Origin of the sequence: Halorubrum sp. Ea1, assembly GCF_002252965.1 — an archaeon.
GTDB lineage: Archaea > Halobacteriota > Halobacteria > Halobacteriales > Haloferacaceae > Halorubrum.
In genome coordinates this window covers 1-57,671 of record NZ_NHPG01000047.1, presented here as the reverse complement: position 1 = coordinate 57,671, position 57,671 = coordinate 1, and the positions used below count along the sequence as shown (strand labels likewise).

The 57,671-nt window shown below is 54.3% G+C and carries 53 protein-coding genes and 4 pseudogenes (1 of these 57 running past the window's edge); 33 read left to right on the top strand and 24 right to left on the bottom strand.

All coding sequences use genetic code 11. The annotated features are described in order from the left end of the window. From DJ73_RS06400 to DJ73_RS06375, 6 genes are all read left to right on the top strand, one after another. Nucleotides 1-670, top strand: partial view of a DUF6166 domain-containing protein gene (locus tag DJ73_RS06400; RefSeq protein ID WP_094557573.1) — the 3' portion only. 17 nt of this gene lie to the left of the window's left edge; the window shows 670 of its 687 coding nt (coding positions 18-687); the start codon falls outside the window, past its left edge; the stop codon is at nt 668-670. Beyond that, nucleotides 670-825 carry a hypothetical protein gene (locus DJ73_RS20215; RefSeq protein ID WP_176451089.1) on the top strand — a complete coding sequence of 52 codons (156 nt, stop codon included), beginning with the start codon at nt 670-672 and terminating at the stop codon, nt 823-825. The genes DJ73_RS06400 and DJ73_RS20215 overlap by 1 nt, the downstream gene beginning before the upstream one ends. After that, on the top strand, nt 822-1,358 hold the full coding sequence (locus DJ73_RS06395) for a hypothetical protein (protein WP_094557572.1): 537 nt from the start codon (nt 822-824) through the stop codon (nt 1,356-1,358). The genes DJ73_RS20215 and DJ73_RS06395 overlap by 4 nt, the downstream gene beginning before the upstream one ends. 158 nt (nt 1,359-1,516) lie before the next feature. Further along, nucleotides 1,517-2,518: a DUF6610 family protein gene (locus DJ73_RS06390; RefSeq protein WP_094557571.1), complete on the top strand. Its 1,002-nt coding sequence runs from the start codon at nt 1,517-1,519 to the stop codon at nt 2,516-2,518. Between the two features lie 77 nt (nt 2,519-2,595). Next, nucleotides 2,596-2,943 carry a hypothetical protein gene (locus tag DJ73_RS06385; RefSeq protein WP_094557570.1) on the top strand — a complete coding sequence of 116 codons (348 nt, stop codon included), beginning with the start codon at nt 2,596-2,598 and terminating at the stop codon, nt 2,941-2,943. Nucleotides 2,944-3,353: 410 nt separating this feature from the next. Beyond that, entirely contained in the window at nt 3,354-4,283 is a 930-nt protein-coding gene (locus DJ73_RS06375; protein ID WP_094557606.1) for an ArdC-like ssDNA-binding domain-containing protein, read from the top strand. A gap of 89 nt (nt 4,284-4,372) precedes the next feature. Here DJ73_RS06375 and DJ73_RS06370 read toward each other — a convergent pair whose 3' ends face one another. Beyond that, the gene (locus tag DJ73_RS06370; RefSeq protein ID WP_176451088.1) at nt 4,373-5,074 is read right to left on the bottom strand and encodes a helix-turn-helix domain-containing protein; all 702 of its coding nucleotides are present in this window, start codon (nt 5,072-5,074) and stop codon (nt 4,373-4,375) included. 224 nt (nt 5,075-5,298) lie between these two features. Here DJ73_RS06370 and DJ73_RS06365 point away from each other — a divergent pair, with 224 nt between their 5' ends. The 3 genes from DJ73_RS06365 to DJ73_RS06355 all read left to right on the top strand — a co-directional run bounded on the left by DJ73_RS06365 (nt 5,299) and on the right by DJ73_RS06355 (nt 6,881). After that, nucleotides 5,299-6,120: a hypothetical protein gene (locus DJ73_RS06365; RefSeq protein ID WP_094557568.1), complete on the top strand. Its 822-nt coding sequence runs from the start codon at nt 5,299-5,301 to the stop codon at nt 6,118-6,120. Nucleotides 6,121-6,194: 74 nt separating this feature from the next. Beyond that, nucleotides 6,195-6,446 carry an AbrB/MazE/SpoVT family DNA-binding domain-containing protein gene (locus tag DJ73_RS06360; protein ID WP_094557567.1) on the top strand — a complete coding sequence of 84 codons (252 nt, stop codon included), beginning with the start codon at nt 6,195-6,197 and terminating at the stop codon, nt 6,444-6,446. After that, nucleotides 6,447-6,881, top strand: coding sequence for a PIN domain-containing protein (locus DJ73_RS06355; RefSeq protein ID WP_094557566.1), 435 nt, complete (start codon nt 6,447-6,449; stop codon nt 6,879-6,881). Between the two features lie 37 nt (nt 6,882-6,918). On the opposite strand, the pseudogene DJ73_RS06350 reads toward DJ73_RS06355, so the two are convergent. Then, nucleotides 6,919-7,838 (bottom strand): annotated as a pseudogene (locus DJ73_RS06350) (transcriptional regulator TrmB). Nucleotides 7,839-7,882: 44 nt separating this feature from the next. Here DJ73_RS06350 and DJ73_RS06345 point away from each other — a divergent pair. Then, nucleotides 7,883-8,206 (top strand): hypothetical protein, encoded by a 324-nt coding sequence (locus tag DJ73_RS06345; RefSeq protein ID WP_094557565.1) that lies wholly within the window; start codon nt 7,883-7,885, stop codon nt 8,204-8,206. Between the two features lie 244 nt (nt 8,207-8,450). Here DJ73_RS06345 and DJ73_RS06340 read toward each other — a convergent pair whose 3' ends face one another. Then, complete coding sequence (locus tag DJ73_RS06340; RefSeq protein WP_094557564.1) at nt 8,451-9,713, bottom strand: Cdc6/Cdc18 family protein; 1,263 nt, start codon at nt 9,711-9,713, stop codon at nt 8,451-8,453. Between the two features lie 1,096 nt (nt 9,714-10,809). On the opposite strand from DJ73_RS06340, the gene DJ73_RS20210 reads away from it, so the two are divergent. From DJ73_RS20210 to DJ73_RS06320, 4 genes are all read left to right on the top strand, one after another. Next, nucleotides 10,810-11,649: a hypothetical protein gene (locus DJ73_RS20210; RefSeq protein ID WP_176451087.1), complete on the top strand. Its 840-nt coding sequence runs from the start codon at nt 10,810-10,812 to the stop codon at nt 11,647-11,649. A 213-nt stretch (nt 11,650-11,862) separates the two neighbouring features. Continuing rightward, nucleotides 11,863-13,035 (top strand): tubulin/FtsZ family protein, encoded by a 1,173-nt coding sequence (locus DJ73_RS06330; RefSeq protein WP_094557563.1) that lies wholly within the window; start codon nt 11,863-11,865, stop codon nt 13,033-13,035. Between the two features lie 707 nt (nt 13,036-13,742). Further along, nucleotides 13,743-14,468 carry a UTP--glucose-1-phosphate uridylyltransferase AglF gene (gene aglF, locus DJ73_RS06325; RefSeq protein WP_094557562.1) on the top strand — a complete coding sequence of 242 codons (726 nt, stop codon included), beginning with the start codon at nt 13,743-13,745 and terminating at the stop codon, nt 14,466-14,468. Nucleotides 14,469-15,044: 576 nt separating this feature from the next. Continuing rightward, nucleotides 15,045-16,031 (top strand): GDP-mannose 4,6-dehydratase, encoded by a 987-nt coding sequence (locus DJ73_RS06320; RefSeq protein WP_094557561.1) that lies wholly within the window; start codon nt 15,045-15,047, stop codon nt 16,029-16,031. Nucleotides 16,032-16,110: 79 nt separating this feature from the next. Here DJ73_RS06320 and DJ73_RS21335 read toward each other — a convergent pair whose 3' ends face one another. Further along, on the bottom strand, nt 16,111-16,629 hold the full coding sequence (locus tag DJ73_RS21335; protein ID WP_394338322.1) for an MBL fold metallo-hydrolase: 519 nt from the start codon (nt 16,627-16,629) through the stop codon (nt 16,111-16,113). Between the two features lie 349 nt (nt 16,630-16,978). On the opposite strand from DJ73_RS21335, the gene DJ73_RS20905 reads away from it, so the two are divergent. Both DJ73_RS20905 and DJ73_RS20900 read left to right on the top strand, forming a co-directional pair. Next, nucleotides 16,979-17,251, top strand: coding sequence for a hypothetical protein (locus DJ73_RS20905; RefSeq protein WP_254921610.1), 273 nt, complete (start codon nt 16,979-16,981; stop codon nt 17,249-17,251). Between the two features lie 49 nt (nt 17,252-17,300). Then, nucleotides 17,301-17,663 carry a sugar phosphate nucleotidyltransferase gene (locus DJ73_RS20900; protein ID WP_254921609.1) on the top strand — a complete coding sequence of 121 codons (363 nt, stop codon included), beginning with the start codon at nt 17,301-17,303 and terminating at the stop codon, nt 17,661-17,663. Nucleotides 17,664-18,025: 362 nt separating this feature from the next. On the opposite strand, the gene DJ73_RS06305 is transcribed toward DJ73_RS20900, so the two are convergent. Next, a complete protein-coding gene (locus DJ73_RS06305) occupies nt 18,026-19,534 on the bottom strand; it encodes a flippase (RefSeq protein WP_217900427.1) in 1,509 nt (502 codons plus the stop codon). A gap of 89 nt (nt 19,535-19,623) precedes the next feature. After that, nucleotides 19,624-20,457, bottom strand: a complete 834-nt coding sequence (locus DJ73_RS06300) for an FkbM family methyltransferase (RefSeq protein WP_094557558.1) — start codon at nt 20,455-20,457, stop codon at nt 19,624-19,626. A 1,159-nt stretch (nt 20,458-21,616) separates the two neighbouring features. On the opposite strand from DJ73_RS06300, the gene DJ73_RS06290 reads away from it, so the two are divergent. The 4 genes from DJ73_RS06290 (at nt 21,617) to DJ73_RS06275 (ending at nt 24,963) form a co-directional block, all read left to right on the top strand. Continuing rightward, nucleotides 21,617-22,372 carry an acyltransferase gene (locus tag DJ73_RS06290; RefSeq protein ID WP_094557557.1) on the top strand — a complete coding sequence of 252 codons (756 nt, stop codon included), beginning with the start codon at nt 21,617-21,619 and terminating at the stop codon, nt 22,370-22,372. A gap of 178 nt (nt 22,373-22,550) precedes the next feature. Continuing rightward, a complete protein-coding gene (locus tag DJ73_RS06285) occupies nt 22,551-23,186 on the top strand; it encodes an IS6 family transposase (RefSeq protein ID WP_094557556.1) in 636 nt (211 codons plus the stop codon). A 389-nt stretch (nt 23,187-23,575) separates the two neighbouring features. Further along, entirely contained in the window at nt 23,576-24,280 is a 705-nt protein-coding gene (locus tag DJ73_RS06280) for a bifunctional 2-polyprenyl-6-hydroxyphenol methylase/3-demethylubiquinol 3-O-methyltransferase UbiG (protein WP_094557555.1), read from the top strand. Nucleotides 24,281-24,600: 320 nt separating this feature from the next. Continuing rightward, nucleotides 24,601-24,963: a hypothetical protein gene (locus tag DJ73_RS06275; protein WP_141212918.1), complete on the top strand. Its 363-nt coding sequence runs from the start codon at nt 24,601-24,603 to the stop codon at nt 24,961-24,963. A 231-nt stretch (nt 24,964-25,194) separates the two neighbouring features. Here DJ73_RS06275 and DJ73_RS19695 read toward each other — a convergent pair whose 3' ends face one another. Further along, entirely contained in the window at nt 25,195-26,604 is a 1,410-nt protein-coding gene (locus DJ73_RS19695; protein ID WP_141212917.1) for a hypothetical protein, read from the bottom strand. Between the two features lie 553 nt (nt 26,605-27,157). Between DJ73_RS19695 and DJ73_RS20205 the strand changes: the two genes are divergently transcribed. Together DJ73_RS20205 and DJ73_RS06270 are read left to right on the top strand one after the other, a co-directional pair. Continuing rightward, nucleotides 27,158-27,322 carry a hypothetical protein gene (locus DJ73_RS20205; RefSeq protein ID WP_176451086.1) on the top strand — a complete coding sequence of 55 codons (165 nt, stop codon included), beginning with the start codon at nt 27,158-27,160 and terminating at the stop codon, nt 27,320-27,322. Nucleotides 27,323-27,599: 277 nt separating this feature from the next. After that, complete coding sequence (locus DJ73_RS06270; protein ID WP_176451085.1) at nt 27,600-28,493, top strand: glycosyltransferase family 8 protein; 894 nt, start codon at nt 27,600-27,602, stop codon at nt 28,491-28,493. On the opposite strand, the gene DJ73_RS06265 is transcribed toward DJ73_RS06270, so the two are convergent. The 5 genes from DJ73_RS06265 to DJ73_RS06245 form a co-directional block, all read right to left on the bottom strand. Then, a complete protein-coding gene (locus DJ73_RS06265; RefSeq protein WP_094557552.1) occupies nt 28,494-29,396 on the bottom strand; it encodes a glycosyltransferase family 2 protein in 903 nt (300 codons plus the stop codon). A gap of 35 nt (nt 29,397-29,431) precedes the next feature. After that, nucleotides 29,432-30,886 carry a sulfatase gene (locus DJ73_RS06260; RefSeq protein WP_094557551.1) on the bottom strand — a complete coding sequence of 485 codons (1,455 nt, stop codon included), beginning with the start codon at nt 30,884-30,886 and terminating at the stop codon, nt 29,432-29,434. Between the two features lie 69 nt (nt 30,887-30,955). Next, the gene (locus tag DJ73_RS06255) at nt 30,956-32,092 is read right to left on the bottom strand and encodes a glycosyltransferase family 4 protein (protein WP_094557550.1); all 1,137 of its coding nucleotides are present in this window, start codon (nt 32,090-32,092) and stop codon (nt 30,956-30,958) included. A 7-nt stretch (nt 32,093-32,099) separates the two neighbouring features. Next, on the bottom strand, nt 32,100-33,152 hold the full coding sequence (locus tag DJ73_RS06250) for a glycosyltransferase family 2 protein (RefSeq protein WP_094557549.1): 1,053 nt from the start codon (nt 33,150-33,152) through the stop codon (nt 32,100-32,102). Then, the gene (locus DJ73_RS06245; RefSeq protein ID WP_094557548.1) at nt 33,152-34,480 is read right to left on the bottom strand and encodes a nucleotide sugar dehydrogenase; all 1,329 of its coding nucleotides are present in this window, start codon (nt 34,478-34,480) and stop codon (nt 33,152-33,154) included. Before DJ73_RS06245 ends, DJ73_RS06250 begins: the two co-directional genes overlap by 1 nt. A 706-nt stretch (nt 34,481-35,186) precedes the next feature. Here DJ73_RS06245 and DJ73_RS06240 point away from each other — a divergent pair. Both DJ73_RS06240 and DJ73_RS06235 read left to right on the top strand, forming a co-directional pair. Then, nucleotides 35,187-35,702 (top strand): hypothetical protein, encoded by a 516-nt coding sequence (locus tag DJ73_RS06240; protein WP_094557547.1) that lies wholly within the window; start codon nt 35,187-35,189, stop codon nt 35,700-35,702. Then, nucleotides 35,695-36,201, top strand: a complete 507-nt coding sequence (locus DJ73_RS06235) for a metal-dependent hydrolase (protein WP_094557546.1) — start codon at nt 35,695-35,697, stop codon at nt 36,199-36,201. Before DJ73_RS06240 ends, DJ73_RS06235 begins: the two co-directional genes overlap by 8 nt. A 68-nt stretch (nt 36,202-36,269) precedes the next feature. On the opposite strand, the gene glmS is transcribed toward DJ73_RS06235, so the two are convergent. From glmS to DJ73_RS06210, 5 genes and pseudogenes are all read right to left on the bottom strand, one after another. After that, nucleotides 36,270-38,126, bottom strand: a complete 1,857-nt coding sequence (gene glmS, locus DJ73_RS06230) for a glutamine--fructose-6-phosphate transaminase (isomerizing) (RefSeq protein WP_094557545.1) — start codon at nt 38,124-38,126, stop codon at nt 36,270-36,272. A 2-nt stretch (nt 38,127-38,128) separates the two neighbouring features. Continuing rightward, nucleotides 38,129-39,307 (bottom strand): sugar phosphate nucleotidyltransferase, encoded by a 1,179-nt coding sequence (locus DJ73_RS06225; RefSeq protein ID WP_094557544.1) that lies wholly within the window; start codon nt 39,305-39,307, stop codon nt 38,129-38,131. Nucleotides 39,308-39,431: 124 nt separating this feature from the next. Beyond that, nucleotides 39,432-40,643, bottom strand: coding sequence for a bifunctional sugar-1-phosphate nucleotidylyltransferase/acetyltransferase (glmU, locus tag DJ73_RS06220; RefSeq protein WP_094557543.1), 1,212 nt, complete (start codon nt 40,641-40,643; stop codon nt 39,432-39,434). Nucleotides 40,644-40,910: 267 nt separating this feature from the next. Beyond that, entirely contained in the window at nt 40,911-41,138 is a 228-nt protein-coding gene (locus tag DJ73_RS20895) for a hypothetical protein (RefSeq protein ID WP_254921607.1), read from the bottom strand. A 163-nt stretch (nt 41,139-41,301) separates the two neighbouring features. Continuing rightward, a pseudogene (locus DJ73_RS06210) lies at nt 41,302-41,478 on the bottom strand (IS1595 family transposase); the annotation flags it as partial. Nucleotides 41,479-42,482: 1,004 nt separating this feature from the next. Between DJ73_RS06210 and DJ73_RS06200 the strand changes: the two are divergent. Beyond that, nucleotides 42,483-43,205 (top strand): histidine kinase N-terminal 7TM domain-containing protein, encoded by a 723-nt coding sequence (locus DJ73_RS06200; RefSeq protein ID WP_094557542.1) that lies wholly within the window; start codon nt 42,483-42,485, stop codon nt 43,203-43,205. Between the two features lie 308 nt (nt 43,206-43,513). On the opposite strand, the gene DJ73_RS06195 is transcribed toward DJ73_RS06200, so the two are convergent. The 4 genes and pseudogenes from DJ73_RS06195 to DJ73_RS06185 form a co-directional block, all read right to left on the bottom strand. Next, a complete protein-coding gene (locus DJ73_RS06195) occupies nt 43,514-43,747 on the bottom strand; it encodes a hypothetical protein (protein ID WP_094557541.1) in 234 nt (77 codons plus the stop codon). Nucleotides 43,748-43,872: 125 nt separating this feature from the next. Beyond that, a pseudogene (locus DJ73_RS06190) lies at nt 43,873-44,055 on the bottom strand (TRAM domain-containing protein); the annotation flags it as partial. Between the two features lie 254 nt (nt 44,056-44,309). Further along, a complete protein-coding gene (locus tag DJ73_RS19690; protein WP_141212916.1) occupies nt 44,310-44,534 on the bottom strand; it encodes a hypothetical protein in 225 nt (74 codons plus the stop codon). A 236-nt stretch (nt 44,535-44,770) separates the two neighbouring features. After that, nucleotides 44,771-45,940, bottom strand: coding sequence for a hypothetical protein (locus tag DJ73_RS06185; RefSeq protein ID WP_141212915.1), 1,170 nt, complete (start codon nt 45,938-45,940; stop codon nt 44,771-44,773). 272 nt (nt 45,941-46,212) lie between these two features. Here DJ73_RS06185 and DJ73_RS06180 point away from each other — a divergent pair, with 272 nt between their 5' ends. The 7 genes from DJ73_RS06180 (at nt 46,213) to DJ73_RS06150 (ending at nt 53,973) form a co-directional block, all read left to right on the top strand. Further along, nucleotides 46,213-48,288 (top strand): PGF-pre-PGF domain-containing protein, encoded by a 2,076-nt coding sequence (locus tag DJ73_RS06180; RefSeq protein WP_176451084.1) that lies wholly within the window; start codon nt 46,213-46,215, stop codon nt 48,286-48,288. Between the two features lie 78 nt (nt 48,289-48,366). Beyond that, the gene (locus DJ73_RS06175; protein WP_094557537.1) at nt 48,367-49,071 is read left to right on the top strand and encodes an ABC transporter ATP-binding protein; all 705 of its coding nucleotides are present in this window, start codon (nt 48,367-48,369) and stop codon (nt 49,069-49,071) included. After that, the gene (locus DJ73_RS06170; RefSeq protein ID WP_254921606.1) at nt 49,071-50,300 is read left to right on the top strand and encodes an FtsX-like permease family protein; all 1,230 of its coding nucleotides are present in this window, start codon (nt 49,071-49,073) and stop codon (nt 50,298-50,300) included. The genes DJ73_RS06175 and DJ73_RS06170 overlap by 1 nt, the downstream gene beginning before the upstream one ends. Further along, nucleotides 50,297-51,529, top strand: coding sequence for an ABC transporter permease (locus tag DJ73_RS06165; protein WP_254921605.1), 1,233 nt, complete (start codon nt 50,297-50,299; stop codon nt 51,527-51,529). The genes DJ73_RS06170 and DJ73_RS06165 overlap by 4 nt, the downstream gene beginning before the upstream one ends. 77 nt (nt 51,530-51,606) lie before the next feature. Further along, on the top strand, nt 51,607-51,882 hold the full coding sequence (locus DJ73_RS06160; RefSeq protein WP_094557536.1) for a hypothetical protein: 276 nt from the start codon (nt 51,607-51,609) through the stop codon (nt 51,880-51,882). After that, nucleotides 51,882-53,000 (top strand): DUF4350 domain-containing protein, encoded by a 1,119-nt coding sequence (locus tag DJ73_RS06155; RefSeq protein ID WP_094557535.1) that lies wholly within the window; start codon nt 51,882-51,884, stop codon nt 52,998-53,000. The genes DJ73_RS06160 and DJ73_RS06155 overlap by 1 nt, the downstream gene beginning before the upstream one ends. After that, complete coding sequence (locus DJ73_RS06150; RefSeq protein ID WP_094557534.1) at nt 52,993-53,973, top strand: MoxR family ATPase; 981 nt, start codon at nt 52,993-52,995, stop codon at nt 53,971-53,973. Before DJ73_RS06155 ends, DJ73_RS06150 begins: the two co-directional genes overlap by 8 nt. On the opposite strand, the gene DJ73_RS06145 is transcribed toward DJ73_RS06150, so the two are convergent. From DJ73_RS06145 to DJ73_RS06135, 3 genes are read right to left on the bottom strand one after another with little or no spacing between them, the layout of a single operon-like run. Then, nucleotides 53,970-54,899, bottom strand: coding sequence for a hypothetical protein (locus DJ73_RS06145; protein WP_094557533.1), 930 nt, complete (start codon nt 54,897-54,899; stop codon nt 53,970-53,972). The genes DJ73_RS06150 and DJ73_RS06145 overlap by 4 nt on opposite strands. Next, nucleotides 54,896-55,399 carry a hypothetical protein gene (locus tag DJ73_RS06140; protein WP_094557532.1) on the bottom strand — a complete coding sequence of 168 codons (504 nt, stop codon included), beginning with the start codon at nt 55,397-55,399 and terminating at the stop codon, nt 54,896-54,898. Before DJ73_RS06140 ends, DJ73_RS06145 begins: the two co-directional genes overlap by 4 nt. Continuing rightward, the gene (locus tag DJ73_RS06135; RefSeq protein WP_094557531.1) at nt 55,396-56,829 is read right to left on the bottom strand and encodes a DUF58 domain-containing protein; all 1,434 of its coding nucleotides are present in this window, start codon (nt 56,827-56,829) and stop codon (nt 55,396-55,398) included. The genes DJ73_RS06140 and DJ73_RS06135 overlap by 4 nt, the downstream gene beginning before the upstream one ends. Nucleotides 56,830-56,969: 140 nt before the next feature. Between DJ73_RS06135 and DJ73_RS19685 the strand changes: the two are divergent. Then, a pseudogene (locus DJ73_RS19685) lies at nt 56,970-57,671 on the top strand (hypothetical protein); the annotation flags it as partial.

The following is a 57,671-nucleotide window of genomic DNA, read 5'->3' as shown; positions in this document are numbered from 1 at the left end:
TACCGACCCACGAGCAGTCGTACAGGATGCAAGTGAGCGATGGCAGGCGAGTGCAGACTGCGTTGAGTACGTCGGAATGCGTGTCGACGGAACGCCAGTGGTCCTGAACCTCACCGCACACGAACGCCTCTCCCCAAATCGAAGTCTCGGTCTCGTGCGGCATAGCCCGGCGGGATTCGACTGGGGCTATACGGGAAGCGGACCGGCACAGCTCGCCTGTGCGCTCCTCCTCGATTACACCGACAACGAAACTGTCGCCCAGCAACACTACATCCAGTTCCGCAACAACGTGGTCAGTCAGCTGGTGTGTGATGGCCCAGCCGACTGCTGGCACCTCACCGGAGAGGAAATCGAGGCGGCACTCGCAGAATTCGAAGAGTACCGAGCACTCACGCCAGATGGTGGGACGCCGTCATCGTCACTACCGGCGAATTGGAGTGCGGTGAGCCGGACAGATCGGACGGTCTTCCAACGTCGAGATATCGACCACTACGTCGTCCTCGCCGAAGGGAGCGAAGAGTGGTTGATCATACTTTGTGCGCAGGGGGACCGGGCGTATCCCGCCCTGCTTGACCATCGAACACTTCCGGTCGAGAACGACCCTGCCTCAGCTGTTCAGGCACTCGTCGCTGAGAGTAACGACCTCGTCGAGCCAGAGGAGGCCAACTGATGGAGAAATTCCGACTTTCGCGAGCAACGTACCAGCTCATCGAACGCGCTGTCACGGCGCTGGAGTGCATCAGCCGAGAACTCGAGCGATACAACGACCGGCACGAGCGAACAGCTGGGAAAGACACAGACGAGACGAATTCCGGCGAATCATGACTGGCGAAGCGACGCTTGACGACTTCGAGACCGAGAATTCAGCTGGTAAGTCCCGCTCGCTCACGCTGGAAGAGCGACTCCTCACCCCAATTTCCCCGTCCATCGGTCTGCGGGTGATTGCCGGGCGCGGCGATCCGCTCTATCTCCAAAATCGGGGAACAGACCGGTATCTCTTCCGCGACGATCATAACCGGTGGTTCATCCTTCAACCCTCGGCGAAGGACTCAGAAGAGGCGTTCGTCCGCTGGGTGTATCTCCCAGCAGACCGGCCCGAACGGCTGGCGCAGTCGGAGCTTCGTCGACGGACAGTGATCGGCTATGATTATGTTCAGCGGTCGGCTGCCCCAGATCCAGTCAGGTCGACGGTGACAGCGATGTTCGTCACGGAACGCTGGCCCGAGACCGCCTACGAGTGTGGGTCGTGTGAGGCGCTGTTCGACACGGCACAAGAGCACGCCCTCCACTGCTGGGACGACCATCCATGGGTGCCAAATCCTGAACAGGTGCGCCGTCGACGCCACGCCGACGAGTGAGTTGGAAAATCCTGGGCAGGTACCGAAGCCGTCCAGATAATTAACCAACAAAGTGCGAGTTCTGGGATTTAATGTTGGTTAATAGCGGACCGCGGCTCCGTTTATTGCCCCTCTGAGAGGGTGCAGGGCGGGCGGATTCGCCCTCGCAGACCACATTCATGTCGCTCGATATCAGCCCCAGCAGCAGCACTGAACGCGAGATTGCCGCTGCCAGACAAGCCGACAGCGTGGCGTTCCTTCATCGAGCGCCGTTCTCTCTGGATGCCTACAGGCTCGGCTACCTACCCGGGTTCCGAGAGGACTGCGGATATCAGCAGACTCAGTTCAAGCATTTGGACATCCCCGTCGGGATGTTGGATAACGACTTTCGGAATCCCGATCTGGATCGATACGTCGCCCAGTTTTTCGAACACGAACCCAAGGTCGGCGTGATTGGGGACGTGTACGATCCCGACGACGTCGATAGATACGTGGCCGCCGCACGCGAGATACAGGCGAGCTATCCCGATGCAGACCTCGTCATCGTCCCCAAGTGCCGCAAGGTGATCGACATGATTCCCGACGCCCTCGTGCTCGGCTACTCACGAGGGTATGCCGACCGATTGGCCCACGAGTTCTCCGAGCCGACCAACTGGCGGGGCCGTCGTGTTCATATCCTCGGTGGAAGCCCGCCGAAACAGCTCGACGTCATCGAGCAACTGACCCGACCGACACTCACAGACGACCCACCGGCCGACATTGTCGGTCTCGATTGGAACGGCCTACATCGCGGGGCACAGTTCGGGGAATTCTGGACTGCGGATGGTTGGGACGACAGCGGTCGCGACACCAACCACGTCACGGTTCGCAAGACGGTCCGCCACAGTCTCGCCCGTCTCAAGGAATTCTGGCAGGCTCAAGGTGTTTGGCCCGAATCGACACCACAGGACGACTCCTTCGAGATCGAGTATGAGGGGCCATCGCCGGGGGATCTCGATGGTGCTGCGTGTACCGAATGCGAAGCGAACGTCTGGACGACTCAGCGCGGTCCATTCGTCGCCGAGTATGATACCGGCGCAGTCTGTGGATACTGCAGTTACGACTGCTACATTGCCCACCGCCATCGAAATAACCTTGAGGAAATCGCCGGCGAGCAGAGCGTCTACCTCCCGCCGGCGTGACGCAGCGAGCTGTTTTTCGTGCCCTCCAGAGAGGGCGAGGGCTCGATCCAGAGAGTCCTCAGAGATGGTGATTTTCCGTGAGTCAACAACAGCGTCCGAACAACGTCTCGATCGACGACATTCCAGTCGACGTATCGAACACCCAATCAGGCGAGGTCGACCCCGCTGAGGTACCCGAGGAAATCCGGTCGGTCACTCGTGGACTCGCAAGCGAGCAACCGCCGACGAATCCGCTCGTCGTCCTGAAGGCCGCTCGCTGGTGGTATATACATGGTAAGGGCGGGACCGATCCCGCGTTCCAGTGGGCCATCGAGTGGGTGCGACATCTCGCGACGGACACACCCAGTGATGTCAACCAGTTCGATGCGTTCCTCGAATATCTCGTCACGATCGGGTTCGCTGACGAGAAGGCAGCGCTTCGATAACCGGTCCCCCATTCACACTACGGGGTGCTTGACCGGGTACTATCTCGAACAGAAACGGAGCTGACCGCAACTTGTCCAGATAGGAGGACGTGTACTTAGAACCGGTAGCATGCAACGTCTTCTCCACCACAGGTCGGACACGTTTCAGCGTCCTCGGAAAGGGTCGTTCCGCAGTGTCGGCACTCATACAGGGTGGATGTCATGGACATACGAGTCCCAACGATCCCGCGGAGCGTTTCGACGAGACCCATCCTCCCTGTGCTTGTGTCGCACTGGTTGTTAATCCTAGCCTCCGATAGCAGCCCCGATCTAAACCCCCGAAGTCGCGCCGATGTTTATTGTGCGCCCCCGAGGGGCGCGGCGCGTCCTGACTTCTCGGAGACATCGTCGTACTCGATGTGATGCAATCCATGCTGACAACCAGTGAGTCGGAGGTCTCGTTCGAGGAGACCGACACCCGACACGACGAGATGCACAGTACCATCGAAGACTGGATCGACGAGCTCATTGCAGACGTCGGTGAGGCAAAAGCTAGCCAACAGTTCCAGGAGTGGCTCGATGTCCAGTCCCGATTCCACGACTACTCCCATCGCAACACCCTCTTGATCAAGCTCCAATGTCCCGAGGCGACCCGCGTGGCAGGCTACAATACGTGGAGATCGGAGTTCGACCGGCACGTCCAAGAGGGCGAACAGGCGATCTGGATCTGGGCACCCATTATTACGAAGCAGTGCCCCGAGTGCGAAAACTCACCGAGCTACCACAAGCAAAGCGACTGTGACTATGACGAGACATCGCCCGAGGAGTGGTCGAAGGGACTGGTTGGATTCAAACCAACGGCAGTCTTCGATGTGTCTCAAACCGAGGGCGAACCGCTCCCCGAGCTGGAAACCGAGGCCACTGGTAACGCCGACGACCTGGTGCCAGCACTCCTCGATGCAGCAACTACGCTCGATATAGACGTCCGTGTCGTCGACGCTGCTGAGTGGGAGCATGGCGACGCAAAAGGCGTCTGCAAACACCGGAACCTCCACGAATGCCAACCCGTCGTCGAAGCGAAAGATAGAGCGAATCAGGCCGACCTCGCGGTGACGCTGATTCACGAGTACGCCCACGCGCTGCTCCATTTCGATGTCGACGACGAACCCGAGCGCGCGAAACGCGAGGTCGAAGCCGAAGCCGTTGCGTACATCGTCGGGCGGAATTTCGACCTCGATACGAGCGGATCAGCGTTCTATCTTGCCACGTGGCAGGACGACGATGCGGAGAGCATTCAGGAGCGTCTCGGCCGGATCAGTTCGACCGCGCAGGAGATCATCGGGACGGTCGCCGAGGGCTGAACACGCCTTCCCCGGCCGTTAACCAACGCCTGAATTACCATTCCTACTTTGTTGGTTAATTCGTTCGGCGTTCGACCCCGAGTGTTCGATCAGTCCCGAAATATACCCCACCGACAGTCGATGTTATGATGCGGATCCTCGTGGGACGCGTCGATATCGCGGTTGTACTCGTCGGCGATCATCTCCAACGCCGGCTCGTAGTTCACCCGGTACTCCAACATGTGCTCGATTGCCTCGTCCAACGGAATGACCGGATTTCCGTCGACCCACTCGCGAGTGATCTCCCCACTCGTCGGGAACAACACGTACGAGACGGTCGCGTCGTAGTCGGTCGCATCCGGCCGCTCTTCGATCCGGCTCGGAATCCCGAACTCATCAAAGAACGCCGTCCACTGTTCGACGTCCTGGTCGGCGACTTTGATGAAGATCGGATAGTCGTCGTGGCCGCGGGCGATCTGATAGCCACCGTGAGTCCAGACGTAGACGCCGTCGATTTTCGTGTACGCGAACGGCATCCCCGCGAAGTGCGGAATGACGTAGCCGTCGTTGATCGAGGGCGGAACAGCGCGAGAGATGGCCGCGACGAGATCGTAGTAGCGATCCCTGACAGCGTGATTCTCGATGTAGACGCCGTCCTCACGTCGGATGAAGCCTACGTCCACCAACCGCTGGATCCAGTCGTAGACCCACGAGTAGGAGCCGTCGATCTTCTGGGCGATTCGACGGATCGAGTCGCCCGGCCGGGCCGCGACCATGATCTTCGCCGCGGTCTCGTCGACGTACTCCAACATCGCTAGTTATCGGTATCGCATCTAACTGTATTGGTCTTGTCCACCGTATTTCCTATTGAGTTATCTCTATACAGATATACTATTCTTGGCTCAGGTAATCCGATCTGGCGCAGCATTCGAGCAGAGAGGAATTAACCAACAGAGGATATGACTAATCGCGATTCGTTGGTTAAGTTTTTCAGCGCCCGCCGAGGGGTGGAGGCGCACTCCCGTCTCCACGAACCATGACTGAACCGTATTTTTCCGCTGTCCTCAATGAGGCGGAACGAGTTGCAAAACAGCACGACCAGGTCGCTCGATCGACCGACGATCCAGCACACGAGTACCTGCGGTACGGCGTCCTTCGGCTGCTCGAAGGCGAGACCGATGAGACGGTTGCGGACATGCCCGATATCGACGGCGTGACTGTCGGCTACGGGAGTGATGAGGCGATGTTCGATAGCTGGAGCTCCAGCGAAAACTGGTGGGAGACCGTCCCGCCACAGGAGGCGTGTACCCGCTTCCGGGTGTTCTTCCCCGACGACCACCAGACAGTTCCACGCGACATCGTCGACGTGATGGCTGCGCTTGGTGCCTGGCGGGTTTGGACCGGGAGCGCTACGGCGTGCGGCTCCTACGACTATCGCGAGCGTCGCGAGGTCCATTACCTCTGGCCGGAAGGCCATCCGGTGGAGGAAGTGCTCCACGAGCGGCTTAGTGGCCCTGCGGACGCCGTCGCGCCGGACGGTGGCCAAACGGGTGACGTTCGCGACCGGCTGGTCGTCGACGAGAACGCAGAGTCACAGGACGACCTCGAGCCCCGCACGAAGCGTGCCGTCGCTGAAGCGATGGACGTCTCGCTCCTCTCGAAAGGTGGCCGCTACGAAGTACAGTCCGCGTCCGGAAACCGGTACGAAGTCGACGTCATCGACGAGTCGTGTACCTGCCCTGACTGGCAGCAGCGCTCACCCGAAGGCGGCTGTAAGCATCTGCGTCGCGTCGATCACGAAATAAAACGGGGTTGTGTTCCACGTCCGGATGGGCGCCTTCCAGCACCCTCGAACTAGAACGATATCTTCTGGAGCGCGTGGTAGTGTGGCGGCACACTAGACTTTTCACGGCCCGTCACCTACCGTGAGGTATGAGCAGCGACAGAATCGACGCCGAAAGCAAGGTGTCTGGAAACCAGGCAAACATCCCCGCCCGGATTCGGCGTGAACTTGATATCGACGATGGTGATCAGCTCCGTTGGCATCTCGAGGATGACGGGAGCATTCGGGTCCACGTCATCCAACAGCAAACGGGTACGTTCGCCGACTTCGACGGCTACGCTGGTGAGGAGCCGACCGATGTAACGAGCGATCACGACGGCTGGGGCGTCGACGTCGAGTAAATGCCCCGTGCACTGATCGATACGACAGTCCTCTTTGCCGCCGCATACCGGCGGGATGGGTCTCACGATGCCGCGCTCCCGGTGCTCCACGGCATCGACGACGGAACGCTCCCGGAGGCAGTCGTCCTCGACTACGTGCTCGCGGAAACGCTCAACGGCCTCACGACCCACGCCGGCCACGACGCAGCCGTCGATCTCCTCGATCGAATCGAAGAAAACGCCCGCTTCCACATCGATTCACTTACCACCGACGCCCTCGCGACCGGGAAGGCCCTCTTTCGCCAACACGAACCCCTCTCCTTCGTCGATGCGTGCATTATCGCGTATATGCAAACCGAGGGGCTCGGCTACCTGTATGCGTTTGACGACGATTTTGACGCTGTCGAGGATGTCTATCGGCTCGATACAGCAATGGATCCCTACGACCCGAACTGACGCTGGCAGACGGCACGGCTGCTGACGATGTTCGGTCTCAGGATAGTCGCACCTCGTAGTCAGCCGCCAGCTCCTGGAACTCGTCCCACTCCGGGAGCCGGTCGTCGGCGACCTCGCCGTGCGTCTCGAGGTAGCGGAGCAAAGCGTCGATTTGGTCTTCGAGATCGTACTTCACCGCCTGTTCTCGGAGATTCCCCTCGTCGACGTCGACGTGGCTGAGCAGGAGGAGACAGTACGAGCGGTGGCGGCTGCCGTCGTCGATCAGCAGCGTGTGACAGCAGAGCTCCGCCGGCGAGACTGCGTCGAGATCCTCGGAGTAGACGTAGTAGCGGTGGCCGGTAAGCAGGAACTGGAGGTCGAAGGCTGCGAACCGAGCAAGGCCGGTCTCGTGGAACGCCGCCGCGTCGATCTCCGTCTCGGTCTGGGTGAGGAATTCGTCGTAGTCCTCCCAGAGAATCGTGCCCTTCGGGCAACGGCTTCGAGGCGTTGGCGATGCAGATGGTGCGCGAGTTCACGGGCGAACGCGTGAAGGCGGTCGAAATCGGTGTTGAACTCGTAGCGGCCGTCGTCCGTCCCGACGAGCCCGCGGTCACGAAACCGCTTGAGGGCGCGGTTAACCGTGTTACGGTAGTTGTCGCTCCAGTCGGCGATCTCGGAGACGGTTCGCGGCTGATCGAGATAGTACAGCACCTCGAGTGCCTTGCCGGTCAGCAGTTCGGGGAAGTCGATGTGGAAGTACTGGCGGACGAGACCCTGATAGAGTTCAACGGCGCGAGCATCCAACGGGACGATTCGTTTTCGGCGGCCGTCGAGTTCCGTGTAGGCAAGTCCCTTCTCGACGAGGTCGCTGACGGCACGAGAGAGGTAGCGCTCGCTGTGGTCGAGCTCCGTCGCCAGCTCGGATATCGTGTCACGCCGGTCGACGGGGAGGACCGGTACCACCAGATTAACCAACAAAACTATGAATTTGCGAGTTATGTTGGTTAACACGAGAGCAGCCGATGTCCTACGAACCCCCGACCCCACCGGCGAACCTCCCGACAGAGATCGTTAATACGCTCAACGAATTGTCTCCGGAACAGCTCCAAGGTATTGCTACGTACGCCGAAGCACTAGCCGAGCACAAGGAACGTGAGGCCCGTCTCGAGGAGTCGGCAGATCAAAAAGAAATGGAGGAGCGACCAGAGGACCTTCCGGACGACGTTCCTGTCAAAGCGACAATCACGATCAAAGAGATCAACGATAACCGCTACTACTACTGGCAGTGGCGGGACGGCGATAAAATCTGCTCCCAGTACAAGGGTCCGGTCAGTTCGGATGAGTAGGATCTGCTAACAAGATATCGGAATTTTTGGGGAAGAAGATTATCGGAGGGCCGGCGTACAAATGTCGCACATCTCGTACACACCCCTAATTGTAAGTGTTATATCTGATTTCGCCCCCAGATTGTAAGTGTTCACGACCGTAGTACACCCCGGGTTGTAAGTGTTCGACTAGGGGTCGGCCCCCCAGATTGTAAGTGTTTAACCGCTCAGATCACGCACCCCGGCTTGCAAGTGTATCCGTAGTTCACAGCCCCAGCTTTGTTTGAATATCACTGCGTGTATCAGCCTCGTACGTGTCTAAGAACTCCTCGGCGCTGTCACCAAAGAGATCTTCGAAGCGGTCCATATTGTAGAGTGTCTCGATGACAACCCGTGGCTCATCCACAATCGAGTAAATATATGATCGGCCGCCACGACGACCGAGATTTACTTCCTCAGTTTCGAGTAGACCGAACATGTCAAGCGTATCTAGATGATCCCGCACGCGGGACTCAGAAAGCACATCGATATCGAGGCGATCGCAGAGATGCTTATAGAATGAATAGATGGTTTTGACTTTGGCGTCCGCACTCTGATCAACATCAAGAAACGTCGTTGCGACCAAGACAGCCTGCATCTGGACAGTCAAGCGGTTATTGACAATCCGTTCAGTATTCGCCCGATCGACTTGCGAGCGAGCCAGTCGGACATGCTCCTCAACGACATGATCAGCATCCTCATGACGGGCGATATCGCCAGCAGTCTCCAGAAGGTCAAGTCCCATTCGAGCGTCGCCTGTGTCTTGAGCAGTAAACGCTGCACACAAGGGCACAACATCATCACTAAGAACGTTCTCATAGAAGACTAAATCTGCATAGTAGTCCAAGATCGTTCGGAGTTCATTCGCGTCATACGGCGAGAACTGAATCTCTCGTTCGGTTAGTGTGGATTTGACGCGGGGCGAAAGACTCTCGCGAAATTTGAAATTGTTGCTAATGCCGATGATACCTACTTTTGCGTGTTCGAGCTCACCCATCGCGTTTGCTCGAGGAAATTCGTATAGGAGCTCCTCATCTTCGCCGAGTTTGTCGATCTCGTCGAGGACAACGAGAATACTTCCGCCAAGTTCGTCGAGTGCGGTGTAGATATGGTCCCAGAGGGTGTCTGGGTGATGACCTTGCTTGAACGTTTTTTCTGAGTAGAGTTCGTTGGCGAGGTGTGTAATGACTTTGTAGGTCGTATCCCGCTTATTGCAGTTGATGCTAAAGACGGTAAGGTTCACGCCTACTTCTGTGGCGTCGGCCTCAAGATACTCCGTCACCTTGTGAGTTGTCGCAGTCTTCCCGACACCTGTCTGGCCATAAATGAACACATTAGGCGGTCCAAAGCCATCAAGCACGTCTTGGAGAGCTGCAGCAAACGTCTCGATCTCCTCATCCCGCTCAAGGATCTCGTCAGGATGGTATGCCTCTTCGAAGGGTTCCTTCGTTTGAAAAATATCGTTTGCACCCTTGAATGGCGAGTCCATACCTCGTCGTGTAAGCCGATATACTTGAAACCCCACCCTGTAAGTGTTGTAAGTGTTGTATCTGTTCTCGATCTTTTTGAGCACCCCCACCCCGGATTGTAAGTGTTCCATGAGTTGAAGCGGTGAGGCCAGTTATAGGTGAGCGTAGTTTACTGTCTTGGTGGATTTGCTGTTGAGTTGTTGAATCTGATTCTATCTATCTATATATTATATAGTTATGGGTAACGGTAGTATAGCACAATACGATGAAACGTATAAATCAAAAGTTAGACGCTTTGAAAAGCAGGTATACACTTACAATTAGGAGTGTAGGACGGTGTCTACTCAGCGGCTTTTATATTATCTTCCTCTGGTCATTAAACCACACGGGGACCCTAACAGCGGTGAGAACACTTACAATCTGGGGTGGGGGAGGAAGAACGTGCTTCATCGGGGCCAATTCGAAAGACACACCGCAGACATGACCATCCTTTCCATCCAGACAGCCACAGACATGTCCTGCGTGTAGTTCACGGTAGATCAGAATGTCTATGCAGTATTACGACGCGGTGAGGAACGGGATGTGCCGATGACAGCAGGTGGAGATCGTGATTCCCATACGGACATGAGTTCCTGTCAAATGCGTCGTTGACGCAGAAATCATACATGATTTATACTTTCAAGTAGAACTCTGTCACCGCCAGTCGATTGGACGTACAGACTCACAAACATTTCAACAGAGTTTTATGAGAACACAATACAATTATTCTCGATCGTTCCCCTCCCTCCCCCTTACCGAGGGGAACGATTGGCACACGATGTGACAGCGCTCTGGTAGCGCTGTCGGCCCCATCCATCGGGGATGGTGCTTCCTAATCGAACGCAGTTTGAAACGGTGCTTGACGAACAAGACACATAATCACAATTACTTGATCGACCACTCACCCAACCTCCGAATCAGATTAGCTGAATATCGGTGCTGTATTCTTACTCTCCTCTGCTCAATTTTATCGCTCTGTTACGCGTGGGAGCTCACACAAAATCAAGCTACCCATTCAGATCCGTGCGTTCTCATCATAAACAGCGAACTTTTCTTGTTCCTCATAGACTCTCGCATATGGCTCCCGCCATCGCGCACTTCCTATTTGGTACCGCGATCCTGCTCACAGTCGCAGTGCCAGTAGTCCTCCGGTACGACCTCGATCGTGAGCATGCGATTTGGTTGATCCCACTTGGAGGCGTCTGGGGACTCATCCCTGACCTTCACAACATCGCACCTGTCTTCGTCGAGACATTGTATGCGTTCCACAACACGCCGTGGGTCGACTCGTTTGGGCTCCACTACACGCTTGACCGGCCGGCCGTCAGAGCCCAGTACGAGGCGAGCGTGTTCGGCTCCATCACGATCTTTTTGATCGCAATCGCTGGATTTTGGACTGCAGGTCGTATTCGGCGCGTGGCACCCGTTGCTCGCCGACCGCTTGAACATGCATTTGTCATGGTACTCGCGTCAGGACTTGCCGGCGCACTCGCAACCCTTGCACTTTGGGTCGCGATAAGTGTCCAGAGTGGTTTCCCTACCGCAGCAAGTCTTGTCGGGAGCTCCAGCGTGCTTGTAGGTGGCCTGTTGACTGTTCTCGCCGGCGGGGCACTTGGCGCCGTCTGTGCGGTACTCCTCGAGTTTACCCTGTCGGAACCAACGCGGATCGACCCAGCCTCGACGACGGGTGTCGGGCTCCTCTTTGGAGTCGGTGTGTGGCTGATCGCCGTTCCTGTGCCGCTTGCCGTCGTCACCGGGAGTGAAGTGCCTCTCTTGCATCTTGGGAGTCTCATCGCGGTAGTCAGCTACGGCGTTGTCTTTGGCGCTACGTACGGGCTCGTGCGTGGAGCGTTCAGTCCCCGTTCGCCGGTTCGGCTTGGTCCCGGCGTATTGCAACCATCTCAAGATTCGGAATAGTATACCATCAACAAGTAGTCGCTCTTTGTGAGGCGGGTTTCCGAAGCGAGTCATTGATAGCCTGGTTGTCAAGTGCCAGAGCGGTATCCGTGTTCGAATCACGAGGACGTGACCGTGTGAACGGCCCTGTTCCAACTACAGCGGAGCCACCAAATATTTCGATCTTCTAACCTTTATCCGCCTTGCCTGCGTGTTCTCACGCAGTGTGTTCCCATGAAACTCGCATTAATCGGGGTCGGGCAGGCGGGCGGGAAGGTGGTCGACGAGTTCTTGGCGTACGACGCGCGGACCGGTGCAGATGTTGTTCGTGGGGCGATCGCTGTCAACACAGCGAAGGGAGACCTCAGGGGCCTTGACCGTCTCGCTAAGGATCGTCGGATTCTGATCGGTCAAGCGCGCGTGAAGGGACATGGGGTAGGTGCAGACAACGAGTTGGGCGCGGAGATTGCTGAGGAAGATATCGACGAGATCCAAGGGGCACTTGACTCGGTGCCGGTCCATGAGATCGACGCCTTCCTCATCGTCGTGGGGCTCGGCGGCGGGACTGGGTCGGGTGGCGCGCCCGTGATCGCCAAGAATCTCAAGCGGATCCATACTGAACCCGTGTACGGGCTGGGAATTCTACCTGGCAGCGACGAGGGCGGAATCTACACGCTGAACGCCGCGCGGTCGCTCAAAACGTTCGTCGATGAGGTGGATAACCTCATGCTGTTCGACAATGACGCGTGGCGTAGCTCGGGCGAGTCCGTCGGGGAGGGGTTCGACGCGATCAACACGGAGCTCGTACAGCGGTTCGGCGTGCTCTTCAGCGCGGGCGAGGTAACCAAGGGAAGCGACGTCGCCGAAAGCGTGGTCGACTCATCAGAGATCATCAACACGCTCAAAGGCGGCGGTATTTCCTCATTGGGGTATGCAGACGTCGAAGTGGACGAGCCGCAGCGGAAAGGGTTGCTTTCGCGGCTTCGCGGTGATACAGGTACCGAGGTCGACAGCACGGAGACGACGAATCGAGTTACGAGTCTTGTCCGGAAAGCGACGCTTGGTCGACTCACGCTGCCCTGTGAGGTGAACGGGACGGAACGGGGGTTGCTCGTTGTCGCCGGCCCGCCGGAGTATCTCAACCGGAAAGGGATTGAGCACGGCCGCAAGTGGCTCGAAGAGCAGACGGGATCGATGGAAGTCCGCGGCGGCGATTATCCGCGACGCGGGGAGGGGACGGTCGCAGCGCTCGTGCTGCTCGGCGGCGTGACGAACGTCCCACGAGTGAAAGAGCTTCAGCAAATCGCCATCGAAGCCCAAGAGAACATCGATGAGATCACCGACGAAAGGGAGGAGCACTTCTCGGAGCTGATGGATAGTGACGGAGAGTTAGAGTCGCTGTTTTGAACCTATGGTCGTGGGTGGAACTGCATCTCCTCGGACTTTGTCCCGCTCTCTACTGCAGGCTTGGAAGGAAGGTGGGGCAGTACCCTGATCGGAGTAAGTACTTCTTCATTGCCTGCTCTCCTCCTACCGAAATGCTCTGATGGTGAATACGACGATAATTAACCAACATTTCACCCAAATGGACATTTATGTTGGTTAAGATTGGTTCGCTTCCGGATCTGCCTCTACTACGCGATCGGGTCATGTGAGCGATCCAGTCATCTTCAAGCATAGAAGTCCTGTTGCCGATGCGATACCAACCGTACGGTAAGCTCGGACTCAACAACACAGAAGATGGCGTCACTACGAGAGCCGTTTGTGAGTACCCTTTTATCCGGCCTGAACCCCTCCGCTCTACGGGTTCGGTTTTGTGGTCTCCGGCGAACACACACCGCTGTGTTCGATCCCATGAGAACAAGAGAGACGCACGGAAAATATCCGGCACTTGTTAGTTATTCATCTGAGGTTTATCGTCCCGAAATGTATTAATTGATGTCGGCGGTGCTGACTCATGATTCAGCTTAGCCGAACCACGCTGCGAAGGTCACCCCGATGTATTCACTCCTGATGATACGATCCTGTATCGCGATGGTTGCTGCCGGGGCGAGAAGCTCCTTTGATTGGAAACATGAAAAGACCTATGACGGCATCGTCCCGTCGTCTGTCGTATGAAAGCTGTCGTACTCGCGGCCGGCGAGGGCACCCGCCTCCGACCGCTCACCGAGGACAAGCCCAAAGGGATGGTCGAAGTCGATGGAAAGCCCATCCTCACGCACTGTTTTGACCAGCTTGCTGAGTTGGGTGCCGACGAGCTTGTCGTCGTCGTCGGCTACCGCAAGCAAGACATCATCGAGCACTACGGCGACGCGTACGAGGAGATTCCGATCACGTACGCCCACCAGCGTGAGCAACAGGGGTTGGCCCACGCGCTGTTGACCGTCGAGGAGCACATCGACGACGACTTCATGCTCATCCTCGGCGACAACATCTTCCAAGCGAACCTCGACGACGTGGTGCGCCGCCAGCGCGAAGACCGCGCCGACGCAGCGTTCCTTGTCGAGGAGGTCGACTGGGAAGACGCGTCGCGGTACGGGGTGTGCGACACGAACAAGTACGGCGAAGTGACGGACGTGGTCGAGAAGCCCGACGACCCGCCGTCGAATCTGGTGATGACCGGGTTCTACACGTTTAGTCCGGCCATTTTTCATGCGTGTCACCTCGTCCAGCCGTCCAATCGGGGCGAGTACGAGATCAGCGAGGCGATCGATCTGTTGATCCAGAGCGGGCGGACCATCGACGCGATCGGGATCGAGGGCTGGCGCGTTGACGTTGGGTATCCGGAGGATCGGGACAAAGCGGAGGAGCTGTTGCAAGAGAGGGAAGTGGAAGTGTGACAAGCGAGACCTCCAGTAGTGGTAGCGATTCCCGCCAGTCCGACGATGGCGGCCTGTCCGCCCCAAGCAACCAGACATAATCGGAACCAGTCAGGTGAACGGCCAGTTCCTACAATAGACCGATGCTGTGCCTGACTGCTGTACGCCGATAAAAAGTAACACCGAACCCCTCAACGTCTGCTAGACTCCCCGAGGCAAAAATAACTCTGGGAGTCCGAGCACAATAGAAGATAGGAGCACCGGGGGCTTGGCACTCCCAGCAGTCCCACCCGCCACAGTCCGTGAGCCCCACATGGATTCTTACCGTGTCTGGGTTTGGTCCGACTCCAAACCTGAAATCTCCAACGCTCAGGAGGAGATGGAAAAAATACTGTTGCCAATACGAACGGCATTCGATCCAAGCATCCTAAAAAAAATGAATTGCAATCGAAGCCGGGTCGACGTGACTCCAACTTGTTCGTGAAGCAGAACAGACGAATCGAGCAGATGCCCCTGTAAGACGATGTCGCGGTCGAGACCCGAGGCTCCATTTCGATGAACCGCGCGAGTTTTGTGTCATCGTTTGGAAGAACGCGTATGCGAATCCTCGTGACGGGAGGGGCCGGATTTATTGGCGGCCACCTTGCCGAGTCGTTTCTTTCTGATGGCCACATCGTGACGGTGCTCGACAGTTTTGAACCCTTCTACGCAGAGGGGATTAAGCGTCACACGCTCGATGTGCATCGCAAGGTAGCTGATGAAGGAGACGCCGAGTACCGATTCGTCGAGGGGGATGTTCGAGATCAGGAGACGGTTCAGGAACTCGTCGCTGGGGTTGATGTCGTTGTTCACCAAGCTGCACAGGCGGGCGTGCGCGAGAGCGTGGACAACCCGCGGAAGGTGACCGATATCAACGTCAGCGGAACGGTGAATCTCTTAGAGGCGTCCAAGGAAGCTGACGTCGAGCGGGTGATCCTCGCGAGCTCGTCGTCAGTCTACGGCAAGCCGAAGTCGTTACCTTACAAAGAGTATCATCCAACCGAGCCGGTGAGTCCCTACGGCGTGACAAAGCTCACCCAAGAACACATGGCCCGCGTGTACACGGAGCTTCATGACTTGCCGACCGTCTGTCTACGCTACTTCACGGTGTACGGCCCGCGGATGCGGCCGAATATGGCTATCTCGAACTTTGTCTCGCGGTGTGTGAAGGACGATCCACCAGTGATCTACGGCGACGGCCAACAGACACGTGACTTTACTTATGTGGCTGACGTGGTGAACGCGAACCGGACGCTGTTAGAGTTCGACGCCGCTGATGGCCACGTGTTAAATATCGGGAGTTCGAACAACATCTCGATTCAGGAGTTAGCCGAGACGGTGCGGGACCAGCTCGCGCCCGAACTGGAGATTGAGTACGAATCTGCGCGCGAGGCTGACGCCGAGCACACGCACGCATCAGTGGAGAAGGCAAGCGAGCTGATCGGGTATGAGCCCTCACGGACGATCACGGAGGGAGTCGGCGAGTTCATCGAGTGGTATCAAGCGAACCGAGAGTGGTACGAGCCGTTGGTGCGGTCATCATAATCAATCGAGAGTCACGCTTGTGTGGTCTGTTGCAACGTCGACGGTGGCGTCCGTGTACTCACGGATGGTGCTGACAAGCTCATCGGCGTGCGGTTCCGTCTCGGGGAAACAAATGCGTGAGCAGAATGCGGTCGACATCGACATCTGTGAACAGCTCCCCAAGTGCCGTGGGTGTCGAATGCCCTGGTGCCTCCGTTCCATCCGGATACGTGCACTCGTGGACGGGGACATCAGATCCGTTTGCAAGTGAACAAACTGGCTCGGTTGGAGCCGTGTCACCGGCAGTCGTCACTTGCTCGTCAAACTGGTATTCGTACCCGGGTTTCGAGTGATCTGTTGGGGCGCGTTCGATCTCAAGGTCGTCGATCGTGAACGGATCCGCGCCGGCTGGGGGTTCACGGACAGAGATGGTGAGTCGCTCTGCGAGATCATCGACGACGAATAACGCGTCGCAGACGTTTTGGATGCCCTGCAGACCGATAACGGTGAACGTGTCATGGCCGTCGAGCAGACGGGCCTTGGCGGGGGTGGGAAGGTCCGCAACGTGATCGAGATGTGTGTGCGTCAGGAGGACGGTGTCGACATAACGGTAGTCGATAGCCGACTGTGTAAGCCGGTGGGTGATGCCGCTGGCGCAGTCGACGAGATGGGTTGACTCGGCGTGGTGAACGACAGCGCCCGTCTGGAGCCGCGTCGGTTACGGGAGCGCGCTTCCGGTTCCGAGTAGGGTCAAGCAAGCGCATGGGCGTTCGTATTTGATCGACTGTGAAGAGGGTGTGGGAGAGCCAGCGGTGTCTGGTTCGGGGAGGTGGTGTTGAGGGATGATCTCGACTTGAAGCCGCAGGTTGTTCGACAGCTGGGGCCAGAGACCGACGGCTTGAGGTGGCTCGTATGTGCTAGGTCTGGTATGGACGCGGTCATTCTTGCTGTTGGGCGGGGCAGTCGATTTGACGAGCTCACCGACGACCGACCGAAGGGGACTCGTCGACGTCGCGGGGCGGGCGCTACTTGTGTACGGTTTCGAGACGGGGATCGATGGCGGGGCCGCCGAACTGGTCGTGATCGTCGGGCACGAGGCGGGGCAGATCATCGATCGATTCGGCGACGCATTAGAGGGGACTCCTATTACGTACGCCCACCAGCGCGAGCGGCTGGGCTTCGGGCATGTGGTGTTACAGGCAGATCCGCACGTCGAACCTTCTCCTCGTGAACGGTTATAATGTCTTCGCAGGGAGCGTCACACCCGCAGCTGTTGAGGAGGCTGACGCCGTGCTCGCTGTCGAGGAGGTGTCGGCCGAGATCACGACCACGACCGGCGTGCTCGAGACGGACGAGGCGGGGCGCGTAACGGGGATAGTTGAGAAGTCGGCCGAGCTGTCGTCGACGCTCGTCACGACCGGGTGTTACGTGCTGCCCGCTGATGTCTTTCATGCCTGTGCGCTGCTACAGTCGTCGGCCGAGGGCGAGTATCAGTTGAGTGAGGTTCTGGGCCTGTTGGTGCGTGCGGGGTACGACGTGGCGACCTTGCGGTTCGGCGGGCGTATGAATGTGAACACGCCCGCGGACGTGGCATGGGCGAGTGAGTTGGAACGTGTCAAGACGCTCCATGACGACGTGGGTAATCCTGCATGAGGTCTCTCGGGGTCACGTCCCGAGGTACTCGGCCTGCTCCGCCCGCCGATTGAGGGGAAGTCGGGCCAGTACTAATCACATACGCCTCGGAAGCGATCGCGAACCGACAGCAGAGCGGGAGATCCCGGCGTGGTCCGGCGAACTCTGTCGACGAGCGTCCGTACACGGATTGTGAGCGCGAGCGTGGGACGAGACTGACAAAGCAGGATTGAACAAGGACCAAACAGCTTCTTTTGGTATACGTAAGCCGTGCTCGCTTTCCTACGAAGAGGACTATCTGACGAAACCCGTCATATCAAAGGCGCGAAAATGTTGACGTAGAAATCTTCATTCAGATAGGAAACAGGAATAAAAAAGATAAATCAAGCAACAAACCGTATCATAGATTCTGTATACTCTCTAATCAGATTTGGTAATCTCTGCGTGATTAGTTCAGTTTCTTTTGGAGAGATTACGGAGAGCCTCAGAGTCAGGATGGCATATACAACAAATCCGATTGGCGGGACCACGATGAGGGAACCAATAGACGAGTCGATCGCCGATGAGAGTCCAAAGATGATACCAGCAGCGAGGAGGGCAACGATTGCGATCCTCGTAAGGCGGAGATCGTCGATCGGATCAAACCCGATTCGCCGCGCAGCGAGCACGTGAAGTACCAACATCGATCCGTAACCGATGCTTGTGGCGACAGCTGCTCCGCGAGTTCCGTACGTTGGAATTAGTAGCGCGTTCAGACAGAGATTAATAAGCGAAGCTGTACCGGTTGCGAGGATTAGCACACGAAGTTGACCCTTTCCCTGTCCAATAGCGAATATCGGGCGAGCGAGCGCGAAGCCGAGAACACCCGGGAGTAACAAGAGAAGTGGCAACACGGCCGCGTCAAAGCCGGATCCGAAATACAGTGGAACAAAATCTCGTACAAGCACTGCCAAACCGATCGCGAACAAAAGTACAAGTGAGAGATTGTAGCGCGTGGTCCGGGACGCTAATGTCGTGATTCGATCCGTGCGATCGTTCGCCCAGAGTTCCGAAGACGAATGGAGAAGTACCGTCTGGAGCGCGTTCGGCACAAACCAGAGGAACTCAGCAACCACGAGTGCGGCCTTGTAGTATCCAGTCGCTTGATCACCAGTTAACACTCTGAGAAAAAGAATATCGACATGGTACAGGGAAGCCGTCAAGAGGATCAGGACAACGCTGAGACTATTAAAAGAAAGTAGTTCTTTTTTTGGGAACTTGTCCGGAAGACGTGCGAAAACGGATCGAAGACTGAGGTTTTGAAACAGCATCGCGTACGCGAGAATTGAGACGATCAGGGTGGACACGATCTGTCCGACGAGAACACCGACGAGTCCGTGACCGACATACACGAGAGAGAGACCAAAAACGCCGAAAAGAGCTTTCTTCAGGATTCTCAGCGGTTCACTTCGGTCCTCAAATCCAAGTCCCATTAGTCCACCACGAGCGACGGAATTCGCTTGACGGGAAATAACTAGAATACCAAGAAGATAAAAATAAATGCCAAATTTATTTCCAAAAAAGCGATCAGAGAAACCAAGCCACGAAAATACAAAATACGTCACCGCTGCGGAGACAGCTAATATGAAAGCTATTCGCAGATAGAAGCCGAAGACGTGTTCGATCCAGTTTGACTCTACTCGATCCTCGGCGATATACTTTCGAATTCCGTCAAAGATTCCAGCATTAGTGAGAATCATCGTGATACTCAAGATCGAGAGGAGAAACGCATAGTTTCCGTATTGTGAGCTACCAAGTAACCGGACGAGAACTGGTGTTATGAGAAGTCCAAGAAACAGGGTAACTATTTTTGATCCGAAGATCGAAATAAACCCTCGAACGATATTATTCATAATCGGAGCACTACGGAGATACTACACATCATGCGGGTTCAGCTCATACATTAATTACGGTGATGGATACAGTCTTTACTCCTTGAAATCTACATCGATGCTCGTAAAAAGACCTCGCTTCCGCGCTGGGATAACTCCGTCACTTCGAAGCCAGCGTCCGTGAGGAGGGTTTCAACTTCAGACACCTCTGCCTCGAAGCCCCTAATTTTCTCCGGGTGTACTTCGACGTACACCAGTCGACAGTTCTGACGAAGGGTTTCTCGAAGTCCTCGGAGCACGGAGAGTTCGGCACCTTCGACGTCGATCTTCAGGACTGTCGGTTTGGGCAGTTCGCGATCTTCGAGTAGCGAGTCGCCTCTGGCAGTGTCGACTTCAAGGGTTCGTTCGGTGTTGCCGGTCGCGATGGCGTGTTCACCTTCGCCGGCCTCGTCACCGGTGAGAGCGAGATCGATGGTGCCGTCGGTGTCGGACAGCGCGATCTGAATGATTTCGGCGTCAAGGTCGTTCAGTTCGAGGTTTTCTCGCAAGTGATCCGCGTTCTCCGGTTCGGGCTCGAACGCAACCATTCTGCCAGGACCGAGTTCGGCGGCAGCGAAGCAAGTGTAGGTTCCGACGTTCGCACCGATATCGTAGAAAATGTCGTCCGAATCGAGTTTGTTCAGTAGATCTTCAACAACGGAACTTTCGCCAGCGAGATTACGAAAACGCATGAACTCGGTGAACGTATCGGTCCGGAAGTCTATTGATTGATTAGCGATCTCTTGTGTTTGCGTATTCTCGGAAAGAGCGTACACAAGTTGCCAGAATGGTTTTGAGAGAAGTTTGTTGAGGCCCGTTTTACGGATGATCTGACGAACTCTGCCAGAATATAACCGAGATTGAATATAGCGCAATTGCTTTCCAAAATTTGGGGTCGTAGACATGTTGTTACTGGTAGGAAACTAATGAAACATCAAGAAGCCGTCGGTTCTAGTTGATTGCTCAATATGGAATTTGATCGAAATTATTTATGTGAACCATTCTGTTAAATATGTTAGGGTATGCTCTGTTGAATCCGCAGAAGCCGACGGAGTAGCGTCGCTGTAAGGAGAGTACCGAAGCGGAAGAGTAGATTGGCCACATTCGACTCTTCCGCTTCGTTAAGCAAGACGCGTCGCTGGCGCAAAAGCGCTGTGCCGCCAATCCAACGGTGGTGAGTGATTCGACTGGCCACGGATTTTCCAGGTGCAAGTATGTCATGCTCCACTTTTTGCGGGTTCACATGGGCGCGACATACCGCGAGATCGTCGATTGGGTGAGTGAAATAGATCGCTTTCGTAGTCTGTTACAGCCCCCTCGAACAGCATTTCCCGTACCCTCAACGCTGTACCGGTCGCTTGAGAGGGTCCCATGTCTGTATGATGCGGCTTCCTTCGTGAGTCTGCGAATATCTGCGACCCAGGCCCGCACAGACAGTTCTATTGATGCCACTTCTTCGATCGCGAAACGGCATCGAGACACTACCAACACCGCTCGGATCGCCACATACGTACGCTCAAAACGACGGCGTTCGTTGACGCTGATTCGTGCGTTCTCCTCGATATTCGCTGCTCGGTACACTGGTCCACGACATACAAATTGGCCGTTGAGTCGCCCTTCGCAACACCGAGAAATCGAGAGTCTCGCCGGCGACAAAAGCTATGACGACCCATCGCTCCGGAACGCTCTCGGTTCAGAGAGCACCCGGTCCTTGCTTCGCCACCGACTGTTTGCTGCCTACGATCAGCACACAGCACACGATTGGATAGCGAATTTATGGCCAACGCTGGATGACCGAGAAAGCAGTCTCGGTCATCAAGCGTCGTTTCGGCTCCGCTGTCCAATCGTGCGCATGGTACCGCGTGTTCCGCGAATTCGTGGTGACCGCCACAGTCAACAACCTCGAACAAGCGTTCAAACAGTGGTCCCATGCTGTCGTCGGATTCAACAAGGAAATTAAATTAAATGCGATAATTGCTGTGAAATCCCTAAGATTGGTATCAGTGATAGCGAAAAATAGAGACTACACGTAACAACTATATCCTTAAATAGTAATCAACAAGCATGATACGTCACTTCGTGAATAACGACTTTCTTAAAAAATTAGCTATAAAAGTTAGAAAGCCGTTCCTCATGCTCTTGTACCCAGACAAATATTCATCAGACGCATACGTAAGATACCTGCGTGTACAAGGAGTGAAGATAGGGGAAAATACCGAATTCTATAGTCCAGAAACTAGCCATATTGACGTAACTAGGCCTTCCCTTGTTGAAATAGGCGATAATGTGAAAATGACACGAGGTACAACAGTGTTAACCCACGACTATGCATGGAGTGTTCTCCGAAACAAGTACGGAGGAATATTCGGTTCAGCAGGAAAAGTAAAGATTGGAGATAACGTATTCATCGGAAATAATACTACGATATTGAAGAACGTAGAGATTGGAGATAACGTAATTATAAGTTCAAATTCGCTGGTAAATGACGATGTACCTTCCGACTGCGTTGTAGGGGGAGTTCCAGCAAGAAAGCTATTAAACCTAGACGAGTTCTATGAGAAAAGGAGAAGCGAATATGTGGCTGAGGCGAAGCACTATGCTGAATCTATAAAACAGAGATTTGATAGAGATCCTATACTCTCGGATTTTGAAGAATTTTTCCCGGTATTTCTGGAACGTGAAGAGGAGAATCTAACTCCTGAATTTCGTAGAAGGATAACTGATAATGGGAATTTACCTGCGAGCGAAATTGAATTATTTCTTGATTCGGAACCGGAATACGAATCATTTGAGGATTTCTTGGACGATTGCGATATCTAGAATTCAGCACTCTGAGGCGAACTACAGAGATGTGTGGTTAATATACTTATTGCCAGCGATCTTTATATTTCACCAAAGAAGTGGCAACCACGAAAGCACTTATAGTAGTTCTGTATCGATTAATGGCGGTGTTCAGATAAGGATTGAAAGGTGAGGCGGTGCGTTTTCAAAGTGTTCTATGCCCGAAAACAACCGCCTCAACGGCTGTTTAGACGAGATCAACTTAGAGTTTGTGGAGCGAGAAGCAACACCGAAGCTGTTGATGAAGCTCAGTATTCAGCTCCATCTGTCTGGACTATCGCTTTCTAATACTGTTTTGTTTCTTGAGGTATTCGGTGTTGATCGAGTTCGATCGACCGTTCATAACTGGGTTCACAAGGCCGATTTACAGCCGGAATCTGGTCGGAGCCCGAATAACATTGTGGTCGATGAGACAGTGATTCGACTTGACGATGAACAGTATTGGCTGTACGCTGTCGTCGATCCGGAAACGAACGATCTACTTCATACACAGCTTGAACCGACGACAAACAACGCTCTCGCAGATCGGTTTTTCGCTGATCTCCGTGACAAACACGACATTGATGACGCAACAGTTCTCGTAGATGGATCAGCTTCACTTCAGCGAGCCTGTCGCAAACACGACCTCGATTTCAGGTACGAACGACATGGAAATCGGAACAGCGTCGAACGTGTCTTTCGTGAAATAAAACGCCGAACTACCAGTTTCTCAAACTGTTTTAGCAACGCCAGAGCAGAAACTGCTGACGAATGGCTCAGATCGTTCGCTTTCGTATGGAATCAGCTTATCTGAACACGAGGCCCGAAATGGACAAGCAATAGATAGTAGAATTCTGCCCTGTCCATATCAATCGATATCAGTGCAGGTACGATAATCTTGGTGTTTGAACATTTTCCCCATTCTGAGTGAATCCGACAGAGAAAATACTGCCAGCATCGATCATATAAACCTACAAAGACGAGAGGCTAGCGTCCGGCGTCGATGATCTCTCGTCGCGATCCCCGATCTAGACGGAGAAATTGCTGTCGACGATAGGTGCAATACCGCTAGCGGACTTCCGGAACTTGCTATTGGATATGATAGCGACGGCGACGGGTCAGTGGACAGCCAGTATATAATGGGTGGGAACACTATCTAGCAGATAGTTATTATTACAAATCTGCGAATGAGAGACCTATAACATGGCCTTGGATCCAGATACACACGACACAACTCCTATCGCGGATAAGACTGAATATATCTATGACTGGTATGAAAATTCTCGAATGACTGAACTAACGACACTGATTGACGAGGTCCATCACGGTGGTGGAAGAGTGGCTTCGGTAGGCTGTGGTGATGGATATTTCGAGGAGAAATATCTTTCTGACAGATTTGACGAAGTTATTGGCGTGGAGATTGTGGAAGATCGGGTACGAGAAGTTCGAGAACGTGGGATTGAGGCAATTCATTCAGGCGTTCCACCGATGCCTTTTGCTGATAACTCACTGAATGCAGTCGTCTCTTTAAGTGCAATCGAGCATTTTCCTGACGAACGTGGATATATTGAAGAGGTTATTCGCTGTCTTAAGCCCGGCGGCCATTTTTTTCTTAATTTCCCGATCGAGGTTGGTATTGGTGGTTTCATACGGTTTTTGGGAAAAAATATAATCCATCCGGAGAAAAAAGACACGCCCAATTCGTGGAAACGTTTCACAGATTATACTTGGGAAGAACTGTTAAAAAAAACGACTCGTGATAAACATGGTACGAACCACCGATACTATAATTATAAGTTTGTGATCCAGGACCTAGACGAATTGTTTTCCGAATTTGTGATCAGGCCATGGCCTGTTCGGTTCCTTGGGTCGCTGAATATCGCCTTCTTTGCGAGGGCTTCATTGTGACGAAGATGTCACTATTCCAGCGTTCGTTCCGACAACCGCAACTCCGTTGCTCAAGACGGCAGCACACTCAACCTCGTGATTGACGGGGACGTGACGGCTCCGACGGACCACAAAATCGGTTTGACCTACTGATATCTTCGGGGCCCGGCACGGCGAACCCGACACTTCGGGGTCTCTGCGCTAAACGTCCCACTCCATTCACAAACGATGAATCTCCATTTATTTTTCAGGGAGGGTCTGGCGCGAACGTCGTCGACTGTGCGATTCGGTCCGAAGTTACCGACAGAATCAATCGCGGCATAATCAGCTACGAGATCGATGTGAAGGTCAGCGGGATGGACTTGGACTCCTCGGAGAACGTCGCATACGGTCTCTATAGCAAGCGGGGAGGGGGCTTCTACGTGAGAGATGCGAAGGATATTACCGGAACAATCACGGGAGACCTGTATTCACTCGCGGATGGTGTGATAAACGTTGAGGGCGAACCCACGAACGTCACTTACGGGAACCTCATCAACTTCGAGGTGGGCGCCGGTAAGGTAGAGTGGTGGTCTCGTCGTGAAACAATCACCCCGGACCACGGTAGGAAGATAGTCAAAGACACGCAACTGATCTTCACCGGCGGCGAGACGAAGGAAGTATTACTAGTAAGCGACTCCCCGTCAAGCAAAATTTCCCGCTAGCCGGTTCGGGTCGACATAACGCCTCTCAGCCCGGCGACTGCAGGTGCCGATGTTGGCTTCGAAGCCGGTCAGAAATTTCTTCTGAACGGGACCGATCTCCGCGTGATCATCTCTGAAATTCAGAATAGAGATGGGGGTGACGATCGAATCAGAGCATACGCGGAGAATGTATACTGAACCTGACGAGTAAAGGTTGTTGTGAGATTGTTTCAATTCTATTAATAGTATGATTCAACAGTATTGTGAAACAGACTTGGACGTGTATACTTTATTCCGAGTTCGCTCCAGCTCTGATTCCATATCCCATGTCCACTCATACGTTCCTTGTGTCACGGAGTGACTGTTTTGGGCGCGCTCTCGGTATGCAATACACTTATAATCAGAACTAATAGTACCGTTTAATACACCTGTTCCAAGTGGTTGATGAATCGAAGGTTCCTTTTGACGCACTATGTTTGACCGTGGGTTTTCACCCGCAAATCTAGCATCCGCATATACTCTCGTGCTATAATTTTCTCCCCACATTTTAGCATCAGCCTCGGGCTCTGTTAGGTACGTTCGAGTTGAGTCGTGATAGTCTGGTGTTGCCGTGGCTGCAAAGAGCTGCGTGAAAATGAATAATATAGCGATAGTCAGAATTAGCGTTTTCCTTGGTGTGATCTCTAGGGCAACAGCGCCACCAATAATGACAACTAATAATGGAGCTGCATAGAACAGCATCCGGTTGTTACTTATTGGAGCGAACACTGACGCGATCACCATTGATGTGATGACGGCAGTCGAGATGAGAAGATAGATTGTGTTCTCTCTTCGGTAGTCAGTCGTAGCCAAATACCACCAACAGATACCTGCAATAGAAAGGCCGACAAGAAGTTGCATTGAGTAACTAATCAACGAAAGGACATCCCCATTAAGAGCAACTGCCGCAGTAAACTCCACTTCTGGAGCCGTCTGAGGTGATGTTCTAATTGCTAATATCCTCGCAATAGCACGGTCAAAATAGTTGACGAGGTAATCCCACTGTACGAACAATATTAAACCTGCTAACATCGCGAGATTAAACGTTGGCTTCAACGCAGTCGTTTCGTTCTGGCTTCCAATAATGATTTTCTTGACAAATAAGGCGGTGAATGTGCAAATAAATGTGACAAATAGTAAAAATGCAGCAATTTTATGAGAATATAGACTCCCTGTGACAAAGGCACCCACAAGTAAAAACAGACTCAGTCGGCGATCTGGAAGTCGGATATAGAGACTGGTAGACATGATTGCGCCAGTCCAGTAAAGAACTGCAATGTTTTGAGGAATCGGTGCGATTGCCATTCCAACAATTGGCGCGACAGTTACCGAAAGGGCAGCAGCTAGGAGTGCGGCTCCTCTGTCGTCCCACTGCCGATCGACAATTGCAGCCGTTGATATAGGTATCATTGTGCCGGCGAGCAGCGCATAAATCAAGAATCCACTCGGCGCGGTGACTCCAATAATACCAGACCCAATGGCTGCGAGAATGACCATCAATGGTGCTGAAGAGTAGAATGGGGACGGAATCACGTCAGTTGATCCAGATTCAATCATCTGCTGGGTCCACAATACGATTTTACCAGTATCTGTACCCACCATCGAAGCACCGAACTGTGCCATCCAAATGAAATGGATGATAGATATCGCACATACGAATAAGACCGGAATTGTCAACCGGTTGTTCTCAGAGATATAGTAGAATCCAACAATAGTGATGACAGACAGTGCTAGCGTTGCTGGAGCGATGGGGAATAATCGGCCAACCGAGTGGGTCCCAATGACCATAACGGAGACGAGAAGACAAAGGACGACTCCAATAAACTTGTGATGCCTATTATTCATGAACGGTTTGTGATTCCTTGTTTGATTCTGGCAATACGTCAATAATCATATAGGTCATGGACCAAGCGATAACCAAAGCAAAAGAATACTCTTCAAGGCTCCCCCGCCCTCCCTCATTAATAAACTGAAACATCGGTAATGTAAAAATGATGAACCACAGAAAGAAATCAATAATTTGTATTTGAAAGTGAGATCGTCGGACATAGTTTCTAATAATCAAACTGCATAAAATACCTTTCGAATAGGTCGACTTACCCCTGTCTGGGATCCATAGACAACGGGATTCTGAGGCTGGCTATATCGCCTAATTCATGATCCAAACCCTGTAAAAATGAGCCTCACTCGCCTCATCGCCTACAGCGTGCTCACCGTTGCCGTCGCCTGTCTCCTAGTCATGTGGGGACTGTTCGGAATGATGTACGCGCACGGCACCACGCAGATCACGACCAGAGCCAACATCTTCAACGAGTTCGTCGTCGAGCTCGTCGTTGAGTGAGGTGTCGACGAGCTCGTCAGAATGAAGCGGGGTGTCATCAATTGCCTCTCGTTGCGTAATAAAGATCCTCAGGACAGAGATAATGATCTGATTCTCTTGGAAACCCACATCATCTATTTCTGTGTAATCCACACCAATTTTTCTGGTATCCGCGCCTTCTAATCTAATACGTCTAAGAAACGATCACAAATAGTGAGATTATAATAAACACCAGAGCAAGAGATAGCAAAGAAATTGGATGCGAAAGCCTATGAAGTGTTATCACTTTATCAAACCCATGACCCAGAGCGATACGGTATCCGTTTTGTATACTCCAGACGGGGACTACTGGGCACATACATATATTTCAATCTGGTCCCTGTTGGATAACAACCGAGATAACCAATTAGATATCTATATAATGTCTGAAAAGATGGATCGCGAATTCTCGGAGCACTTAGATACCCTCTATAAAAATTTTGATGATTTTGAGGTTACATTTATTGAAGTAGATAATATCTCAGACTTCCCTACACCAAAGCATTTCTCCCAAGCAACATATTATCGGCTATTAATTGATGAATATATCGACACGGAAAATGATCGCTTGCTCTATATTGACGGTGACACAATTATTCTGGAGGATATTTATTCACTCGCAGAAATTGACCTATGCGGGAAAACCATAGCTGGTGTCCCGCACGTGAGAAGAAGAGGGTACGAATTCGGACTCCCGATCGACTCAGAGTACATTAATACAGGTGTAATGGTTATAGATTTAAGCCAGTGGTCAAAATACAACATTGGCGATAAGTGTGAAAACTATATCCGAAAAAATTCAGAGGATCTAGAGCTGCCTATTCAAGAAACAATAAACAAAGTAGCCTATAACGATATACTACTAATTGAACCGCGATATAACCTGACGTACGACTGGCGATTAGAATATAAATTGAGTGGAAAAGAATGTAACGCAAAAATCGTACATTTCACAACTGGGAGAAAGCCCTGGAAATACTCTCAATACCCAGAATATAAAGAAGAATATTATAATTATGTAAAGAGAACTCCCTATTCTGAACAAGTGATGGAAGATGCCAAACTCTCAAAATTTCCCATTCGGTTGTTCAGAAAAAGCAGTTATTCAGATGATTTTAAAATATATGTCGGTTATTTGAGGAATATTTTGTAGTCAACTTGATTTCCGACGTATAGTGTAGTATAAAATGACAATCAACGTACGAATATCTAGAAGATAGGCAAAATGTAAGTGCTCAAATGCAGATCCGTATTCGTTTAGTGCTAGATGTTGTTGCGCTATAAATATATCTTGCATTTCAGTAATAGGATATCCACGACGGTCATAATCTTCAATTAACTCGTGATTTCCAACACGGAACTCCTCGATAGCGGATAGCTTATCTTTAGGATGAGCCGTTCCAGTATCATGTAAAATAGTCAATTCCTTATCAATATACTTGAAATCCCCATGCTTCAAGCAGTTAATCACGAAAGAGAGATCCTCATACCTATGTAATTCTTCAGGGAAACCACCCACCATTTCACATAATTCCCTCTCAACCAACAAGGTTGAGCCCGCGTGAACAAATCCGTTGAACGAGAGCTGTGCCACAATCAACTCTTCTCTACAACCAGTAAGCGGTTTTCCATGGAAGAAGAAATCATATATCGATCTTAGATAGCTAGATCGCTTAACAGAAGCATTAGTATAAACACCTAGACATTCCATAGATTCAATAACCTTTAATTGAGTCTCGAGCTTCTCAGGAACCCATTCATCATCTGAGTCCAAAAATGCGATGTATTCCCCCTTGGCATGCTGTATTCCAGTATTTCGTGCTTGACTAACCCCCTCATTTTGTTTATGCCTGAAGTATCGAATCCGATTATCTTCGTACCCTTTGACCAAGTTTGTTGTATCATCCATGGAATTGTCATCAACAACAATCAGTTCGAACTCCGCAAATGACTGGTGAAGCACGCTATCAATTGCACGCTCCAATTCTTCTCTCCGATTATATGTTGGTATTATAACGCTAACAAGAGGGTTATCAACCATATCTACGGTGTTCATAGTAATGATTTAGTACGCACGATTTTAATTTTGGTTTATTGTAAATATCCTAAGTCTTCGAGACGTCCTTGTATATTTTCTGACATATTTGCGTCAGTATTCTCATCATCCTCCTCGAATCTGCGAAGCCAATCATCGAGTTTGTCATTGTATTCGTCCACAACATCTTGGCAACTTCCAACTAAGTTAGCTAGTTCTCCGATGTCTGATTGGAGATCATAAAGTTCCTCCGTACCGTCTGAATAACGGATATATTTCCAGTTTTTATCACGTACCATCCGGATAGATCGATCATATTCATAAACATCCTCAGAAATATCATTAATCCGCTTTTCCAAGGCCTCTATTGAAGGCTGTGGAGCCATATATTCTGCGTAGAGGTACTTACGAGGAGTGGCATCTGAAGCCGGGTGAAACGACTCCCCCTGCATTTTATCTGTGATACCAGACCCTTCAACCCCTGCAATATCTAGAATAGTGGGTGCGATGTCTGTCAGTTGAACCAGATCATCAACTGTTTCTCCCCCCATAAATTCCCCACCATGAATTACCAACGGTACATGAAGCAAGGTATCATAAAGGCAATACTGGTGATCCATTAGACTATGCTCACCGATATTCTCTCCATGATCTCCAAGAATTATTAATACCGTATCATCCCACTCGCCGGCGGCTTTGAAAATATCGACGAGCTCCCCGATACGCATATCTAGATAAGAAAGTTCTCCACGGTATAGTGAACGGAGAATTTCGAAGTCCTTGAGATCCATTTCTAAATCACCAGCAATATACCTGAACGCATCCTGTTCCACCTCCATCGCCTCATTATAACTAACCTCATCCGGGAGGAATTGCTTCGTATATTCTTTTGGAGGCCTATATTCAAGATGGGGCTCAAAATAATTCACAAAGAGGAATAAAGGATTAGACCTGTCTCTATTGGAGAGTCGTTGGGAAATCCATTCGTTTGTACTTCTTGCTCCGTCATCCGCTATGCGCTTTTTTTGCAGTAAGGCATAAAAAGTGTTAGAAAAATTTACAAGAGGATTTCCATCAACAACCTCTTTTATTAATTGGATGATTCTATCTTTTCCATCATACTTTCGGGTGGTCGTTATTGGATCCATACCTGATTGGATATATTGCCAATTTTTATAGAATGTGGTGAATCCACGATCAAATCCAAACTCTTCGCTTATCCATGTATTATTTGAGACACCTATCGTTTCGTAGCCCGAATTCTGAAGAGCTTCAACAAAACTAGGCGAGCTCGGATTAAATCTTTTTGCAGCGGCATTTGATCCGTGTTTTGATGGGTACTGGCCAGAAAAAATACTTGCATGAGACGGCAGGGTCCACGGTGCTGCAGAAAATGAGGACGTATAATCTGTGCCATTATCTGCTAATTGGTTAATATTAGGAGCCACATCAGAATTTGAGACGTAGTCATATCGTGCAGTATCCATCACAAGTAGGACAATATTTTTCATATGCGATCACCAAACAAATATAGATCGGGATTCATTTTACTGATATATATCTATTCATTTTTGTGTATATTATTGTTTGGATTTCGTAGAGTTTCTAAGTATGTCACGGTAAATATTAGTTGTTCGTTCAACGGTATTCCTCCACGAATAATTCTCAACAATCTTTTCCCTGCCGCATTTCCCCATCTGAGCCCTTTCTTCTGGAGAATTTAATAGGTGCTTAGCCGCATCAAATAATTGAGTTGAATTCCCTGGGTCAACCGTTATCCCCGCACCTTCCACTATCGGCTGTAGTTGGGGCAAATTCGTGACAACAACTGGGGTACTACAAGCCATTGCTTCAAGTACCGTCCGAGGAAGTCCCTCGCTAAAACTTGGGAGAACGAAAACTGAACTGTTATCGTAAATTTTGGGAAGTCTCTCATTAGGGATCTCTCCCAAGAATTCAACTTGGTTAGAGATGTTCAATTTGACTGCTTTGGCTTCAAGTTCACCCTTTAGTGGTCCATCACCAACGATTTTTAATTTTAAGTCTGTAAATTTAGTTGTCAACTTGGAAAATGCCCTGAGTAAATATTTAGGACCTTTCCCTTCTTTCAACCTCCCAACAAATAACAATTGATTGCCGGATTCACCGTTTCTAGGTTTGAATTCCGCACAATCAATACCATTGGAAATCACTGAAATATCCGTATTTATGTCCCTATCTTCTAATCGGGCTTTGTCGGTATCAGTGTAACATAAGATCTGTTCTGCTGACTCGAACGTGAATTTTCCTAGTGTAGGATTATATATTCTGTGTAACCAATGAGGTGCTGTTTGTGAAATAAGTCCATGGTTCGTCACAACTGCCGGAATTGACCCTAGCCTAGCAAACACAGCGGCGATATTACTACTCGCATAGAGATGAGAATGAATGTGAAGTATATCAAATTTCTTATATTTATTATAGAGTGTTTGTATGATTCTTGGCGTGATTGAATTATCAAGTGGTCTGAATAACTCGTTGTGGCGCAGAAGATTATATCCATTCCTAAACTCTTGTCTTGGTAAAGTATGATCGCCATTATCAGAGGTCAAGATAGTTACTTCATGGCCCATCTGAGCTTGGAGGCGAGACATATGATGAACATGTAATCCGACACCACCTACAACTTCTGGATAAATGCTATTTGCCACCCGTAATATGCGAATATTATCAACCATATTCTATTTAATACCCATTCTCTTTATGTTCATTCACTTGCATATCAAAGAGCATTGCGAACATCACGAACATGCTACCGATACTGAACAATATTAAACTTATTGACACACGGATAAATAACGGGTCGCCAAAAACCACTTTTGAATATATCGACCAAATACTCCCGAATGTTCCTAAAGCGGCTGTTCCAGTCCCGAATACGTAGAATAATGCTAACGGATGGAAATCTAATATAAGATATTTAACTTTTAGTCGCCATAAGAAGTTACTTAGCAGCATCATCGAGACTTTTCGGATGTAGGTTGAATACTGAATACTTGACTCTTCGTCTCCGTACACTGCCGGTATTGCGACATCAGCAACGCGCATCCCTTTTGCGTTCAATTTGACGAGGAGGTCGTTACAGTAGCCGTAATACTCGTACATGGCCTCCACACCGACGTTCTCCAGCGCATACATTGAAATTGCCGTATACCCATTCTGCGGGTCCATCGTCTTCCAGTATCCACTGGAGATCTTCGTCAGAAACGTCAAGATCGAATTCCCCAAAAAGCGGAACTTGGGCATCTCCGATCGATACTCCTTGTACAGTAAGCGGTTCCCTTTGGCGTAATCGGCATCACCCTCAACAATAGGATCTAACAGCTTTGTCAATTGACTCAGGTCCATCTGGCCATCACCGTCAACTGTGGCTGTCACATCTATCTCATCATCACGAGCAGCTAAATAGCCTGTTTTGATCGCCCCCCCTGCCCCACGATTCTCCTCATGCTGGATCGGCACGACACGGCCGATCATGTCGTGACGGACCGCACGTCCGGCAAGCGATCCACCGCCATCAGCAACAGCACGCGTTTCCTCGGCAACATCTCCAGGGACGAACGCTTCTCGATCCACTCGGGCAGCTTCCATCACCTCCGACCATGTCTCATCAGTGGAACAGTCGTCGACGACGAACATGCAATCGACATACTTCGGCATCTCCCGGATCACATCACCGATGAACCCTTCCTCGTTGTAGGCAGGGATTACGACGCCAACCGTATGGTCCCGATACATCAGATCCTGTCGTAATAGACGCCGAGGTCCGTTAGATCACTTTCGATGACACCCTCGGAGTCAATAATGACGGCATCCCCTGAGAGCTCTCTAGCAACGCGGCCAAAATCCAGCTCTGTGTACTCGTCGTGAGCAGCTCCAAGGATAACTGCGTCATAGCCCCCAAACGAGAGGTCGGGCTGGACATCAATCTCAAACTCACCACGCATCGCGTCATCACGAGCATGCGGGTCGTGACCGACGACCTCAACATCATACTCTTCAAGATGTTCGATCGTTCCATCGATCGCTGATGTCCGAATGTCCTCAACGTTTGGCTTGTACGCCAACCCAAGCACCAGAACCCGACTCTCTTTGAGCACCTTTCCAGCTTGGTTGAGTCCCTTGATCGTCTTTTTCGCGACGTGTTTCGGCATATACTCGTTGACTTCGCGCGCCATCTCGATCAACTCGGGGTCAAAACCGTTCTTCTTCGACTGGTAAATAAAGAAGAACGGATCTACAGGAATGCAGTGTCCACCGACAAGTCCGGGCCGGTAATCGTGAAAGTTCCATTTTGTCCCAGCAGCCTCAAGCACCGCATTCGAGTCGATTCCGAGCCGGTCACACGCCACGGACAGCTCGTTAATTAGCGCAATATTCACGTCCCGTTGGACATTCTCGATACACTTGGCTGCCTCCGCTACCTCAAGAGACGGTGCCTCGTGGACACCCACCTCGACAATTGACTCGTACAACCGAGCGAGATCCGAAAGCGTCTCGTCATCTGACGCGCTCACGATCTTCACAACATTTTCGAGGCTATGTGCGTCGTCGCCGGGGACTAGCCGCTCGGGCGAGTATCCAACGGTGAACTCCTCACCCAATCGGAATCCTGACGCCTCCTCGAGTGCTGGTACGACGATCTCTCTTGTTGCCCCGGGGAATACTGTTGACTCGAGCACGACGGTCCCTCCCGGCGAGAGATGCTCGCCAACGGTCTTACTCGCTGCTTCAACGAAATCGAGGTTCGGGTCGTTCTCGTTGGTGATAGGCGTTGGGACAGTCACCACGACCACATCTGCATCCTCAATCACTGACGGATCCGTGTCAAACTCGATGTCCGACTCGTCGACAGCAGAGTCACCGACGTCCCCTGTCGGGTCTTCGCCCTGTCGCAACTGGTCGATTGTCGATGGCGAGATATCATACCCGCGTACAGTGTGGCCTGCTTGGTCAAACCCGACTGCAAGCGGGAGCCCTACATATCCTAAGCCGACAACACAGACCGTCGCTATTTCACCGTCTCGTTCCGCTTCAACCGTTTTTGTAGTTCCTAATTCGCTCATGTAGTATGTTTCCAAGCAATAGGGTAGGCGTCGAATTATAAGCGTCCTACCGAGTTATCAGCAACCCCCGGAACCTATTGACTGGGTAAATTGTCTCTTAACTGTATGTCTGTGTTCTCATACATAATGGTGTCGGGAATCCCTCGAAAATAATGCACTCCACAGACGGTTTCACCTACTGTTGAGTCACGCATAGTAAGAGAATAAAGAGGGCCTTAATGCCAGATACATCGGATAATATGCGGAACCAAGCCCCAATTCAGTCACATTCGTAGAGATCGGAGACTCCGTTTCGAATGGGAAAATCCACCAACGTGTGGCGTCCACCTGCCCGTGCAAGTCGTTCTAACCGCTGAAGACACTCTGCCCATTCTGCAGCGCACTCTTCGTGAAACGGCCAGCTATGCGTCTCCGAGTCTGGGAAGCGATCTGTTGGACCAACGGATATCGGCTCATCGTTAATCGCTTCAAGACACCATACACACATCGATTGCTCAGACTCAACAGCAACTCTACACTCGGTATCGGCCATACCCGAATTAATCAATCATCTCTGCAAGGTAATGTACTGACTACGCGATGGCAGCAACAACACACTACGTATTACCCGGTGTCAGGACTGAGGTATTTGATCTGCTCTGCCAGTAGACCTGCCTAGGAACACCACCGATAGATCTTTACCTGGCACCGACGGACCACGGCTTGGATGTCGACCACTCTCGGATCTCGGATAGCTGCACTCGGGATCTGTGTGGGGCTTCTCAGTGGGCTCTTCGTACTTGCTGGCGTGGGGTACCCAGCACCGCCAGACTCGGGCCCGAACCTCGCTGATCCTGACGTGTCACCGGACGAGTTTGCTGGCGAGCACGTCGAGACCGGTGGTGAAGTCATCGGAACTGATCCCGTCACCATTGAGATTGAGGACGGCACCAGAATCCAACGACTTCCCGTTGAGAATGCGCCGGATGTACATGTTGGGCAAGAGGTCATCGTCGATGGCACGCTCACCACGGACGGGACACTCGTCGTGAACCGGGACCGTGCAGTCGTCCGTGAGCCGTGGGAGACAACGTACATGTACGCAATCTCGGTGCTTGGGGCGCTATACGTTGCTGTTCGCATCCTCGATGGGTGGCGATTTGATCCGAAGGCGATCGCCTTCTCACCGCGCGACACACCGCTTCATACCCGCTATTTGTCGGAGGAAGACACGGATGGCTGATCTCTTCACCCACATTTTGTTTGGATACGTTCTCGGGATCGTGCTTTCGTGGCGGTACGAGTGGATCTCGTACCCATTCATCACAGCGGTGATGATCGGCTCAACGCTCCCAGATCTCAATCGAATCGATCTTGTGCTCCCCAGCGATATGATTTCCATACTCCTGGGGGTACCGTTCACGTGGAGTCCGCTCCATCGGGTTGGCGGCACGTTCCTTGTTGTGTGTATTGGTGCACTTCTCGTCCCGAACGCGTATCGACGTGTCGTGTTCGCACTCTTGTGTACTGGTGCTGCGTCCCACTACGCGCTCGATTTACTGTTGTATAAACCGTCTGGGATGACAAGTCCGCTCCTCTGGCCGTTCATGACACAGGGGATTGCCGTCGATGGGTTCTACCTGAGTAGCGATCGGTGGCCAGTCGTTGCTGCGATGGCGCTTGCTGGGCTTGTGTGGCTCATCGATCGACGGTGGATGTCCACTAATTCCTCGGACCAATAACGGATCACAGAATGTGCAGTTCGATAGTGAGAGCCGGTCGAGTCTTCCAAATGAGACCCAGAGTTGGGTTACTCCACTGTTACACTCTTCGCTAGATTCCGTGGCTTATCGATTGGCCGGCCTTTCTCGTTAGCGACGTGGTACGCGAACAACTGCAAGTACACGTTGGCGACCAGCGGCTCAACGATACCCACATCAGGCACGGGAAAGTCGACATCAAGTGTGTCGTACTCCGCATCAGCAGAGACACACCCTAGCGCGGGCGCGCCACGCGTCTGCGCTTCGGTGACGTTGTTCATCGTTTCGTTGGCCCGCGACCCCTCCGTTAACACCGCTAGCACGGGTGTCTCCGGCGTCACCAGCGCCAACGGTCCATGCTTCAACTCACCTGCAGCGAACCCCTCTGCGTGGTCGTAGGAGATTTCCTTGAGCTTCAACGCACCCTCTAAGGCGACAGGGACGCCAAGCGCTCGCCCAACGAAAAAGAACGCCTCGCTGTCTTGGTACGCTTGGGCTGCTTCCCGGACCTGTGGTTCCTCATCAAGCACCTGTTGCACCGCCCCCGGCAATCCCTGTAGGTTCTCCAAGACGGCACGCGCGTCGGCGGCTGCGAGCGCACCACGATCCCGCCCGATACTAACCGCAAGCATCGCAAGCGTCGCTACCTGCGAAGCGAACGTCTTCGTTGCCGCCACGCCAATTTCCGGGCCAGCCCGGATGAACGCGGTCCCATCAACTTCCCGCGTCACTGTACTCCCCAAGGTGTTCGTCACGGCGAACGTCCGCGCGCCCGCCTCATTCGCACGCCGCACCGCACCAAGCGTGTCGGCCGTCTCGCCGCTTTGCGTGACCGCAACCACGAGCGTCCGATCTGGGGTGCGACCGGCACCGAAATCGTACTCACTGGCAATTTCGACGGTCGCGCGCACACCGGCAAGCTCCTCAAACAGCTGCGCGGCATACCGACCGGCATAGTAGGAGGTCCCGCATGCAACAACCCGGATTTCTTCGACATCTGCAAGGAAGCCTGGTGGGAACGAGACATCAAGATCGACGTCCCCGGCGTCAACATCTAACCGGCCGGTGATGGTCTGCCGGAGCGCTTCAGGCTGCTCGTGAATCTCTTTGCGCATGTAGTGTTCGTAGCCGCCCTTTTCTGCGGCGTCAGCGTCCCACGTCACCGTTTCAATATCGCGCTCAACCCGTTCACCACTTGCGAAAATTTCGACACCGTCCTCCGACAGCGCCGCCACGTCACCATCTTCCAGATAAGTTACGTCGCGCGTGTGTTCAAGAAATGCGGTCACGTCGCTCGCAACGAACGACGCGTTCTCACCGCGGCCCAACACGAGCGGACTCCCGCGTCGCGCAACAATGATCTGATTGTCGTCCTCACGAACGGCACAGATTGCGTAGCTCCCCTCTAGTCGATCCTCGACGCGCCGGACTGCAGCCAGCAGATCGGCATCGGGGTCGGCTGCGAGCTCCTCCTCGATCAGATGCGGAATGACTTCAGTATCCGTGTCGCTCGTGAACTCGTGATCTGCCAGCTCCGCTTTGAGCGTCTCATAATTCTCAACAATCCCATTATGGACGACCGCGACATCACCCACACAATCAGTGTGTGGGTGAGCGTTCGCGTCCGTCGGCGGGCCATGTGTGCTCCAGCGTGTGTGACCAACGCCGTGCGTCGCATCCGCCACGTCAGGAATCTCCAACCCATCGACTGCACCTGACTGCTTCGCCACGGTGAGCCCACTCGATGCGCCCACAAGCGCCACTCCTGCAGAGTCGTACCCACGATACTCGAGATTCCGAAGCCCCTCGTGGATGATCTCACCAGTATCGTGCGTTACACCGCCGTCGCTCGCAACTGTCGGCGTCTGCCCACCACTTGCTTGCACGTACCCAATAATGCCACACATGATTACCCCCTCCGTACCGCTGCTCCCGCTGCAACGCGACTGTCGATCGTCACGCCCGCATCAGTCTCGACATCGTCGCCAACAACAGCGCCCGTTGTGAGTATCGCACCAGGGCCGATGGTGGTATTGTCTCCGACCACCCCACCCAACTCGATGTTGTGATGCACGGTGTCCTCGACGACTATTGTCGACGGTGTTCCCTCAATCGTCACGTTCGGTCCAATCCGTGCGTTGTTGGCGACAACGGCATCGCGCACCACTGCGCCAGCCCCGATCACCGCATCGGGGAAGACAATCGCGTTCTCGAGGACCGCATTCGATCCGATCGTCACGTTCCGGCCAACAGCGGTGTTCCCTCCAATTGTCACTGTCGGCCCCATGTGAACGCCGTCTGCCAGCACGACGTCATCAGCAATACTCACTGACGCGCTTTCGACGTGACTCTCGTTCGATGTTGTTGCTTCGGTGTCGATCAGACCGGCATTGACCGTCAGTAGGTCCCAGAGGTTCGAGACATCGAGCCACCGACCGGTGTATGTGATCCCGTTGACGCCATCGGTCTCATCGGCGAGCTCATTAAGCGTCGCTGTCAGCGCTAACTCGCCGTGTGTGTTTGTGTTCCGGATCGCATCGAAGATTGCAGGTGAAAAGCCGTAGACGCCAGCGTTGATTTGATTCGTCTCAACCGGCCCTTCAGGTTTTTCGACGATTTCAGTCACGCGCTCCCCATCGAACGCCACCACACCGTAGTCACGCGGTGTTTCAACTGTCGTGATTGCCATCGTGGGAGAGATGCCTTCACGTGTGGCATCGGCAACACGCTCGACGAGTGCCGCATCGACAACTCGATCGCCGTTGAGCACGACAAATGGCCCGTCAACCACTGGTTCGGCTTGGAGCACAGCGTGGCCGGTTCCGAGCTGGGTCGATTGCTCGACGTACTCGATCGTCACGTCCCACTCGTCGCCGTCACCGAAGTGGTTCCGGATACGCTCTTGGTGGTATCCGACAACGAGTGTAATGTGATCGAGGCCTGCCTCGGCGACCGCCTCAACAACATACTCGAGGAGTGGTCGGTTTGCCACAGGGATCATCGGTTTGGGCCGCCGATTTGTCAGCGGTTCTAAACGATGTCCCTCGCCGGCGGCGAGAATCACCGCCGTGACTGGTGCGTCGCTCATGTCAACTGCGTCACTCTCCTACACTGTAAAGGACATCGCTCTGATGATGAGCGATTCTGAACCACTCATCCAGATACAGTCGTCCTGTCGAGGTGAATACCCGCACTGTCCCCGCGAGAGAATATCAGTCAGAGAGCCGATCGCGCGTCAGAACCTCGCCGGGGTCTGTCGTTTCACCCGCGCCGATCCGGAGGCCAGCATTCAGCGACGTGTTAATCCCAGTCTTCGCGCCGTCGCCAACGATCACGCCGAGCTTCCGCCGGCCGGTGTCGACGCGGTCGCCCTTGACGGTCATCCGGACGGTCGCGTCGTCATGCCGGAGGTTCGCGACGTTCGTGCCCGCGCCGACGTTCACGCCACGTCCGAGCACCGAGTCGCCGACGTACGAGAGGTGACCGACCGATGCGTCGGCCATCAGCACCGAATTTTTCACCTCAACCGAATGGCCGACGTGAACATCCGGGCCGACAACCGTCGACCCGCGGATGTATGCGTTTGGGCCGACCTCCGCCCCCTCACGGATGACTGCTGGCCCTTCAACGTATGTGCCAGACTGCAGTCTGGCCCCCGCCTCGACAACGACCGGCCCGTACAGATGAACGTCTTCTTCGACGGTACCGGCGACGGCTTCGTCCGATTCCTCTAACTCTGCAAGCGCGAGTTCGTTGGCTTCGAGCAGCTCCCACGGGCGACCGACGTCGAGCCACGTGCCCTCGTAGGGGGCCACGTCGATTCGGTAGTTGTCGTCGAGCAGGAGCTCAATCGTCGTTGTGATCTCGTACTCGCCTCGCTCGCTCTCAGGCGTTCTGTCGATGTACTCGAAAACCGCAGGCTCGAACGCGTAACAGCCGACGTTCGCGAGATTCGTCGGTGGGTCGTCGGGCTTCTCGACGATTCCCGCGAGCGACCCGTCGTCGGCCGTCGAGAGCACGCCGTACGCCCGGGGGTCTGGAACTTCTGTCGCTGCGACCGCCATCCCCTCGGCCTCAGCGAGCGCTCGCGGGAGCGACGCGTCCACGACCACGTCGCCGTTGAGCAGCAAGAAGTCGTCGTCGACGACGGGTTCGACCTGTGCCACGGCGTGGGCCGTCCCAAGTGCCTTTTCCTGTTTGACATAGTGAACCGGTTGGTCCCGGTACGATTTGCCGATCGTCTCGCGGATCGCCTCGTCGCGGTAGCCGGTCACAACGACAAACTCGTCGACGACGTCGGCTGCGGTGTCGAACACTCGTTCGAGTAGCGACCGATCGCCGACTGGGAGAAGCGGTTTCGGGCGACGATCTGTCAAGGGCCGCATCCGGGTCCCGCGGCCAGCCGCGAGCACGACTCCGTACATGGGATGGGTCGACGGGGGGCCGGGGTTTATCGGCTGTGGTCGGCGACGGACCGATCGATGAGTTCGCGAGCCGTCTCGAACAGCTCGTCGGTGTCACTCTCATCGCGTGAGCGAAGCCGGGCCACTGGTGCGGTCGCCACCGAGACGCGCGCACGAAGAACCAGCCTGCGTCCGTCTTCACTCGGATCTCGTTGGGCATCAACATTCAGCATACACCTCTGCCGCGACCTCAGCGACGCACTTGATGATCGTCGATTTCGCGTTCATCTACACCGAATCCCGGCGGATATGGTACGTCGGAAGCTCGTCGACCATAGCGGCCAGCGACCCTTTTGCGCCAGCTAGCGCGGCCAGCGTACAGGCTGCGAGCGCGCTGTCCGGGCACCGCGTCTGTTCGGGACAGAACCACGCGCCGCTCGGCTCGCCGCCGAACACTACGTCCGGTCCCGTCGTTTCAGCGGCGACGTACGCGTCGCCAGCGGGCGTGTACGTCACCTCCGCACCGAACTAATCGTCGTCAGCGACCAACGTCGCCACTCTTCGCTCCTTAGACAGTGTACGAAACCTCTGTAACGTGGACAACGATCAAAGAGCGATCGGGAGAATTAACCAACATAGACACACTACCGAGCCTGATGTTGGTTAACAACTGTCGCTCTTATGTAGAACTGCAAAAAGACCCGAGAAAAAGACACTCAACCGCTGTCTCGATAGATCCCCCGGCGAGAGTGAGTGATCGAACGATACCGAAGGTGTGAGCGGCCTGTTCCAAGCCCTGTTTGGACAGGCCGCGGAACTTCCTCAGCCACGGCAGGACGATCGAAAATAGGCACTCAGTTCACGAACATCTTCTGGTTCCACCAGACGCTCGATGTCGTCAATCCCACAGACTCGTACACGGTGGCGGCGCTTGCACTTGGCGTGTTCTTCCTCACGGTGACTCTCGGCGATTACTGGGCATACCGAACTCACGAACGCACCACGACGACAACCGAACCAGGGCCACTCACAGCAGTCCGCTCGCTTGACACGCTCGTTCGGAGCGCTGGCCTCTTGGCGCCCATCTGCGGTATCGAGTTAGTTGGCGTTGGAAGTGTACACTCAGGCGTTGGCGGGGTGCAAGGGCTGTATCTCGGCGTTGGAACGGGGCGCGCCGATACTGGGGGCTCGCACTCGGCGGCCAACTCACTGTCGCGCCATGGGTCACCACCCGGCTCTCACAATCAGTGACGCGTGGCCTCGTCGTCCTCGGGAGTCTCGTTCTGATGATTGGTGGTGGAACACTGGTTGGGAGTCTCCTCCGGCACGGCCTGACAGCCCAGTCAGTTGTCATGGGCGGTGTCGGTGCGCTGCTGCTCGTGTTGGCCGTTGTAAGTGCGCGCTCGTCATTACGTGGTCGTATCCGGCTGACTCTTAACCAACACTAGCGAGCAAAGGCATCGACTTGTTGGTTAAGACGCTAGATAGCCACTTGTACAGGTGCACCCCAAGCACGAATGTAGACTCCCCAATAGCGTAACCGGTAGTATCAGCGGCAGCGAAGGCGTCGAGCGACGACGCGTGTCCGACCCATCGACACTGCCGCTGTACTCTCGAATAGATCCGCTTGGCTCAACCACGTCTTCCGACGCAGTCGACACCGCTCGGATCGAAGTCCGCTGGTTTGTGTATAAGCGACTACCCCGACTACTCTGGGAGTCTGTCTAGCAGTATTGCATATTTCTCCCGCTACGCACTCGTGGTGACGCTATCGGCGTCGTCGCGATTGATGAGCTCATAGCCGATATGACGTATCAGTCAAATAGATAGACATAAAAAACCACAATAAAACTAGGTAGTGTGGAGCCCTCCGCAGTCAGCGTATTTGGTATACTCGTCGGTGTTGCGGCGGCCGGTGTTGCCGCGGGTCCAGGTATCCGGACCGCGATCACACATCGTAGGAGTGATAATGGAATCGCATTCGGAATGCTCTCGGTCGGTGTCCTTATTTGGACTGTCGCTGGTGTATGCCAACTAGTTGCCCAAGAGGCGATTGTCCAGACGTATTTTTTGGTGTTGTCGCTTATTGGGGCGTCGGTAACAGCACTTGGTTGGTTCCTGTTTGCGAGTACAGCACGGAGTACCCCAGAGCGACTGAGTCGGCGATCGATTTATGTCGGTGTTACACTCGTGATCGGATTGAATATCGGACTCATCGTGACGATCCCGATACACGATCTGTATTGGAGTGGCGTCACCGGTGGTTCGATGGGGGCAACGAGGAGTGTCGTTGAGGCCGGCTACTGGGTCCACACGTTGCTGGTGGCTGGCTTGTGTTTAGCTGGCAGCTGGTTGTTTGCGAAAGTTCAGGGCAATCGACGGGATCGCATCCACGGTCTGGCGTATGCCATCTGTGGAATCACTGTTACCGTGACCATTCTGATGAGTAATTCGACGACACCGGGCTCTGGGATGCTCCCCCCGATTCTAGCAGCGGGACTCGTTTGTCTCGGAATCGTGCAAGCCACTCGATCGGGACGGACGGAGTCACGGAGGCGGAGCCTACAGCGCGGAGAGTCATGAGGACGAAGAAAACGAACTGCCGCAGGTACACTCGCGAAACGAACAGACCATGGCTTGCATAACGATCTCTAATACATCAAATATTAACGATAGGACCAGACTCCGCATCATCCTTAGGAGTTCTCACCGACCAGTATAACGAGTCCGTCTCGAATACGGCTGTCTAAGTAGTCGGCATCACCGGGAACGGGTGACTAGCTTACCGCCACCACCTGTGCAGTACCGCCAACTACACCCGAGATGATTTAGCATTACGCAGCAAAGGTGGAGGGCCCGATACGCTCAGAGGAGATCAACCAAGCAGCAGCTCAACTGTCGCGTTTCTCAAGGAGTGTGTCCACAATTTCAACGAGATGGATAAGGCTGGGCTCAATCTCACGATCAGCGACAGCCACGTATTCGAGGAACGTGTCGAGATCATCTTGCTCAAGCTTGCCGGTCAAAACAGCATCCACAATCGTCGTTTCCTCAGCTTCCACAATATTGATGACGTCACGATACTGCTCCGGACAGTCACGCGCGAAACAGGTGCCGGAACTCACGAGATTGTAGCTAAATATCTGTGTAGTGATATAGTTTTACATACAGATTTTGCTTGCGTGTCAGTACCTCCATGACCGCGTGACGCCGCCACCCAAATTGTCTTGTGGTGCCGCCGACCCGTGAGTTACGGATCGCGTTCAACGACGTCAGCAAACGCAACGTTGTCCCGGACCGTCTCAAGCTCAACGGTGACACGCTCACCAACAGTTGTTTCCGGGACGATCACGACGTAGCCACGGTCGATTTTTGCGATGCCATCGCCCTGTTCACCAATATTCTCGATCTCAACCTCTCTGGTGTCGCCCTCTGCCGCCGTCCACTTTCGATGTTACGCCTCACAGAAGGGCCCAACTCTCAGCGATGAGCACAGTGACGCGCAGTGGGCCACACGGTCAGATACAAACACCCTGCTGAGTGAGCCACAGATGACGGCAGTTCGTGCAGCGACTGGCTCCGTACCGGTTCAGTCGGAGGCAGCCGATCACTCATCGCTGTCTCCTGAATGAACGGCCCCACCCGACGCATTCACACCTGTTGCGTCGGCCCGACCGAAATACCTCATCAACTACTGACGAGTTGATCGAGTTCGTACAGTAACACCGGCAGAAACACCATCGCCAGCGTGAGAAGGGCTAACTCTGGAAGGAACTCACCAAAGTAATTGGCCTCAAGAATAATTGAGGTCTCATCGCGAACCCACATGGCGCCAAATAGGGCCCACAGCACACTCAGCGAAGCGATCGCTGCACTCAAAACGCAGATGGCGACAAGTCGGGTGAGTGTCATTAGGCTAGCCGCCGCAGGGGAAGTGGCGTGAGCACCAGCGTTTTTCGTCCGTCGACAGCAACTCGAGTAGACACTCCAGCGGACGCCAAGATTAGTCGAGCGGCCGATCTATTCCAATGCTCCACGATCACACTCGTTGTGTCTATCGGAATATCTCAAAGGTATATACAGCCTACTGGTAGTACGACAGGGACAATGGAACAGGGGCACCTCAATAATAACTCAGAAACTCCACCCTAGTGTCTGAGACGACGGACGCTGACAACCACGATAACGAGTAAGAAAACGCCTTGAACGGCAAACAGTGAGACTTGGTCGTCGGTGTTTTCACTGGAAGAGTTCTCGTTCGGCTCAATCACGTTATCGTCTGAATTACCTGTATCCGACGTCCCAGATCCATCTGATCCGTTCGTCGCCGCTCCATCGGTGCCATCAGTCGTGTTGTCTGTCTCCGACGAGGAGTCATCGTCGCTCGATAACGTATCCGAGTCTGAGGACATATCATCATCACTCGCCGTGTCATTCGTTTCGGAAGATCCGTCATTGCTGGACGACCCATCATTCGTTGAGTCATCCGTACCGCCTGTTCCACCATCCGTTGAATCATCCGAACCTGTGCCGTCATTACCGCCTGAGTCAGAGTTATCCGTACCGTCACTACTGGTTGTCTCTTGGATGGTAAGCGAGGAGCTCTCAAGCGCAAGCACTTCTTGCTGTCCACGGAATGTCTCGTCCCCGAGGGCTGCGACATTGACCGTATACTCGCCAGTCTCGAATTGATCGAGCTCGATGCTGGTTGTGTACGTCTCGTCATTACTGTGGTCCATCTCGAATGTCTGGGAGTGTGACTCATTCCAGACGACAACCTCAACGCCTGCTGGGGCTGCCGAGAGCTCGGTTGGTGTTACCTCTGCAGTGATGTCCACATTCTCGTCACGAGGTAGGTCTTCGGGATAATCGATAGTAAGGTCATAGCCGGCGATAACAACGGGCTGCATTTGTTCAGTTGCGCCCTCAAGCTCAATATTCAGCATGTATGTGCCGGGCGCGTACGACTCCGTCTCGAAAGTTGCTGTTTCCGATGTGCTAGGGCGGTTGACTCCTTTTGAAGCTTCAATCTGCTGGTCAGAATTATACAGGAGGAAGTCAACAGTAGTGAACTCCTCGTCGGGAAGTGTAACCTCGGCGGTGAATTCGTGGCCCGGATCCCGGACCGTGGTCGCGTCGATTTCATAGTTTTCGCCTTCGAACTCGATCGTTTCAGCCGGTACCGGTGTCGAGTCGTCCACGGTGAGCGTGACATGTGAGTCTGCACTCCCGGTCATGGCCGCACCGGCAAGGAGAATCGTTACGGCGAGAAAACAAAGGAGGAGAGACCGTCTGAAGCGGGGTCTAGAGGTGGGCATGGTGTGTGATTTCTGCTAAAACATATATTAATACTGGTGTTCGGATCCACAACGCTCGACCACTCACACAGATCTCAATCAGTATCTATGTATCACTGAGACAGTAGTTTCTGATCTGGCAGAGAACAGATGCGAGAGGGTAGTAATGTGGATAGTGTGCGAGTCTGTGAGATTAGAACGCCTCTAACACATTAGGAGCATGTTAAGCACATCTTTCGATCTTCGTCGTATTCATGACAAGTTTTAATCCGAGCGGCATCTATCACCAGATAATGCGCACGCGACCAATAGCCATACTTGTTGTATTATTGATGATCGGATGGCCACTAACAATCGTCGGGTCTGCCGCTGCTGTACCAGCTGACAACCCGGCACTGTCTGGGAACACTGTTGAGGCTAATTTCAACGAAGAGGGTGATGACCAGTTCACTAATGTGTCTGATGACCTTATTGTCTGGGAGCGGTCGTTCAAACCACTCCGTGCAGATACATTAGCGGACAGTGCTGGGACAGTCATAGAAAATCACGACCTCTATTTCCAAGATAACCGAAGTGGGGAATCTTTTGAAACGCGCGCAAATCGGCCTGAGACAGCAATCTTTGACAAAGGGGAAACTGTTCCAATTGAATTTGAAGATGTTACTAATGCTGACACATCAGAGTTTGCAAACCGTGATGCTCAAGTTATCGTCGCATCTTTCGACGAGAACAAAAACACGGCTGATGTCGCAAGTGCTGATCAGTTGAATGAAGTTATCTCACCAGCGCTTGATGGGGATCTGGCTCAACTTCGAACTGAGGCAGACGAACGAGATGTGACGTTCACTGTCGAAGACTACGAACTTAATTCGTCCGGTGAACTCAAGTACGATCTTGTGCCTGATACAGCCGGCCCGTACGCGGTGATGGTGGCGCTGCCACGGAGTGGCGATGGATTTAGCACAAAAGATGGCTTGCTCACGCTTCCCGGAGAAGCAACACTCGTGGGGGTAGAGACTGTGATGGTTCAGGATAGCGCGTCAAAGATTGGCGCTCCGGAACGGGTTGAGCCTGGTGATGATATTAACCTGAACCCGAGTACAGAGCTGGCGGGAAGCGATATCAACCACTCGGTCATCGTGTACGATGAAGAAGCGTTTCTCGATGAGGAAACGAATATTCGACTTGATGAGGATATTAGCAGTAGCCTGACTACCGAAGATATTGTCCTCGAACACTCGATTGCACGCGTTAATGGTGTTGGTGAGATGACTGACTCTGGGACTATCTTTGGAACGAGTGTCTCACAGCGAACTGTGACGGGCACCGTCGCACTCGCTGATATCGTCGATCAGCTATCGACCGAGACGGACGTAGACATCAATCGCGAGACTATCGGCTCCACAGAGTTAGACGCGTCTGGCGTAGTGAAACCGAATGCTAATGCAGATACGGACCTGACGGTCCAGACGTACGGCAACTGGTCTGAAGGCACCTATCGGATTGTTCACGTGGCAGAAAATGGGACCGTGCAAGGAGTCGCCACTGCAACGGACACCATCACAATTCGAGAGCGTACCAGCACTGGTGGCGGTAGTAATGACGACGATGATGACGACGATAGCGATGATGACGGTGATGGTGACGTTGGAGACGTCACACCGCCAACTGACGGCCAACCGAACGTAACAGTCATCCCGCGTGAGCGCGGCGCATCCGTGTCTGTACAGAATATCCCGGCAAACACGCCGACTCGGATCGGTGTCGGCAGTAATGTGACGAGCAACGGTGCAACAGTTCGGAACTTCACGGTGGACTTCGCCCAAAACCGTAGTGAATTCAATCTTGAGGTGGACGCGAGCGACCAGCCGCCAGCAAACGTGCCGGAACCAAGTGCTGGCGAGCCGATCTCGTATGTCGATATTGATGCAGGCAATCTTACTGACGACGACTACAACAGTGTCGAGTGGGAGTTCACTGTCGACCAAGAGCGACTCGATGAGCTTGACCGCTCACCCGAGAGTGTCCAACTGAACCGTTACAACGAGACGAGCGGCGAATGGGAATCCTTCGAGACTACCCATGAGGGTGGTGACGAATTCACGGCCACCGTCCCTGGCTTCTCCACATTCGCGTTCACGACAACCGCGGTCGATGACGGGACCGACGACACGGATGGAGGTAGCGATGACGGGACCGATGGCACGGGTGGGGACAGCGATGGAACCGGCGACAGTGACGGCACAGCCGGTGACGGCACCGATGGAGGTGACGGAGATGGACCTCCGGTCGGGATTCTCGTGCTCCTGCTCGTGCTCGCCGTTGTAATCGCTGTTGGCGTCGGGCTGTATCAATCACAACAGGAGTGACCGTGACACCAGCGGACGTATCGCGGTAACGCACTCCGACGGACGGGTTTTTATTGGGTTATTGTTTATTCCACATTAATGACGCCGCCCTCCGAGATATCTCCTGCAGTTGTATGTTCTGAAGTCACGCGACAATATGCGGACGGTGGTGGAATTGTGGGTGCCGGCGGGCCCACGGTAACGGCACTCGATGCCGTGTCGCTGTCTGTCAGCGCTGGCGAGGTAGTCGGGATTGCGGGACCCAGCGGCAGCGGGAAATCCACGCTGTTACACTTGCTTGCAGGGCTCGATACCCCAACTGCTGGCGCTATTACAATCCGGGGAACGGATATTGCATCGCTTGGAGGGCGCAAGCAGACGCGGTTTCGTCGCGATAATATTGGGATGGTGTTTCAACGGTTTCACCTGCTGCCAGCGTTGACCGCTCGTGAGAATGTGGCGCTCCCACTTGTCCAAGCCGGTGCCAAACGGCGAAAGCGCCGCAAACGAGCGAGCGAGTTGCTCGCGGCGGTTGGACTCGCCGACCGTGAGAGCCACCGACCGGGTGCGCTGAGTGGCGGTGAACAGCAACGTGTCGCCATCGCGCGGGCGCTGGCAGCTGACCCAGCGGTAGTTATTGCGGATGAGCCTACTGGCGAATTAGATCGGGACACCGGCGAGCAAGTACTCGATCTGCTTACCGATATCAGCGACGACCGTGCAGTCGTCGTGGCTTCCCACGACGAGTACACGCTTGAGCGGGCAGATCGAGTCATTAACCTGCTGGATGGAGTGCGTCAGTAATGTCACGGTTAAGCCAACTCATAGGAGTGATCGGGCTTGGAGTACGCCGGGTGGTGGGCCGGCTCCGCGGCGCTGCGCCGGGTCGCATGACCGTCTGTATTCTCGGGGTTGCTGTCGCGGTTGCGCTATTAGTTGTTGTCACTGGAATCTCTCTGGGTTTGGCAAACAGTACGACTGTTGAAAGCGAGGATATCGATTATTGGATCGTACCGGACGAAGGCGGCTCTGGCAGCGTACCGCTTGAAGCAGAAGGGGCCCGCCTCAGCCAAGTTCACGAGGTGACCGCCGAACTCAGGCGTGATGACCGCATCGACTATGCATCTCCCGTAGTGTTACAGCCGCTCCAGTTGCGGAACCCAGCGACCGGCGAGCAGGAATATGTTATTGCGGTCGGTGTGATTCCAACTGAGGAGCAGCGGCGGGTCGCAGACATGGAGATCAGCTCGTTAGATACCGCGTACAGTCATTACGCTGACGGCACATACGACGGCGAGTGGTCAGGCCAATTCGTGGCGGCACCGAGTGTCGCTGAGCGATTAGCGCTCACACAGGGCGAGACGGTCACCGTCAGCAACGGCGATCGGTCCTTGACCGTCACCGAGATTAACGACCGTGAGATGGCTGCTGGCTTTGGTGAAGTGCCAGCAATTGCAATGCCACTCGCAGAGTTACAGTCGCTCACGGGGCTTGACCGCGCCGATCAGGCTGATCAGATTCTCGTGAGTACGACCGATCCGGCCGTTGAGTCAGATCTCGCGGAAATCTACCCGCAAACCGATGTTGTGTCCCGGGCAGGAATCAGTGGGGTTGACGCAACGCCAACGAATCTCCCGATCGCAATGGCACTTGCGGCCACGCTCGTGGCGGGTGGCATCGGGGTGGCGTTCGTCGCCACGATGATGGGGCTTGAACTGACAGCCGGACGCCGTGAGCTGGCGGTGCTCAGTGCCGTTGGGTTCTCCGGTCGCACCAGAGCCTTGGTCGTGGTCTCAGAGACGGTGACGGTGGCTGTCCTCGGCGGTATCCTCGGTGCGGGACTCGGTGCGCTCGCAATCGTGGGTGTCAACGCTGGCGTGGCCTCAGCGATTGGTATCCCCTCGTTAGCCACCATCACGCCGGTGTTGATCGGGTATGCACTCGTCGCCGCTGTCGCTGTGGGTGTGTGTGCGGCCCCGTACCCGTTGTATCTAACGAGCCGTACGAACACATTGGAGGAGCTCACCCGATGAGCCGGCTTCGAGCGGCCGCCGGCGTGGTGTGGATTGCACTCCGCCAACTTCGCTCGGATCGGATGCGGACCGTGCTTGCGGTGATCGGCGTTGCACTCGCTGTGTTATCAGTTACCCTGCTCACGGGGGTTGGGGCCGGCGTGGTTGCCACTGGCAACGAGATGTTTGATCAGTCGGGCCAGGATTTGTGGGTGACTGGTGGGCCGATCGAGATTGCGCCCGGATCGGTCGGCGGCTTCCAAAACCCGATTCCGAATGCTCACCCGCTGGCAGAGAATATTAGCGCGCACGAAGACGTCGACGCAGCCGTCCCAATGGCATTTCAGGTGGTATATGTGAGTACCGACGGGGAAGAATTCACCACAACAATGGGAAGTGGAGTGCCAGGTGGCGGCCCCTCAGTTGCTATCGAGAACGGGGAGGGGTTCACCGGTCCAGACACCCACTACGCTAACGGGACATACGAGGGGAATATGACCCACCAAGCGGTCATCTCACCGTCGATGGCTGCCGAGTACGATCTTGAAGTGGGAGATACCATCTATCTTGGCGGGACAGTCGCAAACGCCCGCGAAAATGAGTTTGAGGTGGTTGGAACTTCCCCAACCTTCGAGAACTTCCTCGGCACCGGGACCGTAACCACCCGGTTGAGCGAGCTACAAACGCTTACTGGCAACGCCTATGATGATAGTGCGACGCTGATCACGATCCGAACAACGACCGGTGCCGATCGAGAAGCGGTGCGGGATGACCTTGCCGCACAACACCCGGAGTACACGTTCCGCACGAATCAAGAACAGCTTGTCTCACTGCTCGAACGCCAAGCCGTCGTGCTTGCAGCGGGGGCGAGTCTCGTCGTTCTCGGGATCGTTGCCGGCGGTATCCTCTCGTTGAACCTGTTGTTATCGCTTATTTACGTGCAACGGCAGCCGTTGGCGGTCCTACGGGCTGTTGGAGCGACCAGACGAAGTGTTGTAGGCGTGGCAGTCGTCCAAGCCCTGACAATCGCCACGATCGGGTATCTGCTTGGGGTCGGTGCGACACCACTATTAGCGATGTTGCTTGACCAGATCGCGCTCACCGTTACCGGGTTTGAGGGGCTCGTACAGGTGCCACAGTACGCGTACCTCGCCGGTGCTGGTGTCGCGTTCGGCTTTGCACTGCTTGGTGGCATCACCGGCGCATGGCGGGTGACGCGGGTAACGTCAGCGACTCAGCTCGTTCGGTGAACGGCAGTGGGCGCTCAATTCAGCTAAGCAGTCGGGATGCCAGAGGATATTACCCTTCACACCAACTACTGAACTGAATGAGTACCCGGCGACGGCAGCGGTTCATTTACGCGCAGCTCGCGTGGATGCTGGGAGCGATTATGTTGCTTGCAGTGCTTGGCTCGCTCTCCCTCGAACTCGTGTTTGTGCTGTCGCTGATCGGCTTTCTTGTCGTTGTTGAACTCACGGCACCGTTTAATATAACGCCGCGGTGGCGACGTCGCTTGCTGCCAATTATTGGGCTTGGACTACTCGGCTTCGGCGTGATCGTGATCCGACGCATATTAGCCATCTTGCCACCGGGATTAATCTAATGCGGCGGCCACCGCTCCCCCGTCTTCTCCTATATGCACTTACCGCCACCCTGCTGTGTGCGGTCGTAATCGCCGCGAGCACATCAGGCGCAGCCTTTGGAGCGTACAATCCGGCGTGGGACGGGACCGCAAACCTCCGTGATACTGCGGCGTCACACAGCGAGACGACCATCTCACTTGATGGAGAGGCGTACACCACGGACCAGCCGGATCAGACGCTGGCCGTCGTGCTTGCGCCAACGACCCCGTACGACACTGGAGATGCAGCCTCGATGCGCCAATTCGTTGAAGACGGCGGGACACTGCTCGTCGCCGATAACTTCGGACCGACCACAGACGATCCCCCGCACGGGAATACTCTCCTAGAAAATGTGGGTGCAACGGCGCGGTTCGATGGCACGTTGCTCCGTGATGAGCGCAACTACTATCGATCACCGGCACTGCCGATTGCCCAACCAGTATCTAACCACCCGTACACGACAGGAGTGAGCGATGTGACGCTGAACTACGGAACCGCAGTGGTTCCGAACGACGCTGAAACACTTGTTCGAACCTCGGCGTTTGCGTATCGTGACATCGATCGGTCCGAGGATCTTAGTGGTGACGAGGAATTGGCACGCTATCCGGTTGTGACCGTTGAATCGGTAGGTGATGGGCAAGTCATTGCGGTGAGCGATCCGAGTATCTTCATTAACGCCATGCTCGACCGGGAGGGGAACACAGCATTCGTCACCGCACTCGCACAGGCACATGAGCGAATCATCTTTGATTACTCGCGAAGCGGTAGTCAGCCACCAGTCTCAGTCGCGCTACTGGTACTCCGAGAGACACCACTACTACAGGCGCTGGTCGGTGCGATCGGCGTTGCGCTCGGTTGGGGCGTCGTAGCCCGGCCGGCCGGTCTCAAACGAGGGCGGGACCGACTGGCTGCAGCTGTGCCAGTCCGAAATGCTGAGACGGACACCAGTTCGACACACGAAACTCAACAACCGACTCCCACAGAGGCCGAGCTCCTTGCATATTTGCGTGCGGAGTATCCGGACTGGGACGATGATCGCTTACAGCGAATTGTAGCAGACATTATAGCGGAGGAGCCAGCACCTACTGATAATGAGTAGTCCGGCCGCGCTGTATGAGTCGATTCGAAGTGAGGCTGGGAAGGTTGTTGTCGGCAACGAAGATGTCTTAGAGGGATTGACTATCTCGTTGTTGACGGGGGGCCACGTGCTCCTTGAGGGTGTCCCCGGAGTTGCCAAGACGACCATCGCCAACACGTTCGCGACGACGCTCGGGTTGACGTACAGCCGGATCCAGATGACACCAGATATGGTGCCGGCAGACGTGATGGGAACCAACGTCTACCGGCAAAACACCGGCGAGTTTGAACTCAAACAGGGGCCAGTGTTTGCAAATCTCGCAGTGGCAGACGAGATCAATCGGGCTACCCCAAAGACACAGAGCGCCCTGCTCGAGGCGATGCAGGAAGGCACGGTGACAATTGATGACGAAACATTAGCGCTGCCAGACCCGTTCATGGTCGTCGCTACACAGAACCCAATCGAGATGGAGGGCGTGTTTGAGCTTCCAGAGGCCCAGCGAGACCGGTTCCAACTCAAATACGTCGTTGAGCTGCCCGACCATGATGACGAGCGCGAACTACTCGATCGCTACGACCGCGATCCGGCATTTGCAGCTGAAAGTGTCGAGCCAGTGGTGGACACAGAGACACTCGCAGCCGCGCAAACCGCGGTCAACGCGGTCCACGTCGCAGATCCCGTCAAAGAATATATTCTCGAGATTGTGGCGGCAACCCGCAATACACCAGAGATTCAGCATGGGGCGTCACCGCGTGCCACTCTCGGCTTCTTATCGACGGCCAAAGGCCGGGCAGCGATTCACGGCCGTGAGTACGTGATCCCCGACGACGTGAAAGCGCTTGGCCGCCCGGTATTACGACACCGGCTCATTCGGACGACGGACGCCGAACTCTCGGATACGTCTGTCGCCGAAATTCTCGATACAATCTTTGAACAGGTTAATCCACCGGGAAGTGACGCCGAGCTCGCACAGGCTGTCTCGCAGGCGGACTAGTTTTCGGCTGTGGCGGCCTCTGGCGATGCGGTGTCGGACTGTGTTGACGTCGCTGATGGGTCCCACCGATACGTGACCACCGGCGGGCTTGTGTCGTCAACCGTCGTCCGCACCGGTGTGTCAAGCCCGACAGCAAGACCAGTAGCGAGCAGCGACGACACCGGATGGTCGATCCGGTCAATGCGGCCGTACGCAAGTCCGGTGAACTCAACGGTCACGCGGCCACCGGCGGCATCGACGCTTGTGTCAATTCCATCAGCAAGCTCAAAATTCTCGACGAGTCCCTCTGTGAGTTGATCGACAAGCGATGATGGTGTCGTCGCCAGCGGCGTCGTCAGCGATCGCCGAAACTCCTCGAGGAGTGGCCCACCAGTCGGTGTTAACGCAATACCCGGATTATCATCTGGGTCGGTCACGAATAGATTGGTGAGTTCATCTGTGGACGGAAGCGGCTGATCGGCCGGCTCTGGGAGATCGGCAGTCGACACGTACAGCCGTGGGGAGTCGGCTGGGATATAGATTGGAGTGCCCGCCAACCCCAGTTCATCTCGCATCGCGTCACGATCCGCAGCGAGCGCGTCGAACACGCTCCCGCTCACGGTTGCGGCGATGAATCGTTCTGGCGTAAGCGCGTACGTAAGGATCCCACCGAACACACCAGTTCCGCCGAGCGCAAGCAGGACGGTCCGTGCATCAGGAAACACCACCCCAGCAGCGATACCGAACAGGCCAACAACGACAAGGCCAATCGCTGAGCGACGGTAGGTCTGCTGTTGCGAGCGGAGATACTCCTCGCGTAGTTGGCGGTTTCGCTCACGGAGAAGCTCAAGCTGCACCGTGAGTTCCTCGCGAGAGTCCGCATCCGAGTCACCGGCGGCTGTGGTCGTCTGTGTCGGCGGCGACTGGTCTGTAGATGGTGCGCTCATTGGTTTGGAGAGTCCGACACGAGGCCAAGCATCACGCGTTCGTAGCGGTGAAGGGCATACATCATGAGTACAACGGTTCCCGACACGACGACCGTCACGGCTGGGAGCGACCAGACAGTGAGCAGTCCATATGTGACGGTAGCGATCACAATACCACCACCAGCGGTCGCTGCCAGCACGCGGCGGCCGGTTGGAGCCCCCACTGCGGGGTCGACAAGCACCGCCATGAGGCCGACCGTGCCCAGCGCGTAGACGAACGGGTCACCAGCTGAGCCAACAAGCAGGCTAGCACCGCCAACCCCGAAGGCGACGGGCGCTGGGGCTACTACTCCGATCCCAACAACACCGAGCCCGATGAGGAGGCCAGTCCACCCAGCAAGCAGCGCGAGTGCTGCTACGACGAGCGCCAGTCCGACCAGCCGAACCGGGCGTCGGAGGCGGCCGCTCCAATCCTGTTGGGTTGTCGTCTGCGGCGGCTGCGGGTGGTCATCAGCAATCATGAACGGCCCCCCGAGCGCTGACCATCGGATCGATTATCTGCGAGCAGCGTCCGCAACTGGTCGCCTGGTGCCACCTCGAGTGCTGTCACGCGAGGATGAGAATCAAGATCGCGCCGTAGGTCCTCAAACGCGGTGTAGGCGTCGTACGTGTCGTCAATTGTCTCGAGCTCTGGTTGCTGAAAGAACACAGTTGGCACAATCAACACGAGTACGGATCCACCATCCTGGGTCGCTATTTGAACGCTTTCACGCAGCCGTACGGGGTCAGCGTCGGTCGTCACCAGTACGAGCCACACCCCTGCGCCGAACCGTGTTCGTGCCCGGTGAACGGCGTCGACGAACGCGTCATCACGCACCGCGTCAACAGCCGTGGCTGATGCTGTCGCATACGGCTGTAGCGTCGCTTTGGCCGGGGTATCAGCTGCCACCCTGTCGACAACCGTCTGAACACGGTGGCCGGGCGCTGATCGGTGTGTCGTCGACGTCGTGGTCGGGGTCAGCCCGAGCAGCGTCGAGCGGACTCGTGTGTACGTTGTCGGGGTGCTTCCGGCCGCGATGGTCTCTGTGAGGCCGTCATCGCCAACCGTCCAGAGACTCAGCGGATCGGTGTGCTCGGCGGCACTGGCGGTCATCCCAAGGGCTGCCTCACGAATGTACTCAAGTGGCGTCTCCGCGGTGCTGCTGGCATCGGTATGGGCGCGATGGTCAACGAGCAGCGCAGTGTGTCGATCCGTTTCGCCCTCCGTCTCTCGTACATATGGTTCCCCCAGCCGTGCCGTCGATTTCCAGTCGATATTCATCGCCGCTTCCCCGGGCACATACTGGCGGAGGTCACGAGTGGTAATCCCGGGGCCCGGCTGGTCAGTAGCGTGGTCACCAAACGCGTTCCCGTACGATTGCCCGCCTTTGCCAACGTGGACCGTTGACGTCTGTGGGAGCACTGTGAGTTGTGGCTGTGGGCCTGCTGGGAGGTGCTCTGTGTAGAGGCCAAGCGAGTCACCGAGCGTGACCGTCGGGGCCGGCAACGAAAATTCACCGGCGACAGTGGCATGCAGTGGGATCGTCAGTGTTGCGTCAGTCTGGCCGGGATCGAGCGTGATTGTTGTGGCGTCGGTTGTGCGGGTAACTCCGGCAGGAAAGGTGGGTTCGATCTGTACGGTGCCCACAGCAGTCTGTGCTGGTCGATGTACACGCAGCGTCGCCGTCGTCGGTGTGTCGACGTGTGTTGTCGCAGGATCGAGCGTATACTCGATATCCAGGTGCGTGGTGGTCTCGTGAAACGAGTGTACAGCGACCCAAGCGGTCGCAAGCAACCACGCACCGATGCCGACGACACCAACTAGCGCAACAGGTTGGGTAGCACCGACCGCAAGCAGAGCAAAAACGACACCGACCGCTGTCGTCGCCCAGAACAGCCGGGTACCCTGCATCACTAACCCGGTAGCCACCAAGCAAATTGAACCTTTCCTTCAGCTAGTTGTAGGGTGGTTTCTGCGTCCGCAGATGGCACGTCGAGACTGTCGCGACAGCTGACAACACGTATTTACGTCCCGACAGCCGTACGACGCATGTGTCACGCCTTCCGCACCCATCATCTATTCTCACGCTTGTAATGGTGCTGGTGCTTGCGGTCGGCCTCATGACTGGTAGTGCGGGCGCTGTCGAACCGTCTGTCTCGGCACAGGACATTAGTGTCACGAGTACGGTCGCCGGTGGTAACCTCACGGGAGAGAATACAACGACTCCACACGAGGATCCGGAGACTGTCGCTGAAGATGGCGACACCGAGCAACTTGCATCTCACTTATCAGGGCGATTAGGAACGCTCCTCGGGGGAAGTACACAGAATATTAGTGCCGCAGAGTACGACCAAGCACGATCACTCGTTGGTGATGAGTACGACGAGGTTCTCAGCCAGTATGTGACGGTCGCTGGCGAGACGGGGCAGGAAGATTCGGCCCAATCTTTCGCCACCGTGCAAAATGACACGGCTGAGCTCATCGAGCTGCGTGAAGAGTTTGATAGTACTTATGCGGAGTACGAGGAGGCTGTCGCCGAGGGGGATACCCAGCGTGCACGGCAGCTCGCCCGTGAGCTTGCACGTCTCGCAACGGAGATCGACGGGGTAGCAGTGCGGCTTGATGAGAATCTCGAGAATATCGAGAATGCGACCGGCAGTGATCTGAATTCTGTTCAAAGTGATATTGAAACGGTACAGTTAGAAACGAGAGAGACGTCGAACGCAGCAACACAGGCCGAGCTGACGACGACA

Bases quoted from the DNA above. Each gene is read 5' to 3' on its own strand.
- DJ73_RS20215 (WP_176451089.1), top strand. From the start codon at position 670: ATGGAGAAATTCCGACTTTCGCGAGCAACGTACCAGCTCATCGAACGC.
- DJ73_RS06395 (WP_094557572.1), top strand. From the start codon at position 822: ATGACTGGCGAAGCGACGCTTGACGACTTCGAGACCGAGAATTCAGCT.
- DJ73_RS06390 (WP_094557571.1), top strand. From the start codon at position 1,517: ATGTCGCTCGATATCAGCCCCAGCAGCAGCACTGAACGCGAGATTGCC.
- DJ73_RS06375 (WP_094557606.1), top strand. From the start codon at position 3,354: ATGCTGACAACCAGTGAGTCGGAGGTCTCGTTCGAGGAGACCGACACC.
- DJ73_RS06370 (WP_176451088.1), bottom strand. From the start codon at position 5,074: ATGTTGGAGTACGTCGACGAGACCGCGGCGAAGATCATGGTCGCGGCC.
- DJ73_RS06365 (WP_094557568.1), top strand. From the start codon at position 5,299: ATGACTGAACCGTATTTTTCCGCTGTCCTCAATGAGGCGGAACGAGTT.
- DJ73_RS06360 (WP_094557567.1), top strand. From the start codon at position 6,195: ATGAGCAGCGACAGAATCGACGCCGAAAGCAAGGTGTCTGGAAACCAG.
- DJ73_RS06355 (WP_094557566.1), top strand. From the start codon at position 6,447: ATGCCCCGTGCACTGATCGATACGACAGTCCTCTTTGCCGCCGCATAC.
- DJ73_RS06345 (WP_094557565.1), top strand. From the start codon at position 7,883: ATGTCCTACGAACCCCCGACCCCACCGGCGAACCTCCCGACAGAGATC.
- DJ73_RS06340 (WP_094557564.1), bottom strand. From the start codon at position 9,713: ATGGACTCGCCATTCAAGGGTGCAAACGATATTTTTCAAACGAAGGAA.
- DJ73_RS20210 (WP_176451087.1), top strand. From the start codon at position 10,810: ATGGCTCCCGCCATCGCGCACTTCCTATTTGGTACCGCGATCCTGCTC.
- DJ73_RS06330 (WP_094557563.1), top strand. From the start codon at position 11,863: ATGAAACTCGCATTAATCGGGGTCGGGCAGGCGGGCGGGAAGGTGGTC.
- aglF (WP_094557562.1), top strand. From the start codon at position 13,743: ATGAAAGCTGTCGTACTCGCGGCCGGCGAGGGCACCCGCCTCCGACCG.
- DJ73_RS06320 (WP_094557561.1), top strand. From the start codon at position 15,045: ATGCGAATCCTCGTGACGGGAGGGGCCGGATTTATTGGCGGCCACCTT.
- DJ73_RS06305 (WP_217900427.1), bottom strand. From the start codon at position 19,534: ATGAATAATATCGTTCGAGGGTTTATTTCGATCTTCGGATCAAAAATA.
- DJ73_RS06300 (WP_094557558.1), bottom strand. From the start codon at position 20,457: ATGTCTACGACCCCAAATTTTGGAAAGCAATTGCGCTATATTCAATCT.
- DJ73_RS06290 (WP_094557557.1), top strand. From the start codon at position 21,617: ATGATACGTCACTTCGTGAATAACGACTTTCTTAAAAAATTAGCTATA.
- DJ73_RS06285 (WP_094557556.1), top strand. From the start codon at position 22,551: ATGCCCGAAAACAACCGCCTCAACGGCTGTTTAGACGAGATCAACTTA.
- DJ73_RS06280 (WP_094557555.1), top strand. From the start codon at position 23,576: ATGGCCTTGGATCCAGATACACACGACACAACTCCTATCGCGGATAAG.
- DJ73_RS19695 (WP_141212917.1), bottom strand. From the start codon at position 26,604: ATGGCACAGTTCGGTGCTTCGATGGTGGGTACAGATACTGGTAAAATC.
- DJ73_RS20205 (WP_176451086.1), top strand. From the start codon at position 27,158: ATGAGCCTCACTCGCCTCATCGCCTACAGCGTGCTCACCGTTGCCGTC.
- DJ73_RS06270 (WP_176451085.1), top strand. From the start codon at position 27,600: ATGACCCAGAGCGATACGGTATCCGTTTTGTATACTCCAGACGGGGAC.
- DJ73_RS06265 (WP_094557552.1), bottom strand. From the start codon at position 29,396: ATGAACACCGTAGATATGGTTGATAACCCTCTTGTTAGCGTTATAATA.
- DJ73_RS06260 (WP_094557551.1), bottom strand. From the start codon at position 30,886: ATGAAAAATATTGTCCTACTTGTGATGGATACTGCACGATATGACTAC.
- DJ73_RS06255 (WP_094557550.1), bottom strand. From the start codon at position 32,092: ATGGTTGATAATATTCGCATATTACGGGTGGCAAATAGCATTTATCCA.
- DJ73_RS06250 (WP_094557549.1), bottom strand. From the start codon at position 33,152: ATGTATCGGGACCATACGGTTGGCGTCGTAATCCCTGCCTACAACGAG.
- DJ73_RS06245 (WP_094557548.1), bottom strand. From the start codon at position 34,480: ATGAGCGAATTAGGAACTACAAAAACGGTTGAAGCGGAACGAGACGGT.
- DJ73_RS06240 (WP_094557547.1), top strand. From the start codon at position 35,187: ATGTCGACCACTCTCGGATCTCGGATAGCTGCACTCGGGATCTGTGTG.
- DJ73_RS06235 (WP_094557546.1), top strand. From the start codon at position 35,695: ATGGCTGATCTCTTCACCCACATTTTGTTTGGATACGTTCTCGGGATC.
- glmS (WP_094557545.1), bottom strand. From the start codon at position 38,126: ATGTGTGGCATTATTGGGTACGTGCAAGCAAGTGGTGGGCAGACGCCG.
- DJ73_RS06225 (WP_094557544.1), bottom strand. From the start codon at position 39,307: ATGAGCGACGCACCAGTCACGGCGGTGATTCTCGCCGCCGGCGAGGGA.
- glmU (WP_094557543.1), bottom strand. From the start codon at position 40,643: ATGTACGGAGTCGTGCTCGCGGCTGGCCGCGGGACCCGGATGCGGCCC.
- DJ73_RS19690 (WP_141212916.1), bottom strand. From the start codon at position 44,534: ATGACACTCACCCGACTTGTCGCCATCTGCGTTTTGAGTGCAGCGATC.
- DJ73_RS06185 (WP_141212915.1), bottom strand. From the start codon at position 45,940: ATGCCCACCTCTAGACCCCGCTTCAGACGGTCTCTCCTCCTTTGTTTT.
- DJ73_RS06180 (WP_176451084.1), top strand. From the start codon at position 46,213: ATGCGCACGCGACCAATAGCCATACTTGTTGTATTATTGATGATCGGA.
- DJ73_RS06175 (WP_094557537.1), top strand. From the start codon at position 48,367: ATGACGCCGCCCTCCGAGATATCTCCTGCAGTTGTATGTTCTGAAGTC.
- DJ73_RS06170 (WP_254921606.1), top strand. From the start codon at position 49,071: ATGTCACGGTTAAGCCAACTCATAGGAGTGATCGGGCTTGGAGTACGC.
- DJ73_RS06165 (WP_254921605.1), top strand. From the start codon at position 50,297: ATGAGCCGGCTTCGAGCGGCCGCCGGCGTGGTGTGGATTGCACTCCGC.
- DJ73_RS06160 (WP_094557536.1), top strand. From the start codon at position 51,607: ATGAGTACCCGGCGACGGCAGCGGTTCATTTACGCGCAGCTCGCGTGG.
- DJ73_RS06155 (WP_094557535.1), top strand. From the start codon at position 51,882: ATGCGGCGGCCACCGCTCCCCCGTCTTCTCCTATATGCACTTACCGCC.
- DJ73_RS06150 (WP_094557534.1), top strand. From the start codon at position 52,993: ATGAGTAGTCCGGCCGCGCTGTATGAGTCGATTCGAAGTGAGGCTGGG.
- DJ73_RS06145 (WP_094557533.1), bottom strand. From the start codon at position 54,899: ATGAGCGCACCATCTACAGACCAGTCGCCGCCGACACAGACGACCACA.
- DJ73_RS06140 (WP_094557532.1), bottom strand. From the start codon at position 55,399: ATGATTGCTGATGACCACCCGCAGCCGCCGCAGACGACAACCCAACAG.
- DJ73_RS06135 (WP_094557531.1), bottom strand. From the start codon at position 56,829: ATGCAGGGTACCCGGCTGTTCTGGGCGACGACAGCGGTCGGTGTCGTT.